The organism is Collinsella sp. AM13-34 (genome assembly GCF_003473055.1).
Taxonomy (GTDB): Bacteria; Actinomycetota; Coriobacteriia; order Coriobacteriales; family Coriobacteriaceae; genus Collinsella.
The window spans coordinates 2575-60245 of the sequence record NZ_QRLE01000005.1 but is presented as its reverse complement, the minus strand read 5'-3'; the positions used below and the strand labels follow the sequence as shown (position 1 = coordinate 60245).

The following is a 57671-nucleotide window of genomic DNA, read 5'->3' as shown; positions in this document are numbered from 1 at the left end:
GTCGGCCTTGATCTTGCCCATGTCTTCGATCTCGGCGGCGTGCTGCGTGGAGATGACGATGGTTGTGACCTCGACGGGCTTGCCTTCCTCGTAGCGCACGGTGACCTGTGTCTTGCCGTCGGGACGCAGATAGGCGAGGGTGCCGTCGTGGCGCACGGCGGCCAGGCGCTCGGCCAGGCGGCTTGCCAGGTAGTGCGGCATGGGCATGAGGGTCTTGGTCTCGTTGGAGGCATAACCGAACATCATACCCTGGTCGCCAGCGCCGATCAGGTCAATCGGGTCGGTGGTGGCGCCGGTCTGGGTCTCGAAGGATTCGTCGACGCCCTGGGCGATATCGGGCGACTGCTCGTGGATGAGGCTCATAACGCCGCACGTGTCGCAGTCAAAACCGAACTTGGCACGGTTGTAGCCAATGCGGCGGATGACGCCGCGGGCGATTTCCTGTACGTCGACGTAGGCCTGGGTGCGAATCTCGCCGGCGACGATGACGGTGCCGGTGGTCACGAGGGTCTCGCAGGCGCAGCGGACGTTCTCCACGTTGGCAGGCACGCCGTTGGGGGCGATGTAGCCCTGCTCCTGGAGCTCTATTTCTTTGGCGAGGATTGCGTCGAGGACGGCGTCGCTGATCTGGTCAGCGATCTTATCGGGATGACCTTCGGTCACCGACTCCGACGTAAAAACAAAGGACCCGTGTTGGGGTGGGATGGAACGAAGTTCTTCTGACATGATTGTCCTTTCAAAAACGTGTCCCGGCGACCGTTACCATTCCGCTGGGCTCTCTATGCAAGGGCACATCATAGCGCGTAAATCAAACATTCACACCCTTTCCGCACCTACTCATTGGGGACAGACTTAAATGATCAGCCTTACCTAAGTGCCGACAGGTTGCCCAAAGACTGATCATTTAAGTCTGTCCCCAATGAGTGGGTCGGTGCCCTTTGTGCGGAGGTGGGCATTGTTGCTTTATACTGATGCGGTTAGACATCCATCCTGCAATCGAGGAGATTTCCATGGCATCAGACGTTCGCGTCCGCTTTGCACCCTCACCGACGGGCAAGCTGCACATCGGCGGCGCCCGCACCGCTATCTATAACTGGGCTTTCGCCCGTGCTAACGGCGGCACGTTCATCCTGCGCATTGACGACACCGATCCCACCCGCTCTACCGACGAGAACACGCAGATCATCCTGCGCGCCATGCGTTGGCTGGGCCTGGACTGGGACGAGGGTCCCGAGGTGGGCGGAGACTTTGGCCCCTATGCCCAGACCGAGCGCCTGGACCTGTACAAGCAGGCCGCCCAGAAACTTTGGGACGAGGGCAAGGCCTATCCCTGCTTCTGCACCAAGGAGCAGCTCGACGCCGACCGCAAGGCCGCGCAGGAGCGCAAGGACCCCTTCCAGGGCTATCAGCGTCGTTGCCGCGATCTTGATCCCGAGGAGGCCCGCCGCCGCATCGAGGCCGGCGAGTCCTACGTCCTTCGCATCAAGGTGCCCGAGGACCGCGGCGACGTCGTCATCCACGATGCCGTCCACGGCGAGGTGACCTTCGATGCCAAGGAGCTCGACGACTTTGTCATCTTCCGCTCCGATGGCACGCCCACGTACAACTTCGCGACCGTCGTCGACGACGCCATGATGAAGATCACCCATGTCATCCGCGGCGACGACCACCTGTCCAACACCCCGCGCCAGGTCATGGTCTACGAGGCCCTCGGCGCGCCCGTGCCCACGTTCGCCCACATCTCCATGATCCTGGGCGCCGACGGTAAGAAGCTCTCCAAGCGCCACGGCGCAACTTCGGTGGAGGAGTACCGCGACGCCGGTTACCTTTCCGACGCCTTCGTCAACTACCTGGCGCTGCTCGGCTGGTCGCTCGACGGCGAGACCACGATCATCCCGCGCGATGTCCTAGCCAGCAAGTTCTCGCTCGACCGCATCTCCAAGAACCCGGCGACCTTCGACCCCAAGAAGCTCGACTGGGTCAATGCCGAGTACATCAACGGCATGTCCGATGCCCAGTTTGCCGACGAGATCATGGTCCCCGAGCTGCACGAGGCGGGTCTCATCGAGGGCAACGTCGAGTACGGCGAGGACTGGATTGACGCACTCGCTGCCATCGTCAAGCCGCGCACCAAGATGCCAGCCGACGCCGTGACCGTCGCCGCTCCCATCTTTGCTACGGCCGAGACGCTCGAGTATGATGAGAAATCCGTTAACAAGGGCCTGGCTAAGGAAGGCATGGGCGCCATTCTGGATGCCGCCAAGGCTGCGCTCGAGGGCGTGGACAAGTGGACTGCCGAGGCCATCGACGCCGCGCTTGAGCCGCTGCCCGAGCAGATGGACCTCAAGAAGCGCGTGGTGTTCCAGGCCGTGCGCGTCGCCGTCTGCGGCAACATGGTGAGCCCTCCGCTGGGCGAGACCATGGCGCTCGTCGGCCGCGACGACTGCCTGGCGCGTATCGACCGCGCTCGCACGATGGCGCTGTAGTAGACGCGCAAATGCATGTATCCGAGCCCCGTTCACCCGAGCGGGGCTCTTGTTTCTGTACCGATGAGTGGGTTGCTGGGACAAAATAATCAGTAGTGTTTGTCCCATGTTCGAGTGACGCAACGAGCTCGACACTCGTATCGGCCATGGGACAAACTCTACTGATTATTTTGTCCCACCCCTTTCAGGTCCGTTCGTTAGAGGTGGTGTATGGCTCAACAACTGTCGCTGTTTGGTTTGCCGGAACCGGAGGAAGCTCCGGTGAAGCCCAAGCCTGCCGCTGCCTCGGCTCAGTCTAAGCCTTCGCCCGAGCCCCCTGCCGCCTACGCGAGCGTGGTCCTCGACATCCCCACCCGTGCGCTGTCGGAACCGTTTGCTTACGGCATCCCCGAGTCCCTTGCCAACGAGGTCCAGATCGGATCCACGGTCCTGGTCCACTTTGGTAACCGTGCCGCCGCGGGCTATGTCGTTGACACTGCGCTTGATCTGGGCGATCTGCCGGGCAACAACTCCCTCGACCCGGTGCGCATCAAGCCCATCGAGGCCATCCTCAGCAAACCGCTCTTTACCGCCGAAGCCGCCCGCATCGCACGTTGGATGAGCCGCGAGTATGTCGCGACGCTTTCCGAGTGTCTGCGCCTGTTCTTGCCTCCGGGTGGCAGCCCGCGTGTGGTCAAGGGCGACGACGGTGTGTGGACGGTTGAACGTCCAGCCGTCAAACCCATCCAAAACCGCTGGGTGATGCTTACGCCCGAAGGCTTTGACTACACGCCACCCAAGACCGCGGTCCGCCAGCGCCAACTCATCGAGGCGCTCCAGTGTGGTCCTGTCACGACGCGCGACCTCAACCTTCTCTATAACAGTATGTCGGCGACCATCAAGGCGCTCGAAAAACGCGGCATCGTGGTGGTGGAGGAGCGCCGTGCCTGGCGCGGTTGTAGCGAGCAGACTACGCTGTCCTCGGCAAGCGGCAAGGCGCCGGTCTCCCTTACCAACGGCCAGCAACAGGCACTCGCGCAGATTGAGCGCGCCCGCCTTGACGCTCATGGCGACGTGGTGCTGGTTGACGGCGTCACCGGCTCCGGCAAAACCGAGGTTTACCTCTCCGCTATCGAGCGCGTGCTCGCGGCAGGCCGCTCTGCCTGCGTGCTCGTGCCCGAGATCTCGCTGACGGCCCAGACCGTCGGCCGCTTCCGCTCGCGCTTTGGCGAGACGGTCGCGGTCTTCCACTCGCGCCTTTCGGCCGGCGAGCGCCTGGACCAGTGGGACATGGTTGCCAGTGGTACTGCCCGCGTTGTCGTCGGCGCGCGTTCGGCGCTCTTTTGCCCGCTCAGCGACCTGGGTCTCATCATCATCGACGAGGAACACGAGACCAGTTACAAGCAGGGCTCCAGCCCGCGCTACCATGCGCGCGAGGTTGCGGCCGAGATGGCGCGCCGCTATCGCTGCCCACTTGTGCTGGGCTCGGCCACGCCTTCTGCCGAGGCCCTCGACCGCTGCCGCCGCGGTACATACAACGGTGCTACCTGGACGCGTGTCGAGATGCCCGAGCGCCCGGGACTCGCCGTGCTGCCTACGGTCCGCATTGCCGACCTGCGCCGTGAGTTTTCACACGGCAGCCGCTCCATGTTCTCAAAACCCTTGATGGAGGGCTTGGAGCGTGTGGTCGAGCGTCGCGAGAAGGCCGTGCTGCTGCATAACCGCCGTGGCTTTGCGCCGTTCCTGATGTGTCGCGAGTGCGGCTGCGTTCCCACCTGCAACCACTGCTCCACAGCGCTTACGTATCACGAGCGCACGCACACGCTGCAATGTCACACATGCGGATCCTCCTGGCGCGTGCAGCCGTATCCCGCGCCCACGAGTCGTTGCCCCAAGTGCGGCAGCCGCTACCTGGCAAAAATGGGGCTGGGCACGCAGCAGATCGAGGACGCACTGCACCAGATGCTGCCCGAGGACGTCGCCATCATCCGCATGGATGCCGATTCCACGCGCGGCAAGGATTCGCACAAAAAGCTGCTCGAGCAGTTCGATGCGGCCGATTGCGCCGTGTTGCTGGGCACCCAAATGATCGCAAAGGGTCTCGATTTTCCCGAGGTCACGCTCGTGGGCGTGGTCAATGCCGACTTCGCCCTTAAGCTGCCCGATTTTCGCGCAGGGGAGCGCGCCTACGATTTACTGGAGCAGGTCGCCGGCCGTGCCGGTCGTGGTGATCGTCCCGGCGAGGTGATCGTCCAGACCTACCTGCCCGAGGATCCGGTCATTCGTGCCGTCGCTGAGCACGACCGTTCGATCTTTACCGACTACGATTTGGACCAGCGCCGCGACGCGCTGTACCCGCCGTTTGTTCGCCTGGTCAACATCTTGGTGTGGTCGGCAAACCGAGACGACGCGCAGGACTACATTGGGCGCATTGCAAAGCTTCTTAAGCGCCGCTGGCATGCCGCCGCGCCCGATTTTTTGCGGGCGGGGAGTGCCGTGCCGCAGGTGCTAGGCCCGGCTTCGTGTGTAATCGAGAGAGCCAAGGACCGTTACCGCTTCCATCTGCTTGTGAAGTCGCCCGTGGGGTACCATGTCTCTGATGATATCGACGCCTGCCTCAAAGAGGTGGGCTCTGTGCGCGGCGTGAGCGTGAGCGTTGACGTCGACGCCTATGATTTGATGTAACAACCCGAAAGGATGGCCATGGAAGCCAACGGAATCGTACTTTCGCCCGACCCTCGTCTGCGCCAGGAGTGCGCCGTCATCGAGGAGATCACCCCGGCGATCGAGGCGCTTGCCGAGAAGATGAAGAAAATGATGTTCGAGAACGCCGGCTGCGGCCTGGCTGCCCCGCAGATCGGCGAGCTTATTCAGCTCGTCACCATCGACTGCGACTACAGCGACAAGAACGACTACGACCCCTACGTGCTCATCAACCCTGTCATTGTTGAGCAGAGCGACCATCTGGTGCCGTATAGCGAGGGCTGCCTGTCCATCCCCGGCATTAGCTGCGAGATCGAGCGTCCCGATCATGTTGTCGTCGAGGCGTATGACCTGGATGCCAACCTGATTCGGTATGAGGCAACGGGCGACCTGTTCTGCGTGTGCCTGCAGCACGAGATCGATCACCTGCACGGCAACACCATGTTTGAGCGACTCAAGCCGATGCAGCGTATCAAGGCAGTCAAGGAGTACCAGGACGCCCTGGCCCGTGGCGCTCGTCCGGGCGAGACGGAGTAGGTTTGTCCGTCCCCGGGGCGCCCGCCTATATCATCCCGTGCTCAAACATTCTCGCTGCGCTGCGAAACTGCGCGCGGGACGATATAGGCGGGCGCCCCGGGGACTACGTTGACGCTGCTTGTCTCGCCCGGGTGCCGTCGGGCCAGGGAGGGGCGTCTTCGCTGATAGGTGCTTTGTTGGAAGAGCTGCTTTTATTGCGGCTCTTTCTTTGGTTTTGGGTATATTTGTTCTTGTTGAATTGTTATTGCGGATGGCCTGGGAACCTTGCTTTCCGCTGTTCTTTGTAGCCGTCTTGGCTTTGGTTGAGGGGAGACGATCTTTATGCGTATTGTGTTTATGGGTACGCCTGATTTTGCTGTGCCTTCTTTGACTTCGCTTGTTGAGGCTGGGAATGAGATTGCGCTTGTTGTTACTCGTCCTGATGCTGTTCGCGGGCGTGGTAAAAAGTTGGAGCCGTCTCCTATTAAGGCCAAGGCGCTTGAGCTTGGGTTGCCGGTTATTGAGGCTAATCGTATGACGGCCGAGGTTGTTGAGGCGCTCCAAGCTGCGCAAGCCGATATTTTCTGTGTGGCTGCTTATGGTTGCATTTTGCCGGATGAGGTGCTGCATATGGCGCCGCTTGGTATTGTGAATGTTCATGCGTCCTTGCTGCCTCGCTGGCGTGGGGCTGCTCCTATTCAGCGTGCGATTCTTGCTGGTGATGAGGTTGCTGGCGTTTCTATCATGCGTATTGGACATGGCGTTGATACCGGCGCTTATTGTGCCCAGGCGTCTACGTCGGTTGCCGGTAAGCATGCTGAGGCGCTGACCATGGAGCTTGGTGAGCTTGGCGGTAAACTGCTTGCCGATACGCTTCCTTCTCTTGCCGATGGCACCGCCGTGTGGATCGAACAGGACGAGGCGCTCGTTACCCATGCTGCCAAGATTTCTAAGCAGGAGATGCGCCTGGATCCGCACATGGCGGCGCTTGATTGCGTGCATCATGTACTGGCCTCGTCCGATACCGCGCCTGCTCGTTGCGTGATTGCCGGCAAGACCGTGCGTGTGCTCGATGCTGCGGCGGCTGATGTGTCGCTTGGCGAGGGTCAGGTTCTCGTTCAGGCTAAGCGTGTTTACCTTGGCCTTTCCGATGGCTCGGTTGAGTTGCTCGAGGTTAAGCCTGATGGCAAGCGTGCTATGGCCGCTTCTGCTTGGGCTGCTGGCCTGCAGGGTGCCGATCTTATCTGGGGTGTTTTGTCATGAGCAAGCTGTCTCCCGCGCGCAAGCTTGCGCTCGATGTGCTGATGGAGGCCGATCGCCGCGGCATGTACGCGCGCGACGTGCTCTCGTCCCGTGCTTCCGCCAAGGCCATTGACCAGCGCGATTCCGCTTTTGCCGCCCGCTTGGCGCTGGGTGTTGCCGCCACGCAGGGTATTTTGGACGAGCTGCTCGACCAGTTTCTCGATAAGCCCAAAAAGGTCGCTCCGCGTGTGCGCATGGCGCTTCGTATCTCGGCCTTCGAGATGCTCTACCTGCATACGCCTGGCCGCGTTGCCGTAAGTCAGGGAGTTGAGCTGGTTCGCTGCGGTGCTAAGTCCGCCGCCGGTCTGGCGAACGCCGTTCTGCATAAGGTTGCGGACAATGTTGAGGACTTTGCCACGGCATCCGACGTGGATGAGTCCGAGCGACGCTTGGTTCGTCTGTCGCGCCTGATGGGCTTGCCGCGATGGCTGTGCGCTCGCATTATGGCATCGTTTGACACGCCAGAGGGTGCGCTTAACTTTGCCGGCAATCTGGCCCCCGCGCCGCTGGCCCTGCATGAGAACGCTTTTGCTTCCAAGCCCGATCCGTATATCTCGCAGCTCGTCGCGCCTGTCTTCCCGGGCTGCCATGCCCCGGTTGATGCCCAGGTTACCGTTGCTTCGGGTGTGTTTGAGCGTGCTGCCGCGGTGGCCTCTGATCTCAACGCGCAACTTATCGCCACAGCTGCCACGCGTCCTGGAAGCTGCCTTGAGATTGGTGCCGGTCGTGGCACCAAGACCTATGTGATGATGTGTCAGGCCAAGCGTGCGGGCTATGAACGTCAGCATACGGCGCTCGATTTGCATGATCGCAAGTGCGATCTTAATCTCGCTCGCCTGCATAAGGCCGGCATTCAGGGCGTTCGTACGGTTTCGGGTGATGCTTGCGAGCTTGATGAGGTGCTCACATCGTTTGATGCCATGCTTGGCGAGCCGGTTAAGTTCGACACAGTCTTTATCGATGCGCCGTGCTCTGGCACCGGAACCATGCGTCGTCATCCAGAGATCCCGTGGCGCCTGACCGAAAAGGATGTGACGGTTGAGCTGCCCAAGCTGCAGCTGACGATGCTCAAAGAGGCTGCTGTCCGCGTGGCTGCCGGCGGCGAGCTCATCTATGCGACGTGCTCGGTCTTCGACGAGGAGAACATGCAGGTGGTGGACGCTTTCCTGAACTCTCCCGAGGGCACCGGTTTTAGCCTGGAGCCGCTCTCCGAGGCGCAGATTCTGCAACTCCCCGAGTTCGATCAGGCCAAGAAGCTCGTATCCGTACGCCAGAACGATCGAGGCCTCTTCCAAAGCGTGCCGGTAAACGCCGACTCCTACGACGGCCACTTCTGCGCCCGCCTGGTCCACAAGTAACGACTAAGTTGCGGTGAAATAGGGATTGAATAGCGGCTTCTGCCCGCCAAACAGTCCTTATTTCACCGCAACTCATAAGGAAACCTGGGCGGCTAAAGAAACAGCCCTGCGATTGGTGTCGGTCGCGGGGCTGATTGGTTTCTAGTGGTTATGCGGGCAGTTGGCGCAGCAGCCGTTGGTGGCGCTGGTGCTGGAGCCGCCGCTTCGCTGGTCGGTGTTGTAGAAGCCGCTGCCCTCAAATTTAATACCGCTGGTCGAGAACGTCTTGGCCGCCGGGGCACCGCAGCTCGGGCACACGACCTCGGGAGTCTCGGACATGGGATGCTCAACCTCAAACACGTTGCCGCAGCTCGAGCACTTGTAATCGTAGCGCGCCATAATACTTCCTTTTCAGCACAAAGCGGGCAGATCACTCTGCCCGCATAAATTCAAACGTCTGTAACTGTACCCTATATCGGGCGTTTTATCACGCTTCGCCCCAGAATCTATGCGTGTTGCGCAGGAGCTGTGCGGTTTTGCCCTCAGCGGCCGCAACGTCGGCCTCGTCAGCCTGCCAGGTCCAGTTGCCCGTGGCCACGCCCGGTACGTTCATGCGCGTGTCGTCGCCAAGCCCCAGCACGTCCTGCAGCGGCATCATCACCAGGGGAGCGTCGCTTGTCAGCGCGTCGCTCATCAGCTTGGCTGCCACCTCAACACCGCTCGGCTCGTCGCCGCCCGCAAAGGAGCGCGTGCACCAACCCGCGAGCGTCGACGTGTCGTGCGTCGAGGTGTACAGGATCTTTCCTGGCGTAGGGTGCACGCCGCTACGGACATCGTAGTCGCTAAACTCCAGCACGTCCATGCCGGGGAAGCCGCAGGTCGAGGCCATGGCGCGAACGCCGGGCGTCAGGTAGCCCAGGTCCTCGGCGATAAAGTTGAGCGGCCCCAGCTCGTCATAGGCGGTCTGGAACAGGTCCTTGCCCGGGCCTGCCAGCCAACGCCCGTCGGCGCAGGCCTTACCCGCGGGAATGCTAAAGTAGCTGTGGAAGCCCAGGAAGTGATCCAAGCGCACGCGGTCGTAGAGCGAAAACGCACGACGTAGGCGATCCATCCACCAGCTATAGCCGTTCTGCTTCATGTGGTCCCAGCGGAACGTCGGGTTGCCCCACACCTGGCCCTCGGGCGCAAAGTTGTCGGGCGGCGCACCGGAGATCTCGATTGCCTTACCGGTATCGGACAGCCAGAAGTTCTCGGGTTCGCTCCACGCATCTGCCGAATCGTCGGACACGTACATAGGAATATCGCCGATGACCTCGATGCCCTTCTTGTGCGCATAGTTCATAAGCTCGCACCAAGCCAGGTCAAAGCGGTACTGCATGTACGCCTGAAGCTCGGCCTCGTCGTGGAAACGCTTGTCGTCAATCAAGTGCTCGTTGTAGCGCGCAACATCTGCCGGCCAATCGTGGCGCGATTCGCCCTCAAAGTACTTTTTGACGGCCATATAGACGCAGTACTTCTCGAGCCAATCGGCATTGCGATGTTTAAACGCGGTGTACAGCGGATCGGCATCCTCGCCGCCGTGGGCCTTCCAGGTCTCAAAGTCGGCGGCTAGCTCCTTGTGGCTTTCGGGCAGCAGGTCGATATTGCCTGCAAAGGCCGAAGGACCGGCGTAAGGGGAGCGGAAGAAGTCCGTCGGGTTGACAGGCAGGACCTGCCAGTAGCGCATGCCCATAGCGGCCATATGGTCGATAAAACGACGCGTGGGCGCGCCGATCGTGCCGGGCTTACCGTCGTCGGTCGGCACCGATGTGATATGGCACACAACGCCCGCACCGTAATCGAGCGGCTCCTGCAGACGCTGCTCGGCGTGGTGATAGATGATCGACGATCCCAGCGGATACAGGTCGAGCGTGACGGTGCCATTGTGAATCTCGCACTCGTGACCGCTAATCACATCGCTCGCACATTCGTCGAGCGCCGGAATCGTCACGCGGTGTGAATTGCGCAGGCTGCGGTTGATGATAACCGTAGCGGCCTCGCCATCCTTGCCCGTGCGGTTGTATGCCAGCACCTCGTCGTTGAGCGCGAAGGCCTTGATCTCGCCGTCGATCATAAACGGCAGTGCGCGGCGTACGGCGGAGGCGTTTTTGACAATAGCCAGCGTGTCGAAGTCGTGCAGTTGGTCCTTGGTCGGCAGGGTGCGGCGGTTGCCCGGATCGGTTAGACCCTCCAGGCCGTATTCGTCACCGTAGTAGATCGAAGGCACGCCGGGGAAGGTCATCTGCATGAGCGTGGCGAGCCAAAAACGGCTCTTGGCCAGGCCCATCGAGTTCTCGTCCAGGCGCCATTTGCTGCGCTCGCACTCGGGCAGCTGCGACTCGTCGGGGCCGCCGCCGAGCACCGAGATAATGCGCGGACGGTCGTGGCTCGAAAGCAGATTAAGTGCGCAGGACAGGGCCTCACGGGGATAGTTCTCGCGCAGGGTTTCGATATCCTCGGCTGCCTGGTAGGCGTTCTTGTAGCCCATCAAAAAGCCGATGACCATGTCGCGGAAGGGATAATCCATGGCCGAGTCCAGCTCGGAGCCTTGCAGATAGCGGCGCAGATGGCCGTAGCTGATCTTGTTGGAGGCGTCTTCCCAGACTTCGCCGAGCAACAGTGCATCAGGCTTCTCGGCGAGCACGGCCTTTTTGATCTCGGCCAGGAAATCGTCCGAAAGCTCGTCGGCCACATCGAGGCGCCAGCCATGAGCGCCGGCACGTAGCCATTTACGAATCACGCCGTCCTTGCCCAGGAGCCGCTCGCGTACCAGCTCAGAGCTCTCATTGATGGCGGGCATATTGCCCACGCCCCACCAGCAGTCGTATGAGCCGTCCTCGTGGAAATAAAACGCATCGCGCCACGGCGAATCCTCGCTCTGCCACGCGCCTACGCCGGGGTAGTTGCCGTAGCGGTTGAAATAGATGGAGTCGTCGCCCGTGTGGTTAAAGACGCCGTCCAGGATGATGGAGATGTCCAGCTTCTCGGCTGCCTGGCACAGCTCGGTAAAATCCTGCTCGGTGCCCAGAATCGGATCGATCTTGGTGTAATCAGCGGTGTCGTAGCGGTGGTTGCTCGCGGCTTCAAAAATGGGGTTGAGGTAAATGGCCGTAAAGCCCAGCTCGGCGATGCGGGGCAGGTCTTCTTGGATGCCCTTGAGCGATCCGCCGTAGAAGTCCCAGGTCTTGATGGAGCCGTCCTCGGCGCGCTCGTACACGGGCGGCTCGTTCCAGTCCTCGATCATGCGGCGCTGGATGCCGTTGCGCGGTTTTTCGACCTCGGCCAGCGTGCGCTCGCGCCAGTTTTCGTCGCGGGCATAGCGGTCGGGGAAGATCTGGTAGACCATGCCCTGCTCGTACCAAGCGGGACGGTTCTCGCGGTGCTTGTAGACGGTAATCTGGAAGGAAGGTACCTCGGCGTAGTCGTAGGTTACGCCCTCGCCGCCGGTGCGGCCCTGCGGCGCGCCCAGGCGAACCTCGGGCTGGCCTTCGATATTGCAGATAAAGCTGTACCAGATAAGACAGGGCTCGGTGCACTCAAGCTCTACGGTAAATATGCCGTCGCCCTCGTGCGTCATAGGATACAGAGACTCACCGACCTCATCGACCCAGGTGCGCAGCGTAAGCGTTGCCTGGTTGGGATCGGCATCCTCCAATATCACCGAGAGTGCAACGGAAGTTCCAGTGGTCACAGCGCCAAACGGAGTGCGAAACTGCGGCAGGCGGCTGTTGTGAATCAATCTCATAATACGGTCCAGTTCAATAGAATCACGGCCTGCGGGCCATGGGCTTTACGCGCAAGTTGTAAGTATATCTTTTGTACACAGGCTGTATAAACAACATCCGTTTACCATCGGCGAACGGTTGTCCTAGAAAATCGATTTACCACTACCTACAGAGAAGGGACGCCCGGTTGGAGCGCCCCTTGCTTAGGGTTTGATGAGGTTTTGAATCGTCTGTATGCTAGCGGCGCTTGCGGGTGGCCGTTGCCTTGCGGACGGAGGTCTTCTTGGTCGGGGCCTTTTCCTCAGTCGGTGCGGCGGGGGAGACTGGGGTCTCCTTGGCGGGCTCGGTCTTTGCCGTAGCCTTCGGAGCGGTCTTGTCCTCGGCGGCCTTCGGTGCCGGCTTGGCCTTTACTTCGGGCTTTTCCTCGGCCTTAGCCTCAGCCTTGGGGGCGGCAGCCTTGGTCGTGGCCTTCTTGGCGGTCGTTGTGGTGCGCTTGCGCGTTGTGGTTTTGGCGGCCGGCTTGGCCTCGACAGCTGCCTCGGCCTTGGACTCGGCAGGCGTCTCCTCGACCTTGGCGGCCGGCTTTGCGGCAGCCTTGGTTTTGGTCGACTTTGTGACCGTGGCCTTCTTGGCGGTCGTGGTCTTGGTCGCGGTCGTCTTCTTGGCTGCAGTCTTGGCCGGAGTCTTCTTGGCCGGCTTGGTCTCGGTCTTTACCTCGGGAGCAGCCTCGGCCTCGGCGGCCTTCTTGGCAGCGGCGGTCGTGCGCTTGCGCGTAGTCGTTGCCTTGGCGGTAGTTGCCTTGGCAGCGGTGGTCTTGGTGGCAGCGGCCTTGGTTGTCGTAGCCTTCTTGGCCGTCGTCTTGCGCGTCGTGGTCTTCTTGGCAGCAGGCTTCGCAGCCGGCTTAGCCTCAGCCTCGGGAGCAGCCTCGGGAGCTGTCTCAACCTTCACCTCAGATTTAGCCCCAACCGGCTTCTCCTCAGCCTTAGGCTCGGGCTTGGCCACAACCTCGGCCTGGGGCTCGGGCTCGGCCTCAACTTTCTCAGCAACAGCCTCAGGCTCGTCGACAACCGCCGCCGGCCTCTCAATCTCCGGATGCATAAAGAAGTACAGGTCCAGATACTTGTCGGCCGAGCGCGTCCAGCTAAAGTCCTGGCTCATGGCCTGCGTGACCAGCTGGTTCCAGGCATCGCGGTTATCCCAGAACAGGCGCGCTGCGCGGAACACGGCGTCGCCCATCTCGTCGCCGTTAAAGTTGGTAAACGAGAAACCCGTGCCCTCGCCGGTAAACTCGTTGTACGGCTGCACGGTGTCCTTCAGACCTCCGGTCTCGCGCACGATGGGCAGGGTGCCGTAGCGCATGGCGATAATCTGCGATAGGCCGCAGGGCTCAAACTTCGAAGGCATCAGGAACATGTCGGCGGCAGCGTACATGCGCTGCGAGAGCGCCGGGTCAAACTCGATGCGCGCGGCCATGGTGCCGGGGTACTTGTCCTGGAAGTAGCGCAGGCCGTCCTCGTAGTCGCGGTCGCCGGTGCCCAGTACGGCCACCTGCACGCCGCCGGCCAGAATGCGGTCGAGCGCGTACATGACCAGGTCCATGCCCTTCTGGCGCGTCAGGCGCGTGACCATCACCATAAGCGGGCGGTCGTCGCGAACCTCGAGCCCCAGCTCCTCCTGCAGTTTGGCCTTGCACACGGCCTTGCCGGAACGGTCCTCCACGGTGTAGTTGGCGGCAATGCGCTTGTCGGTCGCCGGGTCAAAGCCCGCAACGTCAATGCCGTTGAGGATGCCCTGCAGCGCGTAGGAACGCTCGCGCAGCACGCCGTCCAGGCCCTCGCCAAACTCGGGCGTCTGGATCTCGCCCGCATAGGTGGGGCTCACCGTGGTGATGGCATCGGCATAGTGCAGCGCGCCCAGCATGTAGTTGATGCTGCAGGCATCGCAACGCAGCTGCGAGGCGGCCGCCGGAATATGCGCCACGCCCAGGATATCCTCCATCACGGTGTCGCTAAACTGGCCCTGGAACGCCACGTTGTGGATCGAGAACACGGTCTTGACGCGGTCATACAGCGGCAGGCCCTGGTAAAACTCGCGCAAAAACACGGGCGCAAGTGCCGTTTGCCAGTCGTTGCAGTGCAGTATGTCGCACTCAAAGCCGGCCGGCAGGTGCTGCAGACTCTCGGTGATGGCCTTGGAGAAGAACGCAAAGCGCTCGCCGTCGTCAAAGAAGCCGTACGGATAGTCGCGCGCAAAGTAGCGCTCGTTGTCGATGAACATATAGGTGACGCCGTCGTGCTCGAGCTTCTCGAGTCCGCAGTACTCGTTGCGCCAGCCCAGGCTCACGTAAAAGTCGGAGAAGTGCTCCATCTGTGCCTTGTACTCGTCCTTGATGGTGGCGTACTTGGGCACCATCACGATAACCTCGGCGCCGGCGCGCACGAGCGCCGCAGGCAGCGAGCCCGCCACGTCGCCCAGGCCGCCGGTCTTCACAAACGGCGCGCACTCGGCCGAGGCAAACACGATCTGCATCTTTTTGCTGGAATCTGCCATATTGTCTCCCATGTTGCAATTCGAGAATAGCCGCCTGGCGCTAACCGGGCGGCTATTCTACATGTTACGAGCGATGTTGCGGTGCCAACGTTAACGTACGATGGTGGTGTCGGAAGTTAACGGAGCCTTGCCCAGCACCAGGATGTTCTCGGGCGTGCCGCGAAGCTCGGTGTTGGTGGGAACCACGTTGTTTTTGTCCAGAATGGCGTTCTCAACGCGGGCGCCGCTCTTGATGATGCAGCTCTGGTTGATGATCGAGTTGGTCACCGAAGCGCCTTCCTCGACCACGACGCCGCGCGACAGGATCGAGTTGCGCACGGTGCCCTTGATGATGCAGCCGGCCGAGATAATCGAGTTGCACGCGTGGCTGCCGGTCGCATAGCGCGAAGGCGGCACGTCGTGAGCCTTGGTCAGGATCGGGCGCTCGGGATCGAAGAGCTGATCGGCCACGGTCTGGTCGAGCAGGTCCATGCTGCGGCGATACAGCGACTTTTCGCTAAACACGCCCACGACCTCGCCCTTGTACTCGTAGCTGCACACGTCGATGTTGCCAAAGTCGCCCTGGAGTGCCTCGAGCAGGTCCAGATAGTCGGCGGCCTGGTAGTGGTCGATAATCTCGAGCAGTGTCTCGCGGTTGACGATGCAGCAGTCCATAGAGGCGTTGTCGCCGTACACGACGCCGGCGCTCACGCCCGTCAGGCGGCCGTTCTCGTTGATCTCGAGCTTGGTCTCGTCATCGACGTTGCGCGTGGCCTTGCAGTACACAACGGTCATCTGGGCACCGGAGTTCTCGTGCGCGTCGATGATGGTGTTGAGGTCCATGTTAAAGATGATGTTGGTGCCCATCATCACAACATAGGGCTTCTCCGAGCGCTGGAACAGCGTCTTGTTGGAGATGATGTCGCGCAGCAGGAAGCGCATGCCGCCCTTGGTGGTGCCATACGCGTTGCCGGGCACCATGAACAGGCCGCCCTTCTTGCGGTCCAGGCCCCAGTCCTTGCCCGAGCCCACGTGGTCGATCAGCGAGCGGTAGTTGCCCGGCATGACGACGCCGACGGTCTTAATGCCGGCATTCATCATGTTGGAGAGCGGGAAGTCGATCAGGCGGTAGCGGCCCAAAAACGGAACGGACGCGATGGGGCGGTCCTTGAGCAGCACGCTGCCGTAGGTCGAAGAGTAGTTAGCGGTGATATAACCGATGGCCTTGCGATTGATCATCGGATCATTCCCCCTTCCCGATAACGACGTCATTTCCAACGACGGCCGTATCCTTGGTGGTATCGACAGAGCCGAGCTTCACGCCCTCTTCGACCGTGGAGTTCTCGCCCAAAATAGCGCGGCAGATGTGTGCGCCGCTCTTAACGTGCGCACCCGGCAGCAGCACGGAGTCCTCGACCACGGCGCGCTCCTCGATGATGACATCGGTCGAAAGGATCGAGTGGCGAGCGGTGCCGTAGATCTTGCAGCCGTTGGAGACCAGGCAGTCGTCCAGGCGGCCGTCCGGGCCAATGTAGTGCGGCGGACGCGTGGTGATGTTGGACATGATGGGGAAGTTCTTGTCAAACAGATCGAACTCGGGGTTGTTGCCCAACAGGTCCATCGAAGTCTCGTGGAAGCTGGCGATGGTGCCAACATCCTTCCAAAAGCCGTGGAACTCGTAGCTGTACAGGCGCTTGTTCTCGCCGAGCAGCTTGGGGATGATGTCCTTGCCAAAGTCGTGGCTCGAGCGCTGGTCCAGAGCGTCCTCCTCGAGCGCCTCGATTAGCACGTCGGCCGAGAAGATGTAAATGCCCATGGACGCGAGGTTCGAATCGGGCTTCTCGGGCTTCTCGGTAAACTTGGTGATGCGGCCGTCCTCGGGGTCGGTGGTCAGGATGCCAAAGCGGCTGGCCTCCTCCCACGGCACGGGCATTACGCTCACCGTGAGGTCGGCGTTGTTCTCAATGTGCGTCTTGAGCATCTTACGGTAGTCCATGCGATACAGGTGATCGCCCGAAAGAATCAGGACGTACTTGGGGTCGTTGGCCTTGATGTAGTCGAGGTTCTGCGTAATGGCGTCGGCCGTGCCCGCATACCAGGCGCCACCGGTCTGCGTCTCGTACGGCGGCAGGATCGACACGCCGCCGTCGCGGCTGTCCAGGTCCCACGCCTCGCCGGAGCCCACGTAGGCATGCAGCAGGTAGGGGCGGTACTGCGTCAGAACGCCCACCGTGTCGATGCCCGAGTTGGAGCAGTTGGACAGCGAAAAGTCGATAATGCGGAACTTGCCACCAAAGCTAACCGCCGGCTTAGCGATCTTTTGGGTGAGTGCCCCCAATCGGCTGCCCTGTCCTCCTGCGAGGAGCATCGCGATGCATTCTTTCTTACTCATCGATTTCTCCTTCTGTCATCGATGTTCCTAAACCCATTTGCGACGGGCGCGGCGCTCTGTCACGCCCGTCGAGTAATGCCGTGCGGCAAAGGGAGCTCGCGCGCCTTTACGCGTGCCAGATCTCGTCGCGGTACTCGCGAATGGTGCGGTCGCTCGAGAACCAGCCGGAGGAGGCGGTGTTGAGCAAGGCCTTGCGGTTCCAGGTTTCCTGGTCGCCGTAGCTGCCGGTGAGCTTTTCCCATGCATCCACGTAGCTGCGGAAGTCGGCCATGACCAGGTCGGGGTCGTTGTTGTTCATGAGCTCGTTGTAGATGCTCTCGAAGTTGCCCGAAAGACCCGCAAACGTGTTGTCCTTGAGCTCGTCCATCACGCGGCCCAGACGCTCGCGGTCGCCGTTGAGGGTATCCCACGCAAAGTAGCTGTTGGATGCCCAGAGCTGCTCGACCTCGGGAGCGGTCAGGCCAAAGATGGCCTCGTTCTCGCGGCCGGCCAGGTCGGCGATCTCGATGTTGGCGCCGTCGAGGGTGCCCAGCGTAATGGCGCCGTTCATCATGAGCTTCATGTTGGACGTGCCCGAGGCCTCCTTGCCGGCCGTGGAGATCTGCTCCGAGATCTCGGCGGCGGGGTAGATGAGCTGGGCGTTGCTCACGCGGAAGTTGGGGATAAAGCAGACCTTCATGACCTCGTTGACGCGCGGGTCGTTGTTGATGACGTCAGCCACGGAGTTAATGAGGCGGATGGTCTCCTTGGCAAAGGTGTAGCTCGAGGCAGCCTTGCCGCTAAAGATGAAGGTCGTCGGCGTCACGTGGAAGTTGGGATCGGCGATGCGACGGTTGTAGATGTCCATCACCTTCATGATGTTCATGAGCTGGCGCTTGTAGGCATGGAAGCGCTTCACCTGAACGTCGAAGACGGTGTTGGGGTCAATGACCAGACCGGTCTCGGCCTTAACGTAGGCGGCCAGACGCTCCTTGTTGGCGCGCTTGGAGGCACCCACGGCCTTGAGGAACTCGGCGTCGTTCTGGAACTCCTTGAGTTTCTCCAGCTCAAAAGCGTCCTTGAGCCAGCCATCGCCAATGGCCTCGGTCACGAGCTTGGCGTAGGTGGGGTTGGCCTCGGCAAAGAAGCGACGGTGCGAGATACCGTTGGTCTTGTTGTTGAACTTCTCGGGCGTCAGGGCATAGAAGTCCTTGAGCACGATGTTCTTGATGATGTCGGAGTGGATCTTTGCCACGCCGTTGACGCTATGGCTGCAGATCACAGACAGGTTGGCCATGCGAATCTCGCCGTCCCACAGAATGGCGGTCTGGCGCAGACGCTCCTGCCAGCCCTCCTGCGTGGTGTCGAACGACTCGTGCCAACGACGGCTGATCTCGTCGATGATCTGGTACACGCGGGGGAGCAGCTTGGAGAACGTGCCGATGGGCCACTTCTCCAAGGCCTCGGGCAGGATGGTGTGGTTGGTGTAGCTCACAACCTGCGTCACGATGTTCCAGGCGTCATCCCACTCGAGCTTCTTCTCGTCGATGAGGATACGCATGAGCTCGGGGCCGCACATGGCAGGGTGCGTATCGTTGGTGTGGATGGCCACAAACTGCGGCAGCAGCTCCCAGTTCTCGCCGTGCTCCTTCTCAAAGGTGTCGAGCAGGCTGTAGATGCCGGCCGATACAAACAGGTACTCCTGCTTCAGACGCAGCAGGCGGCCGTGCTCGCCGGCGTCGTTGGGGTAGAGGATGGCGCTGATGGCCTCGGCCTCGGCGCGCTCGGCGTCGGCCAGGGCGTAGTCGCCGCGGTTGAAGGCCTCCAGATCGAAGTGCTCCTCGACCGGCTCGGCGGCCCAGACGCGCAGCTTGTTGACGGTCTCGCCGGCATAGCCCACCACGGGGATGTCGTAAGGGACGGCCAGGATGTCCTGCGTGTCCACCGTGCGGTAGAACGTGCGGCCGTCCTCCTCAAAGCCCTCTACATGGCCACCAAACTTGATGGTCACGGCCTTGTCCTGACGACGGACCTCCCAGGGATAGCCGTGCGTGAGCCACTCGTCGGTGGCCTCGACCTGGCTGCCGTTGACGATCTCTTGCTTAAACAGGCCGTAGCGGTAGCGCATGCCGTTGCCATAGCCTGCAATGCCCTCGGCTGCCATGGAATCCAGGAAGCATGCGGCCAGACGGCCCAGGCCACCGTTGCCCAGCGCCGGATCGGGCTCCTGGTTCTCGATGACGGACAGGTCAAAGCCCATGTCGTCGAGCGCCTCGGCAACCATGTCGCGCACGCCAAAGTTGAGCAGGTAGTTGTCGAGCAGGCGGCCGATCAAAAACTCGATCGAGAAGTAGTACACGCGCTTCTTGCCCTCGGCGGTCACACGGGCGTCACTCTTGGTGGCAACGGTGCGCGCCTTCTCGGCCACGAGCTTGGCCAGGGCGTTAAAGCGGTCGAGGTCGCTGGCGGCCTCGACGCTCTTGCCGCTAATGCTCATGACGGCATCGCGATAGAGCTCGGTAAACTCCTGCTTGTTGTCGAAGATCTTATTCATACGTTCCTTTCCCCCGGGATGTTTCTCCCGGAACGGTTATGACTTGTATCCTACGCCCCGGCGGGGCGGATAAGTACAGCTGTAACGGCTTTGTTACGCATTCTTGGCAGGAGCCTTAACAGCGGCTGCCTTAGCCTTGTGAGCAGCCTTTTTAGTGGCTGCCTTTTTGGCCGTGGGCTTAGCCGTGGCTTTGGTGGCGGACTTGGTTGTCTTCGCCTTAGCCGGAGCCTTCTTAGCAGCCGAGGCCTTGGGCTTTACCGAGGACGTGCGCTTCTTGGGCGCAGCCTTGGGCTCCTCAACCACCGGCGGCTTGTAGCTGCTGGGACCGCGGCGCTTAAGCACCACGCCAGCGAGGCCGGGCACCTTAATCTCGATGGAGTCCATCTGCCCGTTCCAGGGATAGGGCTCGCTCGAGCAGGTGTAGGGCTCCTCGCCGGCATAGCCGCTGCCGCCAAACTCGGGACGGTCGGAATCAAAGATAACTTCCCAGTCGCCCTCGCGCGGCACGCCCACACGGAAGCTCTCGTAGCTCGCCGGGTCAAAGTTGATCAGGATCACCAGATCGTCATCGACGTCCTCGCCCTGGCGCACAAAGCTCACGATGGACTGCTTGGAGTTGTCCGCGTCGATCCAGGTAAAGCCGTCGTCGGTGTAACCGCGCTCGTACAGGGCGGGCTCGGCGGTGTACAGGTGGTTGAGCGCCTTAATAAACGCCTGATGATGACGGTGGGTCTCATACTCCTCGGTCAGGAACCACTGGATGGACTCGTAATAGCGCCACTCGATAAACTGACCGATCTCGTTGCCCATAAAGTTGAGCTTGGCTCCGGGGTGCGTCATCTGGTAGAAGGCCAGCGTGCGCAGGCCGGCAAACTGGCGCCACCAGTCGCCCGGCATGCGGCCGATGAGCGAGCACTTGCCGTGTACGACCTCGTCGTGGCTCAGCGGGCAAATGAAGTTCTCGGTAAAGGCATACATAATGGAGAACGTGAGCAGCCCGTGGTTGCCGGGGCGCCACGGAAAGTCGGTCTGCATGTAGTGCAGGGTGTCGTTCATCCAGCCCATGTCCCACTTGTAGTGGAAGCCCAGGCCGCCGTCCTGCGGCGGGTAGGTCACGAGCGGCCACGCGGTGGACTCCTCGGCCATCATCATCACGTCAGGGAAATGGGCCTCCACAGCGCAGTTAACCTGGCGGATAAACGCGCTGGCGTCCAGGTCCTCCTCGGTACCGTACTTGTTGAACTTCTTTTGGCCGGGATCGTCGATGCCAAAGTTGAGGTACAGCATGCTGGACACGCCGTCCATGCGAATGCCGTCCACGTGGAAGTTCTCGAGCCAATACAGCACGTTGGAGACCAGGAAGGAGCGGACCTCGCCACGGGCGAAATCGAACTTGTGCGTGCCCCAGTTGGGGTGAATCTCGTGCTCAAACAGCATGTGGCCGTTAAAGGTGGCAAGGCCGTGGGAGTCGGCGCAAAAACCGCCGGGCACCCAGTCCATGATCACGCCAATGCCCGCCTCATGGCACGCATCGATAAAGTGCATGAGCTGCTGCGGGTTGCCGTAGCGCGACGTGGCGGCGTAGTAGCCGGTCGTCTGGTAGCCCCAAGAGCCATCGAAGGGATGCTCCATAAGCGGCATGACCTCGATATGCGTGTAGCCCATGTCGCGCACGTAGTCCACGAGCTCCACCGACAGGTCGTCGTAGGTGTAGAACTCGCCGCGCTGTGCGGGGAAGGGATCCATGGGGCCGGGGTAGTTGCCATATTCGTCCGGCTCGCCCTGCGGCGCATCGCCGTGGCGCTTCCACGAGCCAATATGCACCTCGTAGATGTTAAGCGGCTGCGTCATATGGTTGTGGCTGGCGCGGCGCTTGAGCCAAGCCGCGTCGTTCCACTGGTAGCCATCGAGGGTCCACAGCACGCTGGCCGTTCCCGGAGGGCACTCGGCCTTAAAGGCGTACGGATCGGCCTTGTAGAGCTTTTCGCCCTCGTTGGTCTCGATGAGATACTTATAGAGTTGGCCCTGCTCGGCGCCAGGAATAAAGCCTTCCCAAATGGCGCTCGTATGTACGGGCACCAGCGGGTTGGCTTCCTCATCCCAACTATTAAATTCGCCAATGACGTGAACGCTCTTTACGTCGGGCGCCCAAACGCAAAAACGCCAGCCGCGCGTACGGTTCTGCGTGTCGGGGTGCGCGCCCATCTTTTCCCAGCTGCGCTCCCACATACCAATGCCAAACAGATAGACATCGTCCTTGGAAAGCTCCGGTGCGTGCGGAGCTGGCTTGCGGGCGGCGGGCTTTTTAGTTGCTGGCTTTAGCTTTGTATCGCTCACGTTTGATCCCATCATGACGCGGCAGCGTGTTGCCTTGGTGACTAGATGCGAAAGGTCCAAGGCTGCACGAATCGAAGGGACGGCGATAGTTCTATGATTCGTTCCACCTCGCGTGCTCGGTGGAACTTTCGGCACGAAATACGATAACACCTGTTCGTTTCTTTTATGGAGAAAAGTGGATTTGCGGCGGTGTTTAATCGGCGAGCGCCATGTTTATACCACTGGCAGAATTGCGATGGTAAAACTCTTGACAGTTTTACCAAATAGGGTTTCTAGACTATTAGATTGACGTTTGGTAAAACGTTTTTAGCAGGTTGTTTACCATTTGACATCGAAAGGTACGTTTATGTCCCAGACCGCCGCTCCCAATGTTGCTTTTATTTTCGATTGCGACGGAACACTGGTTAATAGCACCCCCGTCTGGGGCTATGCGCAGCCCGAGTTATTACGCCGTCATGGCATTGATGTATCGGTCGACGATTTTGCCCAGTTTGAGCATTTGTCGCTCGAGGACGAGTGCCAGGCCTACCACGACACCTGGGGCATTGGCGCAAATGGCGAGGAGCTCTATCGCGAGCTGAGCGACATTCTGATTGATGGGTACTCCAAGGTGCCGCCGCGCGAGGGGCTCCTGGCATTTTTGGAGCAGGCGAAGGCGGCGGGCATTGCCATGTGCGTTGCCACGTCTACGCCAGCCGAGCTGGTTAAGTCTGCGCTTGCGGGCGCCGGGCTCGATGCCTACATGGAGTTTGTTACCACGACGGGTGAGGCAGGACGCTCCAAGCAATTCCCCGATGTGTACGAGCTGGCGTTGCGTCGCCTGGAAGAGCGCCATGGGCACAAGTTTGAGCGCGCTTGGGTGTTTGAGGATGCGGTCTTTGGCTTAAAGAGCTCTGGCTCCGCCGGCTTTAAGCGCGTGGGCATCTATGACCCGCACGGCCGCATGAAGCGCGACGAGGTGCGTTCCAACTGCGATATCTTTATCGACAGCTACGAGGAGCTGGATTTGGATCGCGTTCTTGCATATGAAGGCTAGGCGAGGACTGTGGCTTGCAAAGTATTAGTGGTCTGCGGCTCGCCCGTGGTGGCGAGCGCGGATCTGTTGCGTAGGCTAGCGGGGAAGTGCGATCACGTTGTCGCCGTGGACCGCGGACTCGACGCGCTGCTGGGCGCGGGACTGGGTTGCGACGTATATGTGGGGGATGCCGACACGGTGAGCGATGCAGGTCGCGCTTTGGTCGATGCTGCCAGCGATTTTGAGGTAGAGCGCCACGCCCCGTACAAAGACTATACCGATCTAGCGCTGGCGCTCGATTCCGTCCGCCGTCGTTGGCCGGGTGCCGAAGTGGTCGCGACCTGCGCCACGGGCGGCCGTCCTGATATGGCGCTATCCGTACTGGGGCTGCTCGCGGGCTACGAGGATGCCCCTGTCTGGATTACCGAGGACAAGGTGGTCGCCCGCATCCTTCACATAGGTGAGTCGTGGACCATCGAAAACGCCGAGGGCAAAACCTTCTCTATCATCGCGATCGCCCCCAACACCGAGGTAAGTGAACACGGCCTAGAGTGGGAACTAGATCACAGCCCCCTAGGCCTTTTGGCGGACACAGGTATCAGCAACATAGTCAGGTCAACCGCAAAGATCGAAGTCCACACCGGTACTGCAATAGCGTATTTGTTACGTGAGGGTTTTATCGGGACGGTGGGCTAATTGACTGATTTTGCCGAAGTCAAAATCAGTCAATTCAGCCCCGTCCCAGGAAAACCCGTAAGAAAAAGTTTCAACAAAAACCTCTTGCATCAAAGAAAGTCTTCCCCTATAGTATCTCCTCGTCACGGGGGCGTAGCTCAGCTGGGAGAGCGCTTGACTGGCAGTCAAGAGGTCAGGGGTTCGATCCCCCTCGTCTCCACCATCGTGAATGCAAAGGTCTTCGGAATTCCGAAGGCTTTTTTTGATGCCAAAACACCACGCGCTGCAAACCCCACCTACGCCAACAAAAAGTTGCACAATTTATTTCCCATGTCTGTACTTAGTTTGTTTGACATACGCGATTATCGGCGTAGTTCGCCGCTTCATTTAGGCGTTCAGTAACGCCCCTAATCACCGCCAGTACGTTAATAACCTGCATCAATGTGAACAATTTCCCAAAACAACCCCCTTGAACACGTCAAATGAACGAAATGTTGTCCGGCACAACCAAAATCAGTTTCGTCATCAGCTTGTGCTAGGATACCTAGCGTTACATGAGTTCAACTGTGCTCACGGCTTTAGCAAGCCACAAAGCGCAGGGTCGATCAGCATCCGGCCGTAACGGCGGTGCCAGAAACACCACGAGCTCCAATAAAGAAGTCATGCGACGTTATTTATTTGTAGTGAGTATTATCTCAAATGCAAATAATTAATAGTTGTATGCCAAAACGTAGCAGTCCTACAGCTGTTTGCGTGCGGTCCAGTTTTGTTCCCGCTTGACTGGCTCGCACGCAGCCAGCTGGGGACGCGGTCATTTTGCGATACACGTCCGCGTCTCTAGCAACTGCATTTGTACATACCGTTCACGGTGGGGCAGAGCCACGTGCTTGTCTGACTGGGCTCAGGGTTTGAATATGGAGCGCCTTCGCGCACAAGCGCCCTGGCGAAGCCATACCCAAACCCCGTGAGCCACACGTAAGACAGCAAGGGGGTGGTGCTCGTGTGGTATGTAATCCAGGTCATTAACGGTCGCGAAGACGTAATGCGCGAGCGCATCGAGCGTATGGTGCCTACGAGCGCCATGCAGGAGCTCTTTTATCCCCAATTTCAAACCGAAATTAAAGTACACGGCGAATGGGTCAATACGACCAAGCCGCTCTTTCCCGGTTATCTTATCTGCGATACGGCAGATCCTCGAACCGTGCAACAGTATCTGCTACGCATGGACGACTTTGCCCGGGTGCTTTCTCAGGACGGTCATTTTGTGCCGTTGGCAAAAGAAGAGGTCCAGCTTATTGGCGGCTTTACGCACAGGGGAGACCGCGTAGTGCCCATGAGCGAGGCCCTAAAAGACGGCGACCAGGTCGTAGTGACGGCAGGTCCGCTGTTGGGCCACGAAGGCCTTATCAAAACCATTAACAGACGCAAGAGTACTGCTTATTTGGAGCTCGACCTGTGCGGTCGACGAGTGACTACGCGCGTTGGCCTTGCCGTGCTTTCGGCCGAGCAGCGTGTAATGCGAAACCTTAAAAAGGCGATCGCCTAGCTGCAGGCTGTCGCTACGCAGAACAGGGAGGATCCCCGAGCCGGGGACGAAGTGTTGGAAGAGAACGTGTCGGATAAACCTCAATATGCAACGGATGCGCCCGCGGGGGCGGCGCTCATCGCTCAGGCCATGGAACGGCGTGAGAGCGCCAGTCGCTACAAGGCCATGCAATCCATCATGGACTGGGATCGCTCGCGCCTGGCCTACCGTGCCGTCAAGCGCGCGTTCGACATCGTGTTCAGCAGTGTCGCGCTCGTCGCTATCGCGATTCCAAGCCTAATTCTCGCCGCTGCCATCCGGTTGGAAAGCGAGGGCAGCCCCTTCTACAGCCAGATCCGCGTGGGACAGACCCGCCCCGACGGCAGCCTGACAACATTCCGCATGTGGAAGTTCCGTTCCATGTACAAGGACGCCGACGAGCGCCTCGTCGAGCTAATGGATCAAAACGAGATCGACGGCGCCATGTTCAAGATGAAGGAGGACCCGCGCATCACCAAGATCGGGAAATTCATCCGCAAACATTCCATCGACGAGTTCCCGCAGTTCCTGAATGTGTTCCTGGGCCAGATGTCGGTCGTGGGCCCGCGTCCGCCGTTGCCGAATGAGGTGGCCGAGTACACCGAGTACGACCTGCAGCGCCTGGCCGTGAAGCCCGGCATTACTGGATGGTGGCAGGTTACTGATCGAAACTCAACTGGTTTCGACGGTATGGTCCAGCGAGATCTTGAGTACATTGCGAGGCGTGGCATTCTCACCGACTTAAGGATTATCGCCCTCACCGTTATTGAAGTAATCACGGGAAAGGGTGCGTTTTAGTGCTTAAGTCCTATCATCATTATCCCGAATTAAACCGTGTGCCCGTGATCGATGTCCCGATCACGGGCACCAATATGCCTGAATGCGTCGATTTCATTACCCATAATATCGACAATCTGCATGGCGAGTATATCTGCGTCTCTAACGCCCATACGTCGGTCATGGCCCATGACGATCCCAGCTACTGGTCCTGTCAGGCTGAGTCCGTTATGTCCGTTCCCGATGGGAAGCCCCTATCGGTTGTCGGCCGAAAGACGGTCACGTCGATGGGGCGCGTGACCGGTCCGGATCTGATGCGCGAGATTTTCAGTATTTCCGCTCAGCACGGATGGAGCCATTACTTCTACGGCAACGAACAGAAAAACCTCGAGGCGCTCAAGGAATCGCTTCAGGAAGAGTATCCAGGCTTGGAAATTGCTGGCATGGAGCCTTCCGTCTTTCGTCCGCTTTCCGATGGCGAGAAACGAGACCTTTCACGACGCATTGCCGATTCTGGCGCCGACTTTGCATGGATTGCACTTGGCGCTCCGCGCCAGGAAGTCCTCATGCATGAGCTTAAAGGCGGCCCTCAGCCACTGATGATCGGCGTAGGGGGTGCCTTCAACGTCCTCGCCGGCGTGGTGCCGGAGGCACCGATTTGGATGCAGAACCTAAGTCTCGAGTGGCTATACCGCCTGATGCAGGAGCCGAAGCGATTATTCAAACGATATCTCGTTACTAATACCAAATTTCTCTTTTACCAGTTCACGGGCGCTAAACGCAAGGAAGGCAAGTAGATGAAACCCACCACCGCATTCAAGGACAAGACCCTCATGATCACGGGCGGCACCGGCTCGTTCGGCAACACCGTGCTCAAGCACTTCATGAACACCGACCTGGCCGAGATCCGCATCTTCTCCCGCGACGAGAAGAAGCAGGACGACATGCGCCACCGCCTGCAGGAGAAGTCGCCCGAGCTCGCCTCCAAGGTGCGCTTCTTCATCGGCGACGTCCGCAACGCCCAGAGCGTGCGCGACGCCATGCACGGCGTGGACTACATCTTCCACGCCGCCGCCCTCAAGCAGGTTCCCTCCTGCGAGTTCTTCCCCATGGAGGCCGTGCGCACCAACGTCATCGGCACGGACAACGTCCTGCACGCGGCAATCGACGAGGGCGTCGACCGCGTCGTGTGCCTGTCCACCGACAAGGCCGCCTACCCCATCAACGCCATGGGCAAGTCCAAGGCCATGATGGAGTCCATCATCTACGCCAACGCCCGCAACGGCGCCGGCCGCACCACCATCTGCTGCACCCGCTACGGCAACGTCATGTGCTCGCGCGGCAGCGTCATCCCGCTGTTCATCGACCGCATCCGCAAGGGCGAGCCGCTGACGGTCACCGACCCCAACATGACCCGATTCCTGATGAACCTTGACGAGGCCGTCGACCTGGTGCAGTTCGCCTTCGAGCACGCCAACCCGGGCGACCTGTTCATCCAGAAGGCGCCTGCCTCCACCATCGGCGACCTCGCCGAGGCCGTGCAGGAGGTCTTCGGCCGCGTGGGCACCCAAGTGATCGGCACCCGCCACGGCGAGAAGCTCTTCGAGACCCTCATGACCCGCGAGGAGCGCCTGCGCGCCGAGGACATGGGCGGCTACTACCGCGTCGCCTGCGACTCGCGCGACCTGAACTACGACAAGTTCGTCGTCGACGGCGAGGTCGAGACCCAGGCCGACGAGTCCTACACCTCCCACAACACCGAGAGGCTCGACGTGGAGGGCACCATCGCCAAGATCAAGACCGCCGAGTACGTGCAGCTGGCCCTGGAGGGCCGCGAGCACGAGGCGGTGCAGTAGGGTGCGCGTCCTCGTCACCGGAGCCAGGGGTTTCGTCGGGAAGAACCTCTGCTGCGCGCTGAAGAACATCCGCGACGGCAAGGACCGCCGCGAGAGATACGCGGGCCTGCTCCCGCTCGAGGTCATGGAGTACGACGTCGACTCGACGCCCGGGGAGCTGGACGGCTACTGCTCCCGAGCGGACTTCGTATTCAACCTGGCCGGAGTCAACCGCCCCAAGGACCAGTCCGAGTTCATGGAGGGCAACTTCGGGTTCGCCTCCACGCTGCTCGACATGCTCGAGCGCCACGGCAACACGTGCCCCGTCATGCTCTCCAGCTCCGCGCAGGCGAGCCTGTCGGGCCGCTTCGAGGGCTCGGTCTACGGCGAGTCGAAGCTCGCGGGGGAGGGCCTGTTCCGCGAGTACTCGGAGCGCACGGGCGCGCCGGTGCTCATCTACCGCTTCCCCAACCTCTACGGCAAGTGGTGCCGCCCCCGATACAACTCCGCCGTGGCGACCTTCTGCGACGCCGTCGCCAACGGGCGCCCCTACACCGTGAGCGACCCCTCCGTCGAGCTGGAGCTCCTCTACATCGACGACCTCGTCGAGGAGATGCTGGGCGCGCTGCTGGGCGAGGAGCACCGCTGCGGTTACGAGGGGCTCGAGAGGGTAGAGGGAGACGGGTTCTGCTACGTCCCTAAGACCGACGTGAAGACCCTGGGCGAGATCGTCTACCTGCTGGGCCGCTTCCGAGACAGCCGCGAGACGCTGTCGGTGCCCGACCTTTCCGAGGGGTCCTTCTCCAAGAAGCTCTGGAGCACGTTCCTGTCCTACTACGAGCCGGGGAACTTCGCCTACGGCCTCAGGCCCAACGTGGACGCGCGCGGCTCGTTCACCGAGTTCCTGCGCACGCCGGAGCGCGGCCAGGTATCCATCAACGTCTCGAGGCCCGGCATCACCAAGGGCAACCACTGGCACATGAGCAAGTGGGAGAGGTTCCTGGTGGTCTCCGGCACCGCCTCCATCAAGCTGAGGAAGGTGGGGGAGGACGCCGAGGGAAAGCCGTTCCCCGTCGACGAGTACGTCGTCTCCGGCTCGGACATGCGCGCCGTGGAGATGGTCCCCGGCTACACGCACTCCATCACCAACCTGTCCGACACCGAGGACCTCGTGACGGTCATGTGGGCCAACGAGCCCTTCGATCCCGAGAACCCCGATACCTACTACGAGGAGGTCTAGCCGCATGGGCAAGGACTATTCCGATATCGCATTCAAGGACGACGGCCGCCTGAAGCTGCTCATCATCGTGGGCACGCGCCCCGAGGTCATCCGCCTGTCCGAGGTCATCAAGAAGTGCCGCCGCCACTTCGACTGCCTGCTGGCGCACACTGGGCAGAACTACGACTACACGCTCAACGGCATCTTCTTCCGCGACCTGGAGCTCGCCGACCCGGACGTCTACCTGGACGCCGTGGGCGCGGACCTGGGCGAGACCGTGGGCAACATCATCGCCGTGAGCTATAAGCTCATGGTCGAGGTGCAGCCCGACGCGCTGCTGATCCTGGGCGACACCAACAGTTGCCTGTCCGCCATCGCGGCGAAGCGCCTGCACATCCCCATCTTCCACATGGAGGCGGGCAACCGCTGCAAGGACGAGTGCCTGCCCGAGGAGACCAACCGCCGCATCGTCGACGTGATCTCCGACGTCAACCTGGCCTACTCTGAGCACGCACGCCGCTACCTGAAGGATACCGGCTGCGCCCCGGAGCGCACCTACGTCACAGGCTCGCCCATGGCCGAGGTCCTACGCGCCAACCTTGAGAAGATCGAGGCCTCAGACATCCTCTCTGAGCTCGGCCTTGAGCCCAAGCGCTACATGCTGCTCTCGGCCCACCGCGAAGAGAACATCGACACCGAGGAGAACTTCACTAGCCTGTTCACCGCCATCAACGCGCTGGCCGAGAAGTACGGCATGCCGATCCTGTACTCCTGCCACCCGCGCTCCCGCAAGCGCCTGGAGGCCACCGGCTTCGAGCTCGACCCGCGCGTGCGCATGCACGAGCCCATGGGCTTCCACGACTACAACTGCCTGCAGATGAACGCCTTCGCGGTGGTGTCGGACTCCGGCACCCTGCCCGAGGAGTCCAGCTTCTTCGCGAGCGTCGGCCGCCCGTTCCCGGCGGTGTGCATCCGCACCTCCACCGAGCGCCCCGAGGCGCTGGACAAGGCCTGCTTCACGCTGGCCGGCATCTCCGAGAAGGGACTGCTGCAGGCCGTCCGCACCGCCGTCGAGCTCGACGCGGAGGGGTCGCTGCCCGAGGCGCCCGTTCCCGACTACGCCGACGAGACCGTGTCCACCAAGGTGGTCAAGATTATCCAGAGCTACACCGGCGTCGTGGACAAGATGGTGTGGAGGAAGGCTTAGCCATGGGTCTCGTTTACAAGATTCTCGACGGTGTCTCACGCGCCTATAACAAGCTTCTTCTAATGCCCTCGTTGCGCCGCTCCTTTGCTGCATGCGGCGAGAATGTAACACTCGGTCGTCGCAGTGAGATCTCCGGAGTAGGAAACATTTACATGGGCCATGACGTGTACTTGGGTCCTGAGGCCACGCTACTCACTACTCGCGCGAAAATCCGCATTGGCAACTATGTCATGACCGGCCCCAGGTTGACCATCATCACCGGTGACCATCGCACCGATATTCTCGACCGTCCGATGATGGAACTTACCGATGAGGACAAGCTTCCCGATAACGATCAGGACGTCGTCGTCGGGGACGATGTTTGGATGGGCAGCGGAGTGACGATTCTCAAGGGCGTCCATGTTTCTGATCACTGTGTCATAGCTGCGGGTGCCGTAGTGACTAAGGACGTAGAGCCCGAGTATTCGATTTGGGGGGGGGTTCCTGCTCGCTGCTTAGCTTCGCGGCTTAAAGGATAACAATGGATTCGGTTGACAAAAGAGTACATGCAAAGGTTTTGATGGTCGGCCCAGACCTTTCCCTGCACGGCGGAATCGTCTCCGTCGTGCAGGGTTATCTCGACGGAGACCTTCCCCGGGCATGCGATGCTTTCGAATACCTGGGGACGGGCGTCGGTTCCTCAAAGTTTGGCAAGGTGTTTTCATTTGCTCGTGCATTGGTTGGCTATGCGAGGGCCATGCCCTCCTATGACATCATTCATTTGCACATTAGCGCCCGTGGTTCCTACAAGCGTAAGTCAATTATGGCCCGCATGGCCCATAAAGCTGGCAAAAAGGTGATACTGCACGACCACGACGGGGAGTTTAAGAAGGCCTTTGAAGAGAGCGGATACGTCTATCGTTCTGACGTAAGGAAGACATTTGATATCGCCGACCGAGTTGTGGTTCTGTCGGAAGAGTGGCGTGACTTTTTTGCTGAAAACGTTTGTGATCCAGAGAAAATTCACGTTGTTCATAACGGTGTTAAAGTCCCAAACCAGCCATGCTCGCCTTGTTCGCATCAAGACGTCCTATTTTTAGGACGTCTTGATGCGCGCAAGAGCCCTGACGTGCTCTTGCGCGCATCAAGGGAAGTGCTGAAGCGCTTCCCGGAGACGAAGGTCGTCTTTGGCGGTGACGGCGAGGTCGAGAAGAATGAACGGCTCGCTGAGGAGCTCGGCATTGACGACCGATGTGAGTTTTGCGGCTGGGTCACGGGCGACGAGCGCGAGGCCCTTTTCGAGCACGCTGCTGTGTACTGTCTGCCCTCGAAAAACGAAGGCATGCCTATGAGCGTGCTCGAAGCTATGGCGCGAGGTATTCCGACGATCGCAACTTCGGTTGGAGGTATTCCACAGGTCATCAGGGATGGAGTAAATGGCTACCTTATGCCTGTCGATGATGAATCAAAGCTATCAGGGCTGTTGTGCACGTTGATGGGTTCTGAGGACCTTCGTTTGAGCATCGGTCGCGCCGGCAGGTCGACTATTTCGGGAAGATTTAACGTTAAGAGAAATGTAGATGCGATTGTTCAACTCTACAAGGAGTTGGTGGATTAGTGGTCGAGAGAACACCTAAAACGATTTACTACTGTTGGTTTGGTGATGGGGAGCTTTCTGCGACTGCTCAGAAATGTCTTCTCTCATGGGAAAGATATGCACCTGGCTATTGCATCACACGTTGCGATGAGCGGTTGTTCGATATCGAGTCAACGCCGTGGACTAAAGCGGCCTATGCTGCCGGTAAATATGCGTATGTAGCAGATTATGTGCGCTTCTGGGCCATTTATAACTTCGGTGGGGTCTACATGGACCTGGGGAGCGAACTTGTTCGTGATATAACTTCGCTCTGTGAAACATATTCACCGTTTTCGGCAATTGAAGAATTGTCAAAAACGGTGAATACAGGGTTGATAGTTGCTGCACCGCGTCATAACCCTTTGCTTGCGGAAGTACTTGATGCGTATGACTCCACACAATTCAGTGACGACCCAGGTTTTCTAAATGATCATACCGTTAATCAGATGTTTACTCGCGTTCTCGAGGCTCATGGGTTTGTTCGTGAAGATAGGCTGCAGAAGGCTGTCGGCTGGACGCTGCTACCGTCCTGCTATTTCAATCCCATATACGGCTTAGGCGGATATCACATTAAAAATAACACCTATAGCGTTCATCACTATTCAGGTAGCTGGATTGAGCCTGAATTAAAGATCAAAAAAGAAATTGTTGACGCCTGGTCACCCATTTTGGGACGTCGGCTGGCACAAGTACTTGGAAGGACGTTCGGCGAGATTAAGACCAAAGGCGTCCGAGACGGCATCTTGCAGTTAGCCTTGGTTTCAAAGAGCGTGATTGCAAGAAAGTGGGAAAACGATGGTTGCTAGAACTATCGACATAGCACATTCGTTTACAGGAGAAGCTGGTGCTTCAAAGACAAAAGAAGGCATCCTACAGTTATCAGCCGCTTTCGTTATCGGTTTCATATGCATTTATGTTAAGACGTTTGCATCTATAACGTCATTGATTAGTTTCCCTGATGCCGTCGACAAGGAGCTGCTATTTGCGGGTGTGGCGCTCCTCTCGCTTCATATTGCTTCAAAGTCGAAAAGCTATGGTAAGAGGTTAATTCCTCTCTTACTAGTTCTTCTATCGTCTTTGTATACGTATTTTGTATCGGGAGAGACAGCTCCGCTTTCAGTTTCCCTCATCATAATAGCAGCTGCTACTGCGGGTGATTCGAAATCCCTCATGAGATTGTGGTTTGTAACAACGGCGTTCCTGTCACTATTTGTCATAGCCGTTTACGGGCTAACTGCAATCCTTGATCCCGGTAGCGTATCGTACATACTCAGGTGGGAAAGCGGTGTCGAAACAGCCGTTCGTTTCACGTTCTTTTTCTCGCATCCCAATATGGTGGCCGCTCTTGTAATGATGATGTGCGGAGCATATATGTATCTGAACTATGACAGTATAGGATTTCGTACCTATGTTCTTATCCTTGCTGTAGCTGCGACTGTGCTACTCTTTACCGATTCCAAGACGTCCACGGCTCTGATTGTGTTATCAGTTGTTTGCTTTGCATGCCAGAAACAATGGAGGGTTTTCGAGCGCAGCGGATTGAGGGAGCTCGTGGGCATACTGCCGATTATCTTTTTTTTCATAGTCTATTTATTGGCTGGTCCTTTGTACAGCGACTCACTGGGTCAAGCGCTTACGGGCAGAGTGTCTCTATGGCATTACTGTCTTGAAAACCAGGGCGTTACATTGTTTGGTCAATTTTTTGTCCCTACGAAATCTATTGGTACAAATGGTTGGACGTTCTACTACACAACCTTAGATTGCGCTTATGCTTCAGGATTGCTTGTATTGGGTCTTTGCTTCTCAGCGTTCTTTTGCAGCTGTGTTTATAGGCGTGTCAAAAAGAATGATCCTCAGCTTGCATCAGAGCTGCCCCTGATTTTAGTGATGTTGCTTTTCGGTTTTACTGAAGTACACGTCTTTAGCATTGTAATTTGTGCCCCTTTGCTGCTGCTCTCCGGGGGGATTTTGCCTCCTGAACATTCGTGAACATTTCTCATCGTATATAAGAATTGCTGGTAGACAATGATTTACGCACCTATTATTATTCCAACTCTAAATCGAGACGAACACTTAAAACGCCTCCTTGATTCGCTTGCACTAAATGGGTGGGCTATTTATACAGACGTGTATATTGCTGTTGATTATCCTCCAAGCGATAAATATGTTGAAGGTTATCATCGCGTTTGTGATCTATTAGATCATTTTGATGGCTCGACATTCAACAGCTTTAATGTTGTGAAGCGCGATTTTAATCTTGGGGCCGGTGTAAATGGTCATGAATTAATTGAGGCTTTGATAAAGCCTCGTTACGACAGGTGGATTTACTCCGAAGACGATCTTGAGTTCTCGCCAAATTTTATTGAATACATGGACAAGTGCCTTGACCGTTTTGCCGACGACGATGGAGTTTATAGCGTCTGCGGCTACTCGTACCCCTTGAATTGGAATCTTTCGGAAGGTTCTACTGTATTTATGACCCAGGCCACCTATTCGGCTTGGGGGACTGGACAATGGCGTGATAAGCACCAAGAGGGCCGTGATGCTATCGTCCATCAACACTATTTATTCAGTAACGCTGATCGGGCGTTTAAATCGGGTATAGTAGACGCAATGATTCCAGGTCGAAAATCTGAGTATGTATCGTATGTAATGCTTGGTGCCTGTGAGAGGGAAATGGAAACAGCGACAGACATGGCTTTTGGTCCCTATCTCCTGCTTTCCGACAAAAAGGTTATTGTTCCTGCCGTATCTAAGGTTCGCAATTTAGGTTTTGATGGATCTGGTGTTAATTGCTCCTCAATCGATAGTTTTACGGGCAAGCATTCTTTAGATTATGATTATTCATCGCAGCCCATCGACCAGTCTGCGACTTTTGAATTGAGCATTGATGAAAGCCCTGACCACATTGCTGCTAATCATCGTTTAATTGGTAATTACTTATATGTTTCACCCAGATTACAGCTATCTGAATTTATAGGACTACTTCTATATAAAGTTTTCGGTCTTAAAGGCCGGAGCTTAGGTCGCTTTTTTTACTTGAATATTAGAAATATATATAAAAAAATTAAACACTAGCACTTTTTACGGCACTATATCTTTTTTAGTATGAAAGGTCTATTAAATCAGATGGATGTAAGTCTCAAAGAGCGAACAATTTCATCCCTGATATGGAAGTTTCTCGAGAGGGCAGGGAACCAGCTCGTACTGCTACTAGTCCAAATCGTAATGGCTCGAATTTTGACCCCAACAGATTTTGGCGTCATTGCGATCATTCTTGTCTTTATTAATCTGGCAAATGTCTTTATTCAATCGGGACTCGGGACAGCACTTGTTCAATCGGAATCTGCGACTGAGGCTGATTATTCAACCGTTTTCTGGATAAGCTTCGCCATTTCTTTTGTTTTGTTCGTCGCTCTCTATTTTTTTGCACCTGCTGTATCTATCGCTTATGCTGAACCTCGTTTAACCTGGCCGCTGAGGATTCTTTCTCTCACCCTTCTTATCAATGCCTACAATTCGGTTCAAATCGCCGTGGTTCAACGCTCGCTTCAATTTGACCGAACTTTTAAGGCTACCGCCTGGTCTGTCTGCATTTCGGGAGCACTTGGAATCGCATCTGCGTTATTGGGCTTCGGTATTTGGGCATTGATCGTTCAACAATTATTCTATCAAACGGTTAATTGTGTCTCCTTATATATTCAGACCCGCTGGATTCCCAAGTTTGAGTTTGGTTTGTCACGAGCTAAGGAGCTCTATTCTTTTGGATGGAAAATCCTAGCTTCTAATTTATTAAACCAAGGGTACCTGAGTCTTTACGACCTTGTTGTTGGTGCGCAGTTTTCTGTTGGTCAACTTGGATTGGTCTCCCAGGGAAAAAAATATCCTTCTGCTCTTGGCAGCATGCTAGACGGAGCTATTCAGCCCGTTATGATGTCTGCTGTTTCGAGGGTTCAGTCTGACTTGCCGAGTGTAAAGAGGTTAACTCGACGCGCTTTGAAGACGTCGACTTTTGTAATTGTGCCCTGTATGACCTTGTTTGCTGTGGCAGCTAAGCCTGTTGTCCTGATTCTGCTTGGGAATAAATGGCTACCGTGTGTACCGTTTCTTCAGATTTACTGCTTCGTATACGCCTTACTCCCCATTCATTCTTCAAATCTATCTGCTTTGTGTGGAATGGGACGAAGCGATATTAACTTTCTTCTCGAAATAATTAAAAAGCTGCTGGGAATGACTGTACTTTGTTTTGGTGCATTTGTATTTAATAATATTTATGTTCTGGTTGGCTCAGCTTTGTTTACTGGAGTTATAGGCACTTTTATTAACAGTTTTCCCAATAAATCAATTATTGGTTATTCCTACCTTGAGCAGTTAAAAGATATTGGGCCTTCCTTTATTTTCAGTTTATTTGCCGGATTTTGCGCTCTATTTGCTGGCTCTTTCTTTTCAAATCCATATTTAGCGATTCTTATCGAGTGCCTAATTATGGGAATTCTTTACCTCGGCCTATCCAAAGCCCTTCATCTTGAAGCTTTTGAATACCTCATTAATACTGCTCGCGATTTTATTGGCACTAAACGTCACTAGTTTTATACGCCTTTAAACCTTAGGTGTTGTCTTAGCAGCTCCTTTGAACCTTGAAAACTGTATTACACGCCAACAAGAGGAAGGAAACCTCATGAGCGACCGTATACTCGTCACACGTTCCTCAATGCCTGAATTTGAGGAGTACTGCGAGGAAATCAGACCCCTGTGGGAGAGTCATTGGCTTACTAACATGGGTGTGGAGCACAAAAAGCTCGAGAGCGAGCTTAAGGAGCGTTTGGGTACGCCCAATGTTTGCCTGTTCACCAACGGGCACAACGCGCTCGAGTGCATCCTTGAGGCCCTAGACCTTCGCGGTGAAGTTATTACCACCCCCTTTAGTTTTGCGTCCACAACGCACGCCATTTCACGCAAGGGCCTTACGCCCGTATTTGCGGACGTTCGCGAGTCCGATTGCACGCTCGATCCGGAATGTATCGAACGTATGATCACTCCTCGAACCTGCGCTATCGTGCCCGTTCATGTTTACGGTAATCTGTGCGATGTTGATGCTATTCAGGAGATTGCCGACCGCCACAGCCTCAAGGTTATCTACGATGCGGCCCATGCTTTTGGCGTTGAGCGCAACGGAGTTTCCGCGGCGGCATTTGGCGATGCGTCTATGTTTAGTTTCCATGCCACCAAGGTGTTCAACACCATAGAGGGCGGTGCGGTTTGCTTTAAGGATCCCTGCCTTTACGACACTCTTAACCAGTGGAAGAACTTTGGCATCACAGGGCCTGAGGACGTTGAATATGTTGGCGGTAATGCCAAGATGAATGAGTTCTGCGCTGCCATGGGTGTATGCAACCTTCGACATCTTGACGACGAAATTGCTAAGCGCAAGGTTGTTGCCGAGCGCTATTGGGATCGCCTTGAGGGCCTGCATGGTGTTCGTATTTTCCGTCCCGCTGATGGTGTTAAAGCAAATTATGCCTATCTGCCTGTGATTATCGACCCCAGCAAATTTGGTGCCACGCGCGATGATGTCTTCGATGCTCTCGACGCTGCCGGTGTTGGTGCGCGCAAGTACTTTTATCCGCTCATCAACGACTTTGCCTGCTATCGCAGCGTCTACTCCAGCGATCGCACACCCGTTGCACAGAAACTCGCCTCTCAGGTGCTCACGGTCCCCATGTTCGCAGATCTTGCGCTAGAGGACGTTAATCGTATCTGCGACGTAATCGCTCAAGTTGGAAGGAAATAACCATGCAGAAAACCCTTTTACTCCTTGGTGGCGCTCGTTATGCAATCCCTGTAATCAACGCCGCGCACGATCTTGGTGCCAAAGTTGTTACGTGCGATTATCTTCCTAACAATTACGCCCATCAGTTTTCTGACGGTTATATAAACGCGAGTATTATCGACAATGAGGCTATTCTTAAGGCAGCAGAGTCTATTAATGTTGATGGCATCATGTCATTCGCTGCAGACCCCGGAGTGATATCCGCCGCGTATGCTGCAGAGAAACTTGGGCTTCCTTTCCAAGGATCTTATGAGTCTGTTTCTATCCTGCAGGATAAAGAGCGGTATCGTTCATTCCTTCGCGACAATGGTTTCAATTGCCCTGAGCTTCATATATTCAGCTCTGTTCAGGATGCAATCGATCATGCTAAAACCATTACTTATCCTATTATAGCCAAGCCCGTGGATTCTGCTGGTTCCAAGGGCTGTACGCGCGTTGACTGTGCCGATGATCTTGGGGATGCTGTTAAAGTGGCGCTTTCTTTCTCGCGTGCTGGCCGTTGTATTGTCGAACAGTTTCTCGAGAAACTGGGAGACAGTTCCGATGCAGACGCATTCCTTGTTGATGGTAAGTTTAAGTGTGTATCGTTTACCTCCCAGTTGTTCGACTCATCCGTTCCAAATCCGTATACCCCCGCGGCCTATGTAATGCCTTCTAGCATGCCCCAGTGGGCTCAGTCGGAGCTTGTTTCTGAGCTGCAGCGTCTTGCGGATCTTCTTCATCTGGGAAGTGGAGTTTTTAATATCGAGACTCGCGTGGCATCGGACGGAAAAGCCTACATTATGGAGAGTTCTCCTCGTGGCGGCGGTAATCGTCTGTGTGAGATGCTCCGTTATGCTACGGGTGGCAAATGCGATCTTGTTCGCGCGAGCGTACAGGCTGCTTTGGGCTTGACCGTCGATGAGTTATCTATGCCTGTTTACGATGGGTACTGGTATCAGCAGATGCTCCACTCAGACCATTCGGGCATCTTTTATGGAATGAAATATGCTGCAGGCTTCCGCGATTCACATGTTGCCGAAGAGCAGCTTTGGATTAATTCGGGAGACCATGTAGAGTCGTTTACCGCCGCAAACCATGCGTTTGGCTCTGTAATGATGCGATTTGATTCAGAGTGCGAAGTTAACGATTTTCGAAATAACACTTTGAAATATTTTTCGGCTGAGGTGGCATAATGGCTGCACAAACAACTTTATTGGTTTTGGGCGGCAAGCCTATTGGTTCATGTGAAATTGTTAAGTACGCTAAATCCCGCGGCGCCCATGTGATCGTTGCTGACTGGCTTGATCCTGAGCAATCTCCGGCTAAGCTTTTGGCTGATGAGTCGTGGAATGTGAGCACCGCTGATCTCGATGAACTTGAAAAGCGATCTCGCAATGCCGGAGTTAATGCGGTGCTCACTGGAGTTCACGAGTTTAATATCGAAAAGTCCCTCGAGCTGTGCGCTCGGCTTGGTTTGCCCTCATGGTGTTCTTTAGGCCAATGGCGTTCTTGCTGTGACAAGGGGCAGTTTAAGGCCCTATGCTTAAAACATGGGATTGATGTTGCCCGTCGTTTCGATGCGTCTGATATCGAGTCGATTCCTGAGGACTGTTACCCGTTGGCCGTAAAACCTCTCGACGGTAGTGGCAGCCGTGGCTTTTCAAAGTGTTCAAATGTTGATGATGTTAAGCGTGCGCTTTCTGAAGCCAAAGAGCATTCCTTGACCGGACAGGTGCTCATCGAAGAGTTCATTGATGCTAATGCCGTCATCATTCAGTACACTGCTCGTTCTGGTCGAATCGTCTACTCGGGAATTACGGATAAGTTCTCGTTAAAAGCGGGGGATACTGGCGCGCCAGTAATGGCTCTTCAGATCGCTCCTTCTATTCATGAGGCGGAATATCTAAATAACGTTAACGAAAAAGCCAAAAAGATGTTTGAATCTATTGGTATTTCCGACGGTCCAATCTGGATTGAGGCGTTTTATAAAAACGGACGTTTCATCTTTAATGAGATGGGTCTGCGATTTGGCGGGTCTATGACCAATTTACTGGTTGAAGCTCTATCTGGCATTGACCAAATGTCCGTTCTTTATGATGCGGCCGTGGGGTTGCAAGACGGCAAAATTGAGCCTAAGCCAAAGAGTGATTGTCTCTACGCAATTTGGCCGATACATCTAAGACCTGGAAAAATCAAGTCAATCAGTGGGATGGATAAAGTTTCGGCTCTTCCATCTTTTGCCGCATGCACTATGGTCCACGGTGTGGGTGATTTGATCGAGGACTGGGGCAGTGCGCAACAGGTGCTGGCGTATCTGCACTTCCGGGATTCAAGTATTTCTGGGCTCATGAGCGGAATGAAACGCGTTAAGGAATTGCTTTCGGTCAAGGATGAAGGCGGCAACGAATTGCTTTACTCGCTTTTCGATCCGAATTCCACTTCCTCATACCCTGATTTTCTTGTCTCGCAGCTTGATTCATGTGAAGGCTAGGTGCACCTATGAAAACCGAGTTGATTAGCAGGTCTACGTTAAAAGCCGCATGGGATAAAGAACGCGATATTGATGGTCTTCTAACGGCCGTTGAAAATGCCTTTCTTTCTTTTGGTAAGGGCGAGGTAATTTTACCTTCAAAATCTTCTCAGATTTTTGATGAAGCTACGCAAGACCGAATTAATTGCATGCCGGCGACCGTTCTCCCTTTAGGATTATCTGGAGTTAAATGGGTCTCGGTTTTTCCTGAGAATCCATCGAAACGCAGTATCCCCAATGTTGGCGGCTTGATGGTCCTTTCTGAGATTAAATCCGGTTGCCCCGTCTGCGTCATGGACGCCTCGTATCTCACTGCTCTTCGAACTGCTGCCGTTGATGCTTTAGCTGCCAGACTATTTGCGCCTTTAGGTGCTCGAGTTCTTACGATTCTCGGTACGGGCGAGCAAGCTCGCTTTCATGCCGAGCTCATGTCTCTTGCGCTTACCGATATAAGCGAAATTCGAATTTCTGGGCGCACTGCTGCTCACGCTGCAACACTTGTATCCGATCTTAGTTATTTGGGCTGTTCGGTTGTTGACTACGGAAATGATATGCAGGCAGCTTGTGATGGTGCCGATATCGTTATTACATGCATAAGTGGCCAGGCCCCTATTCTCAAGGCTGATTGGCTTGATACTGCCAAGTTATATTGCCACGTTGGTGGCTGGGAAGATGAGTACGAAGTTCCTCGTAAAGCCAATAAAATCATTTGTGACTATTGGGATGCGTTGAAGCATCGAGGATCGCCAACCATTGCTCGCATGTATTCTGAGGGGCTGTTGTCCGACTCGGATATTCATGCAGATATTACCGAAGTGCTTTGCGACGTCAAAAGCGGTCGTGTGGGCGATGAGCTTATTTACTTTAATGCTATCGGTCTTGGTTTTATTGACGTTGCCGTGGCCGCATGGCTTATGGATAGGGCTCGTAGTGTCCCGTCTTTTGATTTTCACGAGTAATGGCTTTGTTTAGGAGTCATGATGAAAGGCATAATCCTCGCAGGCGGCTCTGGAACTCGCTTGCATCCCATTACCAAGTCCGTAAATAAACAGTTGCTGCCCATTTACGACAAACCCTTGGTCTATTATCCGCTCTCGGTGCTTATGCTTGCTGGCATTCGTGAGGTACTGGTTATTTCTACGCCTCGTGATCTGCCGGCTTTTAAAGAGCTGCTGGGAGATGGCTCCGATCTTGGCATGAATCTAGTGTATGCCGAGCAGGCGGAACCGCGTGGTTTGGCCGAAGCATTTACCATTGGTCGTGATTTCTTGGCGGGGGAGCCCTGCGCCTTGGTGCTGGGTGACAATATGTTTCACGGTCAGGACTTCACGCGCGTACTTAATCGGGCAAAAGCAAAGGTAGAGTCCGAGGGCGGTGCAGTTGTATTTGGTTATCCTGTTCAGGACGCTCGTGCGTTTGGCGTGGTTGAATTTGACGCGGCCCATCGCGTGATTGGCATTGAAGAAAAGCCTGATCATCCCAAGAGCAACTATGCGGTACCGGGTCTTTATTTCTATGATGGTCAGGTATCCGATATTGCCGCTACGGTTGAACCTTCCGAGCGTGGCGAACTTGAGATTACGAGCGTCAATAACGCTTATCTTGAGCGTGGTCAGCTTTCGGTTGAACTCATGGGACGCGGCATGGCTTGGCTCGACACCGGCACGCCGCAGGGTTTGCTTAAGGCTGCTGAGTACGTCGAAGCCGTCCAGAGCCGTCAAGGCTATTTTATTGCATGCCTTGAGGAAATCGCATACCGCCGAGGCTTTATCGATGCTGATCAGCTTGCTATTTTGGGCGAGCGCCTAAAAAAGACTGCGTATGGCAAGTATTTGTTGACGGTTGCTGCAGAAGGGAAACGTTAACGTGCCTGAGATTTTTGAACCTAAGAACATCATCGTCACGGGCGGCTGCGGCTTCATCGGCAGCAACTTCGTGCACTACGTCGTGGACAACCACCCGGGCGTCCACGTCACCGTGCTGGACAAGCTGACCTACGCCGGCAACCCCGAGAATATCGCCGGGCTGTCGGCGGACCGCGTGGAGCTCGTCGTGGGCGACATCTGCGACGCGGAGCTGCTGGATCGCATCGTCCCGGGCCACGACGCCATCGTGCACTACGCCGCCGAGTCCCACAACGACAACTCCATCGCCGACCCGGAGCCCTTCCTGCGCACCAACGTCGAGGGCACCTTCCGCCTGCTGGAGGCCGTGCGCAAATACGGCGTCCGCTACCACCACGTCTCCACCGACGAGGTCTACGGCGACCTGGCGCTCGACGACCCGGCGAAGTTCACCGAGGAGACGCCCTATAGGCCCTCGAGCCCCTACAGCTCGACCAAGGCGTCCTCCGACATGCTCGTGCGCGCCTGGACCCGCACCTACGGGCTTCGCACGACCATCTCCAACTGCTCCAACAACTACGGCCCCTACCAGCACGTGGAGAAGTTCATCCCCAGGCAGATCACCAACATCGTCGACGGCGTCCGCCCCAAGCTCTACGGCCGCGGCGAGAACGTCCGCGACTGGATCCACACCGAGGACCACTCCTCGGCCGTCTGGGACATCCTCACCAAGGGCCGGATGGGGGAGACCTACCTCATCGGGGCCGACGGCGAGAGGGACAATATCACGGTCCTGCGCATGATCCTCACGGCCATGGGCCGCGACCCCGAGGACTTCGACTGGGTCGCAGACCGCCCCGGACACGACCGCCGCTACGCCATCGACAGCACGAAACTCCAGCGCGAGCTGGGCTGGAGGCCGGCCCACACCGACTTCGCCGAGGGGCTCAAGCAGACGATCGACTGGTACGTGGAGAACGAGTCCTGGTGGCGCCCCGCCAAGGAGGCAACCGAGACCCGTTACCGCGCGCAGGGGCAGTAGAGGTAACAGCTCATACGAAACAACGGGGGTCCCGGACTAGTGCTCGGGACCCCCGTTTTATTTAGGGCGCAGTTGGCCGAACGTGTCCCTGAATAACGGTTAGTTGGTGGAGCGTTGTGCGTCGTGGGTTGCATTTCTTACGCCTTTGCTCGCGGCCTTCCCCGCCATAAATACTGTGGTGATGCTATTCGCCCAGCTGTTCGCCTACGCGGACGCGCCCGGCGGGGGGCGCATGCCTGCACGACGAGTTGATCGGTTGCGACGAGATGCCCGAAGGCAAGCAGCCGATGGCATGTGGCGGCGCGAGGCGGGGCTGCGGGCGAGGCCCGTGCGCAAGAGCAACACGAAGCGGCTCTCCTAGGAGTGGCTGGCAGGGCTGCGCGAAATCTGCAACGACCAGGTGCGCTGTCCGCTGGCGCACGAGGAGTCCAGGCTCAAGAAGTTCGACAGCGACCGAGACGGGACGTGGCTTGACGACATCCCCCGTCGGCAACGACCACTCGATTGACACGGTGGGGTACGCGATGATGGACGACTCTTGCATGGGTGAGAACGCAGCGTCCAGCTTTTCCCCACCATCGAAAGGCGCTAAAGGTTAATTTGCCGTCTTCTCCGTTGTCTTGGGGTCAGCCTCTTCGCCCTGCTCGCCGAATACACCCTTGAACTTCGTCATAACGTTTTTCTTTGTCTCGACAATCTTTGGGCGCGCGGTCCCACGCCACCATTTTTCGACATGAGGCTTTGCCACCTGAGCACCTTTCGCCACCAGATAGCCGACGGCAATTACGGCAATCGCAGCAGCTGCCACCTTGCCGCCGTTCGGATTGGAGGCATCATCTCCATTGCGCTGGCCGTCATCAATACTATAGTCGCCATTTGCCGCAAGCGATGCCTCCAATTCTTCTCTCTGCCTTTTCTTTTCGGCGCGATTGGCTGCAACTGAATCGGAAAGCTCGCGTCTGCGTTCTGAGGAAAGCGGCCCCATTTCATCGAGAATCTCCTCTTCCCATTACATGGCAACATAGCCAGCATGATTTGGGCTTCCAGTTTCCCTATGCCTCTGCGTGGCATAGGGATGCCCCTTCTCGGTGACCCTATAATCTCCAGGTTCGCCTTCGAGGTATCCTTCTTCCTTCAGCCAGACATTCATCTCCTCAGCATTAAGCCCAACATCCCGCCCCAAGTATCTTGCTGACTTACGCATCGCAAGCCTCCATTCGCTCATCAACAGTATGATAGTCTCGCAAATGTTGATGTAGGTCTCTGCTCTCGAGGGTGGCCGAAGGCTGCCCAAGGAACCGAGAACCACCTAGAATGCCGTCATTCTAGCTAATGTCACACCGCCTCCCCGCCGGGAACGGGGCTGTCGGCCACACCGAGCCCGATGGTCCTGGCCGCGTGCTCGGCGGCGGTGCCCCCGTAGGCGTGCTTCGGCGTGTTGGTCCTTGGCGCCCTCCACAGCCCTGCCGATGGAGTCGTCGTCGAACCAGCAGAGGCCCGCCCAGTCCTCGTCCTTCTCGGAGAACATCGCTCTCATCATCCCGATGGGCGACTTTCTGTTGGGGAACACCTGCACCACGCGGCTGCGGCGCTTGGGCGCGCGGTTGGCGCGCTCCTGCACGTTGTTGGTGCGAAGTCTCACGTGGTGCTCGTAGGGGAAGTCGAGGTAGGCCAGAGCGTCGATCTCGGCCTCTTTGAGCACCTCGGCCGCCTTGGGGCAGAACCCCTCGGTCTGCTCGATGGTCATCTGGGAGCTCGAGTCCGGGCTCGCCGACTGCAGGGCCACGCGCGCCATTAGCGAGGGATGTGGTGATCGCGAGATACACGGTAGCGACCTTGGGCGCATGTGCGCGCTTCTGCAGGTTCGAGCGGAAGGAGATGAAGTGATTGGCGAAGACGTGAAATGGGCGTTGGGCATTGCGGTCACGGCGCTCGTGCTCATGGCGTTCCTGCTGCACGTGCCGTTCGCCCTGGTGCTGGGGCCGTGGAGGACTAGGGGGCGCGTCCGAGACCGGAACCCCCGCTGGAGGGACCGTCCGTTTTTTGTCCGGGCGAGCTGAGATGCTTTTATCACGATAAGCGCAGATGGGAAGCACATCACTGGTATGATTTGGAAAAGGAGGAAACAGATGAAAGTCCAAATCGGGACAGAGTACTGTGCGATGGAAATCGCCGAGTACGCCGTCAGCAGGCGATATCGCCACGACACGCCAATCAGCAATCTTCAGCTCCAGAAGATTCTTTACTTCCTGCAAGTCATACACGCGAGCGAGACCGGCGAGCTGCTATTCGCCGACCAGTTTGAGGCATGGCCCTACGGCCCGGTCATCAGAGATGTCTACGTTAAGTTCTCTGACTGCGGCGGCTTCCCGATAAAACGCGAGTTCGACACCGAGATAAATGATTCCATCCGCCCGTTTCTGGATGCGGGGGTGGACATGCTCGCCGAGAAATCCCCATGGGAGCTCGTCAGGATCTCACACGCCGAGGGGTCTCCGTGGGACGTCATCTACAACCAGAAGCGCCTACACAAGGGAATCATCCCAAATGAATTGATCATGCAGTGCGCTAGCGAGGTCTCTGAGTGACCGAGCAAGACTACGCAAAGGCGGCCGAAAACTTCGAAAGGGCCCTCTCTCTGCTCACCAGCAAGATTGGGACTCTTTCGAAGCCACCCCTGAAAGTTCCCCCAATAAACGCAGGCAGCGACGACGCAGAGAAACGCAAGGCTCTCCGCGACATGCTCGAATCCCTCGCCAGCACGGATGATGCTGCGGTGCTCTCCCAGGATGACATCCGCCGAGCCTCGAACTTCTTCGTAAAGCTATATGGGGGGAGCGAGCCCTATCGCCATAGATATGCCGACATCTGCGACCTGGTATTCAATGCACTCGGGCAGTCCCCTGGGGACTTGGACGAAGGGGTCCCCTATTCGGTCAACTGCCTCGCCGAGAACATTCGCATCATCCATGACAACCTGACGAAACATGGATTTTGTGACCAGGCGAAAAGTGTCCTCAAACTCGCCGACCACATCGACCTGGAAAAGACGAGGCTGAGCCACGACATCGAACAGCAGCAGGCCATGCGCACATTCAAAGCGGCAATCGCCGAAGTGAAAGCGGAAAGGGACGAGGCGGACCAGAAACGCGCAGAGCTGGAAAGGGAGTTCGACGAGCGCCTCGACAAGACGAGGATGGAGTACATCGCGATCCTCGGCGTGTTCGCGGCGGTCGTGCTCGCCTTCAACGGCGGCGTCGGGTTCTCGACCTCCGCGATGGGCGCGCTCGGCATCGACGGCGGCATACGCGCCATCGTGCTCCTCGCCGCGCTCGTGGGCTTCGTGCTCATCAACACGGTCTGCATCCTGCTGGTCTTCATCTGGAAGATGTCCTTCAACCATCGGAATGTCGAGCTGGGAAAATGGCCGAGGAACTGTCTGATCGCCGCAGACGTCGTCCTCGTGGTCATCATGGCTGCGATGATGGCGCTCTCCCACCCTGGACTCAGGGGGCTCATCGGGCTGTAGCCCGAACGCCATGCCGAGGGCCGTCCTCCGGGGCGGCCCTCGGCATGGCGACACGTCTAGGAACATAGCCGTGCGGTCATCCTCCGCCGCACGGGACACTGGGGAGCCGTCCTTCGGGTCGGCTTCCTGCTTTTCGCGGCGGGGCGAGATTGATTGGAGGTGGCGCTTGGACGCCGACGAGCCGATGGCGAAGGTAGTGTCGCGATTGTTGGTGTAGGGTCTCCATAAGGCGGAATCTGTAGAGGAAGGAGACTGTGATATCGTGCGCTCCGATGATGATATGCCTGGAGAAGGGTTTTACGAGCGCTACCGCGTGCTCTTTTACCCATGGATTCACGGGAGGCCTGCGGCCAGAATGCGGGATGTGCGACGGGAGAAGCGAGCCGTTCGCCAAGTGGAGCCCGACGACTTGAAGCCTCTCCTTGAGGCGGCGGCACTGGCGGATGGGTTAACCAAATGAACCCGGATGGCGTTATAATTAGCTTCAATGGTCAAATCGATTTCGGCACGGTTGTTGCTTTCCTATCTTTGGCGCTCACACTCCTCCAGTGGATTGTCTCGCTGGTACGGGGCCGCCGGGCAGCCGCGCGGAGCCAGGCGTCGGCCATCTGTGCCCGTGTGGTCAGGATGCCTGAGAGGGAGACGGCCACGGTTGGCAGGTGCAGGGTTGATTTAGCGCCGCAGTTCGGCCTAGAAGTGATGAACAATAGCAACGACATCGTTTACCAAGTTATCCTCACTGCCGTGCTCGTCCAAGGTGCCGGGCCTCAAGACGGGAGGGACGTCGAGGGGTGTGGCGGCAGAGTTCTACTCTCGTCCGTTGCTCCGGGCAAAACCGTGAGGTGCATCGGGCATCTCGATTGCTCGATGCATAAGACCCTCGGCTGCGAGGTGGCTTTCACCGATCGCTACGGACACAGTTGGGTGCGGAAGAGCGACGGTCATTTGGGCAGGATTCGATTCAAAACGCCCGTCGATTATTACGGTCTGATGCTGCCTGTAGAGTGGATGGACTTCGATGAATGGTAATCGACACGCTCTGGTTTTGAACGAAAAGACCCAGAGACGATCGATAACGATTCTTCTTTGATGATGCAAGCGGCGCTACTATTGGCAGCGCCGCTTCTTTTATGTTCCGTACGCAGATAGGCCCCGTCATGTTGACCACCGAACGCATCTTGGCCGACGTGCTCGTGTCGGGCCGCTGTTCGTGATCGAGCCCGACCATGATAGCGAGGCCGTATACGATTTCACCAACCCGAGGTCGGGGGCGAGGATGGACGCGAAGACAGGAGAGATTCTCTGATGGATAGCATGTTCAATGACCATGTTTTCCCTAAATACAAGGATCAACAGGTCATGAAGCCTCAGATGGATGGCCTTGATGACCCCACTTTAAGGTATTTCACGCTGTTGGACTCGTCTGCCCTAGTGAAAGACGAACTTAAAGCCGACAGGTTCGACGATGAATTCATTAAATCCTTCCTCAATGCCGCCAAGGAGCTTGCGGCCGCCGGGAGGAGAGCGACCGACAGGCCGGGCATGTATGTGTTCCTGGAGCATTCCTACGCGATTCCGGTGATGTTCCTCACAAGGCACTGTATTGAGCTTTCAATCAAGAGGGCGATAAAAAAATGTGGGGCTAAGCCTAAGAAAGACCACAGCCTTAGAAACCTGTGGAATTCCTTGCTCTCGAGGTTTCCGAAGCAAAAGTGCCGTGAAGACAATAGAACCATCAAGAACATGGGTGCTTTTGTAAATGCCATTGCCGACATCGATGACAACGGCATCAGTCTCCGCTATCCGCAGGACAAATCAGGCGGACTGACGCAGGACAGGCCGCTATTCGTGAACGACGAGGAAGTCGTCTCGTATTTGGAGAAGTTCGTAGAGCAACTTCAACTTATTGACTTCGATTATCTTGTCGAGAATGGTAAATAAGTGGTTGGAAGCTGGTCTTTATCGTTTGTAAAACCAGTGGTTGGAATCATGGTTGTATTAGCCGGTTAATCAGAACAGCTGTTGATTATTTTTTAACAGCTTAATTAAGATACCTGTAATTTATGCATAAAAGGTAGTGAATTGCTACCTTTACCATATGGATCTGTGAGTAAGTGCTTCGAGATGATGATGCCGATCTCGCTTCAATTTATGGGTGTATCGAAAAATAAGGGCGGAGTCGCTCTCGCGTTCCCGCCCCGCAAACCCGAATGATTCTGACTTTCCCGTTATCCGGAACGGCCGGGAAAGTTCGCGTCTCAGTCCGGAAAACCCAATGCTTAAAGCGACGATGCCAAGGGGCTACTCGGTCAGCTTCTTGCATCCGTACCAGGTCAAGGGGAGGGGCAGCCTGTAGAACGAGGTCGGCTCCATAGGGATCTCCTCGAGACTTCCGTTGCCTCGCCGAACCCACGAAGTTCCGTTTGCGTCGGTGAAAGCCGTTTCGGGTGCCGTGCGTACTCCCATTCCGTGCCCTTCCGTCGGGAGCCATGTGTACCATGCTCCAGGAGGAAGCGTGCCGACGCAGACGCGGTCGGGAAAAGCGGGACGGTTGTCCTCTCCTTTGAAAGAGGGGCCGGCTCCGCTAATCCCGACACAGGTGACGATTACGTCGTAGACGGGGGACTCGCTTTCGTTTCGAAGCACGACTAACTGCCAGACGAATCGATTGTCCTTGGGCTGATCGGTTCGGTTTCGACCCCCTTCGTACCATGCCGATATGCGGGATGGCTGATACCGCTTGATGTCGTCCTCCCTGTTCCTTTTGTTCTGGCTGCTTTGCCGCAATGCGGCAATCAAGGTCCCCAAGGTAAAGAATCCGATGAATGCTTGGACAATCAGATTGGCGATGTCTATTTTGTTGTCAAAAGTCACTGGATGGTCACCGGCTCAGCGTCGTGGGGCGATAATTCTAACTCCGAATAATACGGCTTGATCGATGGTCGACGTTACGTAAACGTCAAAATGGGTTTGTCTTAACAGCCTTATTTTCTTAAGACAAACTTGCCGCAACGCCAATTCAAAGAGTTTGCCGTGACGCAGACAGATGCAGTTGGTTGCTGAAAAGCGTGGTTATTTGGGCAGGATTCGCTTCAAAACGCCCGTCGATTATTACGATCTAATGCAGCCTGTAGGGTGGATGTACTTCGATAAGCAGTAGTCGACATGCTCTGGTTTTGAACGAAAAGTCCCAGGGACAATCGATAACGATTCTTCTTTGATGATGCGAGCGGCGCTACCATTAGCAGCGCCGCTTGTTTTCCGCTCGCAGATAGATCCCGCCATGTTGACCACCGAATGCATCTTGACCGACGTGCTCGTACTCCTATTCGGGCACAGAAATTGGAGGCGCGGCCCCCAGCGTCTACTCAGCGAAATTCGTTAAGAAAGCTGACATCGAACACTGTGAACTCCGTCATCGAATCGAATCTCATTGACTGGGATGCGTTCATTAATGATGACTTTGATGCCTATTTCAAAGCTCGCGTCATGGCTTTGCTGGACGCTATTGAGTTCGCACTGGGCAAGTCCATCTCCGATAGGGGCACCGAGGAAACAGTAAAGAGATTTGGCCGCTCATTGGAATAAGATGCTTCTTAGCTCCGTTATTGGTTATAGAAAGAAGGCTTAATGTCTGATTTTGAAATTTTGCAGCAGTTGTGCGAAACAGCAGACGAACTTTCAAAGAAATACATCAGCTCTAGTTCGCCTGACTTTAAAGCATGGAAGACAAGGGCGGACAGGCTTTTAATTAGGCGATTTGGAAAAGACAGCTACGAATTTAAAAGCTTTAACAAAATCAGCTACTCGTTGTCTTTCTTCACCTCCGGTACGCCCGACTCGGCTTTCGTTGAAGCCTGTGCGGACGGCCTGCGCAGTGCAAAAGCTGTGCTGGAGACATACCTTGATGAGTTTTCAGACGAAGGGGAAACCGGATCGACTGCAAATGTTGGAGATTATTCGAAGGTATTTATCGTTCATGGTCACAACGGAGAGCTTAGAGAAAGGGTCGCGAGAATCATCGAAAGGCAGGGCCTGACGGCGGTTGTCCTAAACGAGCAGTCAAATCAGGGCAAGACAATCATCGAAAAGCTGGAAATTGAAGGCGATGCAGCAGGAGCGGTATGCCTTTTTACGGCGGACGACGAAGGAAGAGCCCAGGCAGAACAGTCGGAAAAGCCCAGGGCTAGACAAAATGTTGTATTTGAAGCCGGATACTTTATTGGTCGGCTTGGCAGGGAAAACGTTGCAATTCTTGTTGACAAAGGTATCGAGATTCCCTCCGATCTACAGGGCGTCGTTTATACCGGAACAGACAGTTGGGAGTTCGGCCTCTTGAAAGAACTCAAGTCCATGGGATATTCCATCGACTTTAATAAGATGGATATCTAATCCGTTGATCCCTCCTTTCACCGATTGGCAAAACGATTTACACCTAATTGTGAACATTGCCCACGCGATTTTTCTTTGCCCCCGCATTGATCTCGCTAGACTAATACTTGCTGCTACCAGGGCATTTTCTGGTGCACATTCTATTGGCTCCTTCGAAGATCGGAGCGGGTATGTTTGCTGCCGAGTCCCACGCCAGCCGTCATCACATTGCGATCGCTGCCATGGCCTGCCTATGCGTTTTGCTGGGCGGGCCTTCTTATGCCGCGGGCGCGGAGAGCCTCATCATCACGGGCGCGACGTACTACGAGCCGGGCGTGTCAGGCCCAGGTTGGGCCTGGACCGATGCCGACCACCTGGAGCTTAACGGCTACGCGGGCGAGGCCATCGGCGCCGAGGGCGACCTGGTGCTGACGCTTGCCGGGCAAAACTCCGTGACGGAGTCGCATGCGCCCGATGCGGACATCACGCTGTGCGGCATGGAGGTGTGGGGCAACCTGACGCTTCGCGGTACCGGGACCCTGACGGCGACGGGCTCGCAGTGCGGAATCCACGTCTCGCAGGCGCTCGTGGTGGACGGCTGCACCGTCGATGCCCGGACGGACGGGGCCGATATTACGGACGAGGCGGTTGCCGGCGTGATCGCAGGCGACATGGCCGTGCGCGGCGGCGGACGCGTCGTTGCCGCTGGCGCCGGGTCCGGAGTGGGTGTGCGTGCCTATGGCGTGTATCTGCAGGAGGCGGGCCTTGGCGCTGGCGCGGCCGGCTGTCGGCTTTCCGTCGACGCCTCGTGGCTTGATGCGGCCGGCGCCGATGGCGGCGTTGCGTGCTTGGGCGGGTCGCTTGTGTCTGCGCGCTTTGTGGCGCCTGCTGGCGGGGTCTTTGGTGCTGGTGGCGTGTTGGATGCCTCTGGTGCGGTGACACCGCACGTGGTGGTTGAGCCCGATGTCGCCACGCCTCCGGCGGGGGAGACCGACAGGGGCGAGGTGACTGGCGATAGCGCGAAAAAGTCACCCACCGATGCTAGCCCCACTGCCGGAGAGCCCACCACAGGCCCCACGGCAAATCCCTCTCTGAAACCCGCGGCCACGCCAACCAAGACAACAAAGACAGTAACCAAGACCACGGTCGCCAAGACAACCAAGCCCAAGGCTGCCACCGCGACCACTTCGGCGCTCCCCAAAACCGGCGACAGCAACTGGATCGCTGCATCTTTATCGTTATTCCTGCTGGGGTTGGTGCTTTTTGGTGCCACATATCGCTGCTGAGACTGCGCGACGCACCTAGCTGCAATACAAGACCTCTGTTGAAGCTTTAAGGGCAACATTTCCGGATAGGGAGCGTTGCCTTTTTCGTGCATGCAATGTATGACGTGCCATACCACTTAATTGACTATGTAATTACTTGTAATTACATAGTCTACTATTGTATATGCAGTATAATAAGGTTACACTCACGCGATTGGAAGGTCTAAAAATGGCAAGCTCAACATTAACCATCAGGGTTGACGACGACCTCAAACGCGAGGCGGCGGAAGTTGCTGATTACTATGGACTTGATTTGTCGTCCGTGACTCGCGCTTTCTTCAAGCAAATGGTCAACACCCATCGCATCCCGTTGACTTTTGCCCCTGAGGAGCCCAGTGCCGAAAGCCTTGAGGCCATTCGCGAGGGGGACGCTTTTCTTGCATCTGGCAAAAAAGGACGGTTTGACAATGGCGCCGATCTGATCGCTGCTGCGATGGCACAATGAGCACGTTAACCGCAGAGTTCTCTGCAGCCTTCTCCCGCGATTTAAAGAAAAAAGCAAAGCGCCGTAAATGGGATTTATCTGAGCTTCAAAAGCTAATTGACCTGGTGCTACAGAATACACCTGAGTCAATGGACATATTAAAGCGACGTCATAATATGCACCGGCTAAGCGGCAACTGGGCAGGGCGAAACGAATGTCACGTAGCAAACTCGGGCGACTGGCTTGTCATATGGTCATCAAACGAAGAGGTAGCTTTCTTTGAACGCACTGGCAGCCATGATGAGCTGTTCCGATAATTCCCTTAATATCGAAACCACCAAAACCATTCGGATTTCAACCTAATGGCATCCAATTTGTTCAATCTTGTTGGATATGTAGCTGCACAATGACGATTACCTGCCTATGCGTTTTGCTGGGCGGGCCTTCTTATGCAGCGGGCGCGGAGAGCCTCATCATCGCGGGCGCGACGTACTACGAGCCGGGCGTGTCGGGCCCCGGCTGGGCCTGGACCGATGCCGACCACCTGGAGCTTAACGGCTACGCGGGCGAGGCCATCGGCGCCGGCCCCGGAGTGGGCGTGCGCGTTTATGGTGTGTGTCTGTAGGACGCAGGTCTTGGCGATGGCACGGCCGGCTGCCGACTTTCCGTCGATGTCTCGTGGCTTGATGCGATCGGTGCCGATAGCGGAGTCGCGTGCACGAGCGGATCGCTTGTGTTCGCGTAGTTTGTGACACCTGCCGGCTGCGCATGTGTTGATTGAACCCGAGGGTGCCACGACGCCGGCGGGGGAGACCGACGGGAACGACGTGCCTGTCGGTGGGACGGGTGAGCCTGCCGGTTTTACCGTCCCTGCTGCGGCACAACCCGGTGCGGATCCTGCAGTGAAGCCCGCGGCCTCCACGTTAAAGACGACCACGACAACGGCCAAAACGACGGTGACCGTGAACAAGGCTTTAAACTCAAAAAGTTGTAAACGAGGTAGCAATGCTTTTGAGCTATGTTCAGCTAGATGACGGCTCTCAGCTTGCCTACTCAGAAAAACGAGATGACGGGACCGTTCGCGTAGCCGTCGAGCGTCCGGTTGGCCCTGGCTTTGACCATGCGGAATGCTTCTTGCCTGCGGTTAATTGGTTCAATGTCGAAGGTTTTTCTACTGACGATCTAGATTTTTTGACCGAGTTCGTTAGATCAAACGCTCCGTTTATCTTCGAGCTTGCAGAACGGCAAAAAGCCGGACCCGCGGTATCGGCACTGGCCCCCTGACGCTCTACTGTTGAACGGAAAATATCCCATGATTTCGCCTTCCGACATATCCACCGCCGCCTCCCGCGTGCTGGCTCAATACGACGTCAGCGAAGCATATTTATTTGGCTCGTTTGCCCGAGGCGAGCAAACGCCCGATAGCGATATTGACTTGCGCCTAATCTGCGGCAACACCATGACGTTCGGCACGCTTTACGAACTCTCCCATGAGCTCGAGAAGGAACTTGGACGAAAGGTTGATATCGTCACCAACCCACCAGAGCACATGCGCCCGGCTTTCCGCCAAAGCATCGATCAAGATGAGGTGCGCATCTATGAAGCAACATGTGCGGGACGATGAGTTTGCGAATATCATCCTGCTATCTGATCCTCCCGATGTACTCAACGTTGAGAGCCTAAAGGCCATCCGCGATGGGGATGCGTTGATAGCCACGGGAAAGCCCAGCCGGTCTAACGCAAAAATAGCTCGCCACCCAATCGGGGGTTTACTTCGCGCTATACAGGTCTACGAGCAGATCCGACTCGACCTACGCCGTGCCTCGGTCTCTTCGGCATTGGCGCTCGCAAAGACCCTAAACTGCGCCATCGAAGACCCTGTCAGGCAACCGGTTGCTCTGGAGTACGATTCGAAACCCTGTTCATCCGAAACATTCAATAGCAAGAATATTGCTGTTTAACTTTCCTTTACGTACGTATTTAAATGAAACTATAATACGTATTAGAGACAGATTTTAAAGGAGGTTGCTATGGTTGCCGTGATAGACAATAAACTCGTTTTCGGACGCGAACAGGTGCTGACTTCGACGCAGGCAAGCAAAAATTTTGGCGAAGCGAGACGTCGCGCTCGAAGAGAACCGCAATTTGTCTCAGACAGGAACGATGGCATCGATACTGTTATCGTTGGCTTCGACGAGTTCGAAGCGATGGCGGTCGAACTCGAACAGCTCCGAGAGGAGCGCCTGCACGCTATAGCCGCTGCAAGGCTCGCGCAGAGCGACGCTGATTCGAATCGCAAGGGCATTCCGTTCTCCGATACCGTGGGACGTGAGAGGTTCGAGGCCATGCTAGAAGCCGAGGCAACCGATCCCATTTCCGACGAAGAGCTGTTCGAGTGAGCGTGGCTAGGTTTAAGGTTGAGTTTTACGACAAGACTGCCGAGAAAGAGTATCTGTCACTCGATGGCTCGGTTCGCGCTATGGTGGACAAAGGTATTGCGCGTCTTGCACTTCGGGCCGATGAAATTGGCAAGCCGCTTTCGGGTCTTCTTGCAGGTTGTAGGGAACTTAAGTTTCGCACTGATGGCATTCGCGTAATTTATCGCATCCGCGATGGGTATTTTACCTGCTGGTTTGTTGGGTGACTTGACTGCTTTGGCTTGACTTACGCGCACGAATTTAAAATCGAGGGCAAAAAGTTCTTGGAAAACCTCGCGCGGCTATGTTAGTATCTCTTTTGCCGAAAGGCGACGGGCGATTGGCTCAGGGGTAGAGCATATCCTTCACACGGATGGGGTCACAAGTTCGAATCTTGTATCGCCCACCATCTAAAGCGCAGGTCAGTGGTGTTAAGCCTCTGGCCTTTTTCTTTATGACACCAAAATCGAAGCGAAGTTACCTAAGGCGTTATATGTTACGCAGTTCACCTTAGGTGTCGTCATTGCGCGTTTTGCAAAATGCGTCTGCGTTTATTCATTGAATTCCCTGCGTAATCTATGTGCAATTGTGGAGACAGAGACCACTGGCTCACAGCTTGTACCAGCGCGTTCATGCCTATGGCGGCTTTTCAACGGATTGCGTCAAGCTTTTGGTCAGCGTTTGGTCAGCTTCCCGTACTTACCCGCATGATGCCCCAGTAGATAATCGGCCATGCCCGCAATCCGCACGGCCCGAGGCCGTAACCAGGGGAGGCGCAAATGGACGAAATCGTCTGCGCAAACACTGCATTCCGCTATTGGCGCTGCCCACCGCAGGTGCGAGACCTCTACCCGCACTTACCTAGCTCCGAAGATGGCTGGCGAGCTCTATCCCAAGCCCCTTTTGTAACCGAAGTTCTCAAGACGCCAGTCATCACAGCAGCATCAACACGAAGCAACCTGCATTCCAAGACAAGACGGACCATCCGATGGAACAACGCCTATACGGAGAAGGTTTCCATCGACACGGGCATGGGCTTTAGCGTCACAGACCCTCTTAATACGCTATTCACCATGACTCGAAGCGTTTCTTCATGCGATCTGGTTCTGGCTATGTACGAATTTTGCGGATGGTTCTCGGTTTTTAAACCATCGCCCGCGGTTGACATGGCACTTGAGCGGGCAAAATCAGAAGAAGAGCATTACACCACAGAAAGTCTGTTTGAACTAGACGAAACCCAAGACGAGGCCCCATGGAAGCGAGTCTACGCTCGGGTGCACCAGAAGGACAGCGAGAATGATCAAAGTGGGCAGCGGGCTGACGGATCCGGAAATAAAACTAACAGAAAGGGCACATCGCTTTGGATGAGAAAGCCTCTTATTGAAATAGAAGAATTACATAGATTTTCGGCGAAGGTTTAGGGCGAGATGTGGGGAAAGCAATTCTGCGAAGCCGCACAGCAGGTAATGGGTATTGCTGCATCCCCGCTAGAAGTTGCTGGAATCATGTTGCTAAGTCATCCGAGGCGTGCCGGCGGAGCGGAGTTTAAAAACATATTCGTCAACGACCTAACACCGCTGTCGAATTCAGCTCGGAAAATCGCAGGTCAGAAAATCTGTTACGGCGATATCGTCATCGTAAACCCAATAACAATGAAGGCCTTGATTATCGAACTTCAAGGTGAGGTTATTCATGGATCGGGCGCTGTGCTTGACCACGATGCCACCCGAATGACAGCATTGCAAAGCATGGGATACGACGTATTTCTTGTAACCCATGACATGCTCAATGATCACGATCAGCTTGATGCCATCATTCACAGTGTGTGTGAGCGATTGGAGTTGTGCTACAAACCAAAAACCGAGGCGATGAGATGCGCTGAAACCAGATTGCGGGCCAACGTTCTGTGCAATTGGCTTGGTATTGGTAAGTAATAATTTCAATGTGAGCAATTTTAATACTTTATATGCTGTTAGTAATTAAGTGCCATTTTAAAACCATGCCGGTTTACTACGTTGGATTGAGGGTGGCTGAGCACATCGAATTCGCCGCTCGTAAAACCGCAGGTAGATAGCCTGCCCGTTATGCGAAAGTAAGCGAGAGGTCGGAAATCCGGGAATCAGCGTAGTAAACCGGTCTGTTTTTGAAGCGACAGGATGGATGGGGCATCGTGGGTCCTTTCGGCCCCACACCCGTTCCACGCGCCGCAAAATTGTTCAAAATTGTCCTTGCATCGGCTGGGGAGTTCACGTATAGTACTTCTTCGCACGGGGGCGTAGCTCAGCTGGGAGAGCGCTTGACTGGCAGTCAAGAGGTCAGGGGTTCGATCCCCCTCGTCTCCACCCGAGCATTGAATGAGGCTCCAACGCAAGTTGTGGCCTTTTTTCATATCAATCGATTTACACATCTGTTGGCTGGGCAGCATCTTGGCTACATATCCATTGTTAATCATGAATATGAATGTTAATAACTTTACGTCTGTGGATGGCAAAGCTAGTCCGCAGCGCCAATAACAAAAAGGCCAGGCGTAATGCCCGGCCTTAAAACTCTCTGGTGGGCCCTCCGGGATTCGAACCCAGAACCCAGGGATTA

General features: G+C 56.6%; 52 protein-coding genes and 3 tRNA genes (1 of these 55 running past the window's edge). 44 read left to right on the top strand and 11 right to left on the bottom strand.

The annotated features are described in order from the left end of the window. Window positions 1-726, bottom strand: the 5' portion of a protein-coding gene (gene metK, locus DW151_RS02955) for a methionine adenosyltransferase (RefSeq protein WP_089571822.1). It extends 555 nt beyond the left edge of the window; 726 of the gene's 1281 nt are visible here — the first part of the coding sequence; the start codon lies at window positions 724-726; its stop codon lies off the left edge, out of view. 284 nt (window positions 727-1010) lie between these two features. On the opposite strand from metK, the gene gltX reads away from it, so the two are divergent. From gltX to DW151_RS02930, 5 genes are all read left to right on the top strand, one after another. Next, window positions 1011-2486 (top strand): glutamate--tRNA ligase, encoded by a 1476-nt coding sequence (gltX, locus tag DW151_RS02950; RefSeq protein WP_118334373.1) that lies wholly within the window; start codon window positions 1011-1013, stop codon window positions 2484-2486. A 210-nt stretch (window positions 2487-2696) separates the two neighbouring features. Then, window positions 2697-5150 (top strand): primosomal protein N', encoded by a 2454-nt coding sequence (gene priA / locus DW151_RS02945; RefSeq protein WP_118334372.1) that lies wholly within the window; start codon window positions 2697-2699, stop codon window positions 5148-5150. An 18-nt stretch (window positions 5151-5168) separates the two neighbouring features. After that, window positions 5169-5705 carry a peptide deformylase gene (gene def, locus DW151_RS02940; protein WP_118334370.1) on the top strand — a complete coding sequence of 179 codons (537 nt, stop codon included), beginning with the start codon at window positions 5169-5171 and terminating at the stop codon, window positions 5703-5705. 321 nt (window positions 5706-6026) lie between these two features. Continuing rightward, entirely contained in the window at window positions 6027-6947 is a 921-nt protein-coding gene (gene fmt, locus DW151_RS02935; protein WP_118334369.1) for a methionyl-tRNA formyltransferase, read from the top strand. Next, window positions 6944-8344 carry an RsmB/NOP family class I SAM-dependent RNA methyltransferase gene (locus tag DW151_RS02930; protein WP_118334367.1) on the top strand — a complete coding sequence of 467 codons (1401 nt, stop codon included), beginning with the start codon at window positions 6944-6946 and terminating at the stop codon, window positions 8342-8344. Before fmt ends, DW151_RS02930 begins: the two co-directional genes overlap by 4 nt. A 141-nt stretch (window positions 8345-8485) precedes the next feature. Here DW151_RS02930 and DW151_RS02925 read toward each other — a convergent pair whose 3' ends face one another. From DW151_RS02925 to glgB, 7 genes are all read right to left on the bottom strand, one after another. Beyond that, complete coding sequence (locus tag DW151_RS02925; RefSeq protein WP_118334366.1) at window positions 8486-8722, bottom strand: FmdB family zinc ribbon protein; 237 nt, start codon at window positions 8720-8722, stop codon at window positions 8486-8488. A gap of 88 nt (window positions 8723-8810) precedes the next feature. Then, a complete protein-coding gene (locus DW151_RS02920; protein WP_118334364.1) occupies window positions 8811-12107 on the bottom strand; it encodes a 4-alpha-glucanotransferase in 3297 nt (1098 codons plus the stop codon). A gap of 217 nt (window positions 12108-12324) precedes the next feature. After that, window positions 12325-14637: a glycogen synthase GlgA gene (gene glgA / locus DW151_RS02915; RefSeq protein WP_199579887.1), complete on the bottom strand. Its 2313-nt coding sequence runs from the start codon at window positions 14635-14637 to the stop codon at window positions 12325-12327. A 90-nt stretch (window positions 14638-14727) separates the two neighbouring features. Further along, window positions 14728-15855 (bottom strand): glucose-1-phosphate adenylyltransferase subunit GlgD, encoded by a 1128-nt coding sequence (glgD, locus tag DW151_RS02910; protein WP_118334363.1) that lies wholly within the window; start codon window positions 15853-15855, stop codon window positions 14728-14730. Between the two features lie 4 nt (window positions 15856-15859). After that, window positions 15860-17008, bottom strand: a complete 1149-nt coding sequence (locus tag DW151_RS02905; protein ID WP_035138263.1) for a glucose-1-phosphate adenylyltransferase — start codon at window positions 17006-17008, stop codon at window positions 15860-15862. 106 nt (window positions 17009-17114) lie between these two features. Then, window positions 17115-19541, bottom strand: coding sequence for a glycogen/starch/alpha-glucan phosphorylase (locus tag DW151_RS02900; RefSeq protein ID WP_118334361.1), 2427 nt, complete (start codon window positions 19539-19541; stop codon window positions 17115-17117). A 93-nt stretch (window positions 19542-19634) separates the two neighbouring features. Next, window positions 19635-21893, bottom strand: coding sequence for a 1,4-alpha-glucan branching protein GlgB (glgB, locus tag DW151_RS02895; protein WP_118334360.1), 2259 nt, complete (start codon window positions 21891-21893; stop codon window positions 19635-19637). A 331-nt stretch (window positions 21894-22224) separates the two neighbouring features. On the opposite strand from glgB, the gene DW151_RS02890 reads away from it, so the two are divergent. The 21 genes from DW151_RS02890 (at window position 22225) to rfbB (ending at window position 43013) form a co-directional block, all read left to right on the top strand. Continuing rightward, entirely contained in the window at window positions 22225-22914 is a 690-nt protein-coding gene (locus DW151_RS02890; protein ID WP_118334358.1) for an HAD family phosphatase, read from the top strand. Window positions 22915-22923: 9 nt separating this feature from the next. Next, window positions 22924-23589, top strand: coding sequence for a thiamine diphosphokinase (locus DW151_RS02885; protein WP_118334357.1), 666 nt, complete (start codon window positions 22924-22926; stop codon window positions 23587-23589). 126 nt (window positions 23590-23715) lie between these two features. Then, window positions 23716-23791 (top strand) — tRNA-Ala (locus DW151_RS02880). Between the two features lie 777 nt (window positions 23792-24568). Then, entirely contained in the window at window positions 24569-25114 is a 546-nt protein-coding gene (gene loaP, locus DW151_RS02875; RefSeq protein WP_233543306.1) for an antiterminator LoaP, read from the top strand. A gap of 66 nt (window positions 25115-25180) precedes the next feature. Continuing rightward, complete coding sequence (locus tag DW151_RS02870) at window positions 25181-25930, top strand: sugar transferase (RefSeq protein WP_233543304.1); 750 nt, start codon at window positions 25181-25183, stop codon at window positions 25928-25930. Continuing rightward, entirely contained in the window at window positions 25930-26706 is a 777-nt protein-coding gene (locus DW151_RS02865; RefSeq protein WP_199579886.1) for a WecB/TagA/CpsF family glycosyltransferase, read from the top strand. Before DW151_RS02870 ends, DW151_RS02865 begins: the two co-directional genes overlap by 1 nt. After that, complete coding sequence (locus DW151_RS02860; protein WP_118334354.1) at window positions 26707-27765, top strand: polysaccharide biosynthesis protein; 1059 nt, start codon at window positions 26707-26709, stop codon at window positions 27763-27765. 1 nt (window position 27766) lies between these two features. Further along, window positions 27767-28984, top strand: a complete 1218-nt coding sequence (locus tag DW151_RS02855) for an NAD-dependent epimerase/dehydratase family protein (protein WP_118334352.1) — start codon at window positions 27767-27769, stop codon at window positions 28982-28984. Between the two features lie 4 nt (window positions 28985-28988). Next, the gene (gene wecB / locus DW151_RS02850) at window positions 28989-30170 is read left to right on the top strand and encodes a non-hydrolyzing UDP-N-acetylglucosamine 2-epimerase (RefSeq protein ID WP_118334351.1); all 1182 of its coding nucleotides are present in this window, start codon (window positions 28989-28991) and stop codon (window positions 30168-30170) included. Between the two features lie 2 nt (window positions 30171-30172). Next, window positions 30173-30688, top strand: a complete 516-nt coding sequence (locus DW151_RS10870; protein WP_118334350.1) for a DapH/DapD/GlmU-related protein — start codon at window positions 30173-30175, stop codon at window positions 30686-30688. A 2-nt stretch (window positions 30689-30690) separates the two neighbouring features. Then, window positions 30691-31767: a glycosyltransferase family 4 protein gene (locus DW151_RS02840; RefSeq protein ID WP_118334349.1), complete on the top strand. Its 1077-nt coding sequence runs from the start codon at window positions 30691-30693 to the stop codon at window positions 31765-31767. Next, window positions 31767-32591, top strand: coding sequence for a glycosyltransferase family 32 protein (locus DW151_RS02835; RefSeq protein ID WP_118334348.1), 825 nt, complete (start codon window positions 31767-31769; stop codon window positions 32589-32591). Before DW151_RS02840 ends, DW151_RS02835 begins: the two co-directional genes overlap by 1 nt. Further along, window positions 32581-33774, top strand: coding sequence for a hypothetical protein (locus DW151_RS02830; RefSeq protein ID WP_118334347.1), 1194 nt, complete (start codon window positions 32581-32583; stop codon window positions 33772-33774). The genes DW151_RS02835 and DW151_RS02830 overlap by 11 nt, the downstream gene beginning before the upstream one ends. Window positions 33775-33810: 36 nt before the next feature. Next, window positions 33811-34863, top strand: a complete 1053-nt coding sequence (locus tag DW151_RS10485; protein ID WP_147351751.1) for a glycosyltransferase family A protein — start codon at window positions 33811-33813, stop codon at window positions 34861-34863. Between the two features lie 51 nt (window positions 34864-34914). Beyond that, window positions 34915-36372, top strand: coding sequence for a lipopolysaccharide biosynthesis protein (locus tag DW151_RS02825; protein WP_158571642.1), 1458 nt, complete (start codon window positions 34915-34917; stop codon window positions 36370-36372). A 91-nt stretch (window positions 36373-36463) separates the two neighbouring features. Next, window positions 36464-37576 (top strand): DegT/DnrJ/EryC1/StrS aminotransferase family protein, encoded by a 1113-nt coding sequence (locus tag DW151_RS02820; RefSeq protein ID WP_118334345.1) that lies wholly within the window; start codon window positions 36464-36466, stop codon window positions 37574-37576. A 2-nt stretch (window positions 37577-37578) separates the two neighbouring features. Next, the gene (locus DW151_RS02815; protein WP_118334343.1) at window positions 37579-38790 is read left to right on the top strand and encodes an acetyl-CoA carboxylase biotin carboxylase subunit family protein; all 1212 of its coding nucleotides are present in this window, start codon (window positions 37579-37581) and stop codon (window positions 38788-38790) included. Then, window positions 38790-40088: an ATP-grasp domain-containing protein gene (locus DW151_RS02810; RefSeq protein ID WP_118334342.1), complete on the top strand. Its 1299-nt coding sequence runs from the start codon at window positions 38790-38792 to the stop codon at window positions 40086-40088. The genes DW151_RS02815 and DW151_RS02810 overlap by 1 nt, the downstream gene beginning before the upstream one ends. An 8-nt stretch (window positions 40089-40096) precedes the next feature. Next, window positions 40097-41086, top strand: coding sequence for an ornithine cyclodeaminase family protein (locus DW151_RS02805; protein ID WP_118334340.1), 990 nt, complete (start codon window positions 40097-40099; stop codon window positions 41084-41086). Between the two features lie 21 nt (window positions 41087-41107). Further along, on the top strand, window positions 41108-41992 hold the full coding sequence (rfbA, locus tag DW151_RS02800; RefSeq protein ID WP_118334339.1) for a glucose-1-phosphate thymidylyltransferase RfbA: 885 nt from the start codon (window positions 41108-41110) through the stop codon (window positions 41990-41992). Between the two features lies 1 nt (window position 41993). After that, window positions 41994-43013 (top strand): dTDP-glucose 4,6-dehydratase, encoded by a 1020-nt coding sequence (gene rfbB / locus DW151_RS02795; protein ID WP_199579885.1) that lies wholly within the window; start codon window positions 41994-41996, stop codon window positions 43011-43013. Between the two features lie 595 nt (window positions 43014-43608). Here the strand turns inward: rfbB and DW151_RS02790 are convergent. From DW151_RS02790 to DW151_RS10550, 3 genes are all read right to left on the bottom strand, one after another. Beyond that, on the bottom strand, window positions 43609-43998 hold the full coding sequence (locus DW151_RS02790; protein WP_147351750.1) for a hypothetical protein: 390 nt from the start codon (window positions 43996-43998) through the stop codon (window positions 43609-43611). Window positions 43999-44022: 24 nt separating this feature from the next. After that, window positions 44023-44217 (bottom strand): hypothetical protein, encoded by a 195-nt coding sequence (locus DW151_RS02785; RefSeq protein ID WP_118334334.1) that lies wholly within the window; start codon window positions 44215-44217, stop codon window positions 44023-44025. A gap of 105 nt (window positions 44218-44322) precedes the next feature. Next, on the bottom strand, window positions 44323-44799 hold the full coding sequence (locus tag DW151_RS10550) for a transposase (RefSeq protein WP_158571641.1): 477 nt from the start codon (window positions 44797-44799) through the stop codon (window positions 44323-44325). A 343-nt stretch (window positions 44800-45142) separates the two neighbouring features. On the opposite strand from DW151_RS10550, the gene DW151_RS02775 reads away from it, so the two are divergent. From DW151_RS02775 to DW151_RS02675, 18 genes are all read left to right on the top strand, one after another. Beyond that, complete coding sequence (locus DW151_RS02775; protein WP_158551258.1) at window positions 45143-45601, top strand: Panacea domain-containing protein; 459 nt, start codon at window positions 45143-45145, stop codon at window positions 45599-45601. Further along, on the top strand, window positions 45598-46542 hold the full coding sequence (locus DW151_RS02770; protein WP_117636977.1) for an MnhB domain-containing protein: 945 nt from the start codon (window positions 45598-45600) through the stop codon (window positions 46540-46542). The genes DW151_RS02775 and DW151_RS02770 overlap by 4 nt, the downstream gene beginning before the upstream one ends. A 456-nt stretch (window positions 46543-46998) precedes the next feature. Next, complete coding sequence (locus DW151_RS02760) at window positions 46999-47571, top strand: hypothetical protein (protein WP_118334330.1); 573 nt, start codon at window positions 46999-47001, stop codon at window positions 47569-47571. Window positions 47572-47901: 330 nt separating this feature from the next. Next, a complete protein-coding gene (locus DW151_RS02755) occupies window positions 47902-48483 on the top strand; it encodes a HEPN domain-containing protein (RefSeq protein WP_233543302.1) in 582 nt (193 codons plus the stop codon). A gap of 1689 nt (window positions 48484-50172) precedes the next feature. Then, complete coding sequence (locus tag DW151_RS02740) at window positions 50173-50934, top strand: TIR domain-containing protein (RefSeq protein WP_117636984.1); 762 nt, start codon at window positions 50173-50175, stop codon at window positions 50932-50934. A gap of 170 nt (window positions 50935-51104) precedes the next feature. Beyond that, window positions 51105-52199 carry a hypothetical protein gene (locus DW151_RS02735; protein ID WP_118334327.1) on the top strand — a complete coding sequence of 365 codons (1095 nt, stop codon included), beginning with the start codon at window positions 51105-51107 and terminating at the stop codon, window positions 52197-52199. A 208-nt stretch (window positions 52200-52407) separates the two neighbouring features. Next, window positions 52408-52683 carry a type II toxin-antitoxin system RelB/DinJ family antitoxin gene (locus DW151_RS02730; protein WP_117641040.1) on the top strand — a complete coding sequence of 92 codons (276 nt, stop codon included), beginning with the start codon at window positions 52408-52410 and terminating at the stop codon, window positions 52681-52683. Beyond that, window positions 52680-52979, top strand: coding sequence for a type II toxin-antitoxin system YafQ family toxin (locus tag DW151_RS10895; protein WP_117641041.1), 300 nt, complete (start codon window positions 52680-52682; stop codon window positions 52977-52979). The genes DW151_RS02730 and DW151_RS10895 overlap by 4 nt, the downstream gene beginning before the upstream one ends. An 89-nt stretch (window positions 52980-53068) precedes the next feature. Then, window positions 53069-53287, top strand: a complete 219-nt coding sequence (locus DW151_RS02720; protein WP_118334325.1) for a hypothetical protein — start codon at window positions 53069-53071, stop codon at window positions 53285-53287. 380 nt (window positions 53288-53667) lie between these two features. Further along, a complete protein-coding gene (locus tag DW151_RS02715; RefSeq protein WP_118334324.1) occupies window positions 53668-53946 on the top strand; it encodes a hypothetical protein in 279 nt (92 codons plus the stop codon). A 28-nt stretch (window positions 53947-53974) separates the two neighbouring features. Then, entirely contained in the window at window positions 53975-54286 is a 312-nt protein-coding gene (locus tag DW151_RS02710; protein ID WP_118334322.1) for a nucleotidyltransferase family protein, read from the top strand. Continuing rightward, window positions 54261-54623: a hypothetical protein gene (locus DW151_RS02705; protein ID WP_118334321.1), complete on the top strand. Its 363-nt coding sequence runs from the start codon at window positions 54261-54263 to the stop codon at window positions 54621-54623. The genes DW151_RS02710 and DW151_RS02705 overlap by 26 nt, the downstream gene beginning before the upstream one ends. Before the next feature lie 69 nt (window positions 54624-54692). Beyond that, complete coding sequence (locus DW151_RS02700) at window positions 54693-55061, top strand: hypothetical protein (protein ID WP_118334319.1); 369 nt, start codon at window positions 54693-54695, stop codon at window positions 55059-55061. A 2-nt stretch (window positions 55062-55063) separates the two neighbouring features. Beyond that, complete coding sequence (locus DW151_RS02695; RefSeq protein ID WP_147351748.1) at window positions 55064-55306, top strand: type II toxin-antitoxin system RelE/ParE family toxin; 243 nt, start codon at window positions 55064-55066, stop codon at window positions 55304-55306. 107 nt (window positions 55307-55413) lie between these two features. Next, window positions 55414-55488: transfer RNA gene (locus tag DW151_RS02690), tRNA-Val, on the top strand. Between the two features lie 370 nt (window positions 55489-55858). Further along, window positions 55859-56500 carry a hypothetical protein gene (locus DW151_RS10480; RefSeq protein WP_147351747.1) on the top strand — a complete coding sequence of 214 codons (642 nt, stop codon included), beginning with the start codon at window positions 55859-55861 and terminating at the stop codon, window positions 56498-56500. Window positions 56501-56506: 6 nt separating this feature from the next. After that, on the top strand, window positions 56507-57013 hold the full coding sequence (locus DW151_RS02680) for a hypothetical protein (protein WP_118334314.1): 507 nt from the start codon (window positions 56507-56509) through the stop codon (window positions 57011-57013). 335 nt (window positions 57014-57348) lie between these two features. Further along, window positions 57349-57421 (top strand) — tRNA-Ala (locus DW151_RS02675). The last annotated feature ends 250 nt before the right edge of the window (window positions 57422-57671 follow it).

Bases quoted from the DNA above. Each gene is read 5' to 3' on its own strand.
- DW151_RS02730 (WP_117641040.1), top strand. From the start codon at position 52,408: ATGGCAAGCTCAACATTAACCATCAGGGTTGACGACGACCTCAAACGC.
- DW151_RS10480 (WP_147351747.1), top strand. From the start codon at position 55,859: ATGGACGAAATCGTCTGCGCAAACACTGCATTCCGCTATTGGCGCTGC.
- DW151_RS02755 (WP_233543302.1), top strand. From the start codon at position 47,902: ATGAAGCCTCAGATGGATGGCCTTGATGACCCCACTTTAAGGTATTTC.
- DW151_RS02760 (WP_118334330.1), top strand. From the start codon at position 46,999: ATGAACCCGGATGGCGTTATAATTAGCTTCAATGGTCAAATCGATTTC.
- DW151_RS02820 (WP_118334345.1), top strand. From the start codon at position 36,464: ATGAGCGACCGTATACTCGTCACACGTTCCTCAATGCCTGAATTTGAG.
- def (WP_118334370.1), top strand. From the start codon at position 5,169: ATGGAAGCCAACGGAATCGTACTTTCGCCCGACCCTCGTCTGCGCCAG.
- rfbA (WP_118334339.1), top strand. From the start codon at position 41,108: ATGAAAGGCATAATCCTCGCAGGCGGCTCTGGAACTCGCTTGCATCCC.
- gltX (WP_118334373.1), top strand. From the start codon at position 1,011: ATGGCATCAGACGTTCGCGTCCGCTTTGCACCCTCACCGACGGGCAAG.
- DW151_RS02925 (WP_118334366.1), bottom strand. From the start codon at position 8,722: ATGGCGCGCTACGATTACAAGTGCTCGAGCTGCGGCAACGTGTTTGAG.
- DW151_RS02920 (WP_118334364.1), bottom strand. From the start codon at position 12,107: ATGAGATTGATTCACAACAGCCGCCTGCCGCAGTTTCGCACTCCGTTT.
- DW151_RS02890 (WP_118334358.1), top strand. From the start codon at position 22,225: ATGTCCCAGACCGCCGCTCCCAATGTTGCTTTTATTTTCGATTGCGAC.
- DW151_RS02810 (WP_118334342.1), top strand. From the start codon at position 38,790: ATGGCTGCACAAACAACTTTATTGGTTTTGGGCGGCAAGCCTATTGGT.
- glgD (WP_118334363.1), bottom strand. From the start codon at position 15,855: ATGATCAATCGCAAGGCCATCGGTTATATCACCGCTAACTACTCTTCG.
- DW151_RS10895 (WP_117641041.1), top strand. From the start codon at position 52,680: ATGAGCACGTTAACCGCAGAGTTCTCTGCAGCCTTCTCCCGCGATTTA.
- DW151_RS02720 (WP_118334325.1), top strand. From the start codon at position 53,069: ATGACGATTACCTGCCTATGCGTTTTGCTGGGCGGGCCTTCTTATGCA.
- DW151_RS02680 (WP_118334314.1), top strand. From the start codon at position 56,507: ATGTGGGGAAAGCAATTCTGCGAAGCCGCACAGCAGGTAATGGGTATT.
- glgB (WP_118334360.1), bottom strand. From the start codon at position 21,893: ATGATGGGATCAAACGTGAGCGATACAAAGCTAAAGCCAGCAACTAAA.
- DW151_RS02735 (WP_118334327.1), top strand. From the start codon at position 51,105: ATGTTTGCTGCCGAGTCCCACGCCAGCCGTCATCACATTGCGATCGCT.
- DW151_RS02830 (WP_118334347.1), top strand. From the start codon at position 32,581: ATGGTTGCTAGAACTATCGACATAGCACATTCGTTTACAGGAGAAGCT.
- wecB (WP_118334351.1), top strand. From the start codon at position 28,989: ATGGGCAAGGACTATTCCGATATCGCATTCAAGGACGACGGCCGCCTG.
- DW151_RS02700 (WP_118334319.1), top strand. From the start codon at position 54,693: ATGGTTGCCGTGATAGACAATAAACTCGTTTTCGGACGCGAACAGGTG.
- DW151_RS10485 (WP_147351751.1), top strand. From the start codon at position 33,811: ATGATTTACGCACCTATTATTATTCCAACTCTAAATCGAGACGAACAC.
- DW151_RS02740 (WP_117636984.1), top strand. From the start codon at position 50,173: ATGTCTGATTTTGAAATTTTGCAGCAGTTGTGCGAAACAGCAGACGAA.
- DW151_RS02860 (WP_118334354.1), top strand. From the start codon at position 26,707: ATGAAACCCACCACCGCATTCAAGGACAAGACCCTCATGATCACGGGC.
- DW151_RS02815 (WP_118334343.1), top strand. From the start codon at position 37,579: ATGCAGAAAACCCTTTTACTCCTTGGTGGCGCTCGTTATGCAATCCCT.
- DW151_RS02805 (WP_118334340.1), top strand. From the start codon at position 40,097: ATGAAAACCGAGTTGATTAGCAGGTCTACGTTAAAAGCCGCATGGGAT.
- DW151_RS02715 (WP_118334324.1), top strand. From the start codon at position 53,668: ATGCTTTTGAGCTATGTTCAGCTAGATGACGGCTCTCAGCTTGCCTAC.
- DW151_RS02710 (WP_118334322.1), top strand. From the start codon at position 53,975: ATGATTTCGCCTTCCGACATATCCACCGCCGCCTCCCGCGTGCTGGCT.
- DW151_RS02790 (WP_147351750.1), bottom strand. From the start codon at position 43,998: ATGGGGCCGCTTTCCTCAGAACGCAGACGCGAGCTTTCCGATTCAGTT.
- DW151_RS02775 (WP_158551258.1), top strand. From the start codon at position 45,143: ATGAAAGTCCAAATCGGGACAGAGTACTGTGCGATGGAAATCGCCGAG.
- priA (WP_118334372.1), top strand. From the start codon at position 2,697: ATGGCTCAACAACTGTCGCTGTTTGGTTTGCCGGAACCGGAGGAAGCT.
- glgA (WP_199579887.1), bottom strand. From the start codon at position 14,637: ATGGCAGATTCCAGCAAAAAGATGCAGATCGTGTTTGCCTCGGCCGAG.
- fmt (WP_118334369.1), top strand. From the start codon at position 6,027: ATGCGTATTGTGTTTATGGGTACGCCTGATTTTGCTGTGCCTTCTTTG.
- DW151_RS02905 (WP_035138263.1), bottom strand. From the start codon at position 17,008: ATGAGTAAGAAAGAATGCATCGCGATGCTCCTCGCAGGAGGACAGGGC.
- DW151_RS02930 (WP_118334367.1), top strand. From the start codon at position 6,944: ATGAGCAAGCTGTCTCCCGCGCGCAAGCTTGCGCTCGATGTGCTGATG.
- DW151_RS10870 (WP_118334350.1), top strand. From the start codon at position 30,173: ATGGGTCTCGTTTACAAGATTCTCGACGGTGTCTCACGCGCCTATAAC.
- DW151_RS02825 (WP_158571642.1), top strand. From the start codon at position 34,915: ATGGATGTAAGTCTCAAAGAGCGAACAATTTCATCCCTGATATGGAAG.
- DW151_RS02705 (WP_118334321.1), top strand. From the start codon at position 54,261: ATGAAGCAACATGTGCGGGACGATGAGTTTGCGAATATCATCCTGCTA.
- DW151_RS02840 (WP_118334349.1), top strand. From the start codon at position 30,691: ATGGATTCGGTTGACAAAAGAGTACATGCAAAGGTTTTGATGGTCGGC.
- DW151_RS02785 (WP_118334334.1), bottom strand. From the start codon at position 44,217: ATGCGTAAGTCAGCAAGATACTTGGGGCGGGATGTTGGGCTTAATGCT.
- DW151_RS02900 (WP_118334361.1), bottom strand. From the start codon at position 19,541: ATGAATAAGATCTTCGACAACAAGCAGGAGTTTACCGAGCTCTATCGC.